This is a genomic window from Pulveribacter sp., from assembly GCF_032079985.1.
In the GTDB taxonomy this organism is placed as follows: Bacteria; Pseudomonadota; Gammaproteobacteria; order Burkholderiales; family Burkholderiaceae_C; genus Melaminivora.
Map to the genome: position 1 here is coordinate 877,412 of NZ_DAMATK010000001.1, position 56,042 is coordinate 933,453.

Annotated in this window: 54 protein-coding genes (2 of these 54 running past the window's edge); 45 read left to right on the forward strand and 9 right to left on the reverse strand. The window is 67.6% G+C overall.

Annotated elements, in window-relative coordinates:
- The 3 genes from ccsB to RT282_RS04055 all read left to right on the forward strand — a co-directional run.
- On the forward strand, positions 1 to 1,125 hold the 3' portion of the coding sequence (ccsB, locus tag RT282_RS04045) for a c-type cytochrome biogenesis protein CcsB (protein ID WP_312307030.1). It extends 228 nt beyond the left edge of the window; 1,125 of the gene's 1,353 nt are visible here — the last part of the coding sequence; its start codon lies beyond the left edge, outside the window; the stop codon is at positions 1,123 to 1,125.
- A 175-nt stretch (positions 1,126 to 1,300) separates the two neighbouring features.
- A complete protein-coding gene (msrP, locus tag RT282_RS04050) occupies positions 1,301 to 2,308 on the forward strand; it encodes a protein-methionine-sulfoxide reductase catalytic subunit MsrP (protein WP_313311970.1) in 1,008 nt (335 codons plus the stop codon).
- The gene (locus tag RT282_RS04055) at positions 2,308 to 2,949 is read left to right on the forward strand and encodes a protein-methionine-sulfoxide reductase heme-binding subunit MsrQ (RefSeq protein WP_313311971.1); all 642 of its coding nucleotides are present in this window, start codon (positions 2,308 to 2,310) and stop codon (positions 2,947 to 2,949) included. Before msrP ends, RT282_RS04055 begins: the two co-directional genes overlap by 1 nt.
- A 53-nt stretch (positions 2,950 to 3,002) precedes the next feature.
- On the opposite strand, the gene RT282_RS04060 is transcribed toward RT282_RS04055, so the two are convergent.
- From RT282_RS04060 to lptM, 3 genes are all read right to left on the reverse strand, one after another.
- Positions 3,003 to 3,839, reverse strand: coding sequence for an MBL fold metallo-hydrolase (locus RT282_RS04060; RefSeq protein ID WP_313311973.1), 837 nt, complete (start codon positions 3,837 to 3,839; stop codon positions 3,003 to 3,005).
- Between the two features lie 66 nt (positions 3,840 to 3,905).
- Positions 3,906 to 5,195, reverse strand: a complete 1,290-nt coding sequence (gene lysA / locus RT282_RS04065; RefSeq protein ID WP_313311975.1) for a diaminopimelate decarboxylase — start codon at positions 5,193 to 5,195, stop codon at positions 3,906 to 3,908.
- The gene (gene lptM / locus RT282_RS04070) at positions 5,192 to 5,401 is read right to left on the reverse strand and encodes an LPS translocon maturation chaperone LptM (RefSeq protein WP_313082190.1); all 210 of its coding nucleotides are present in this window, start codon (positions 5,399 to 5,401) and stop codon (positions 5,192 to 5,194) included. Before lptM ends, lysA begins: the two co-directional genes overlap by 4 nt.
- A gap of 15 nt (positions 5,402 to 5,416) precedes the next feature.
- On the opposite strand from lptM, the gene cyaY reads away from it, so the two are divergent.
- The gene (gene cyaY, locus RT282_RS04075; protein ID WP_313311977.1) at positions 5,417 to 5,746 is read left to right on the forward strand and encodes an iron donor protein CyaY; all 330 of its coding nucleotides are present in this window, start codon (positions 5,417 to 5,419) and stop codon (positions 5,744 to 5,746) included.
- 18 nt (positions 5,747 to 5,764) lie between these two features.
- On the opposite strand, the gene RT282_RS04080 is transcribed toward cyaY, so the two are convergent.
- Positions 5,765 to 8,164: a penicillin-binding protein 1A gene (locus RT282_RS04080; protein WP_313311978.1), complete on the reverse strand. Its 2,400-nt coding sequence runs from the start codon at positions 8,162 to 8,164 to the stop codon at positions 5,765 to 5,767.
- Between the two features lie 264 nt (positions 8,165 to 8,428).
- Here RT282_RS04080 and RT282_RS04085 point away from each other — a divergent pair, with 264 nt between their 5' ends.
- The 22 genes from RT282_RS04085 to RT282_RS04190 all read left to right on the forward strand — a co-directional run bounded on the left by RT282_RS04085 (position 8,429) and on the right by RT282_RS04190 (position 35,937).
- Complete coding sequence (locus tag RT282_RS04085) at positions 8,429 to 9,508, forward strand: pilus assembly protein PilM (RefSeq protein WP_313311979.1); 1,080 nt, start codon at positions 8,429 to 8,431, stop codon at positions 9,506 to 9,508.
- Positions 9,505 to 10,113 carry a PilN domain-containing protein gene (locus RT282_RS04090; protein ID WP_313082198.1) on the forward strand — a complete coding sequence of 203 codons (609 nt, stop codon included), beginning with the start codon at positions 9,505 to 9,507 and terminating at the stop codon, positions 10,111 to 10,113. Before RT282_RS04085 ends, RT282_RS04090 begins: the two co-directional genes overlap by 4 nt.
- 5 nt (positions 10,114 to 10,118) lie before the next feature.
- Complete coding sequence (locus RT282_RS04095) at positions 10,119 to 10,805, forward strand: type 4a pilus biogenesis protein PilO (protein WP_313311981.1); 687 nt, start codon at positions 10,119 to 10,121, stop codon at positions 10,803 to 10,805.
- Positions 10,805 to 11,356 carry a pilus assembly protein PilP gene (locus RT282_RS04100; RefSeq protein ID WP_313312617.1) on the forward strand — a complete coding sequence of 184 codons (552 nt, stop codon included), beginning with the start codon at positions 10,805 to 10,807 and terminating at the stop codon, positions 11,354 to 11,356. Before RT282_RS04095 ends, RT282_RS04100 begins: the two co-directional genes overlap by 1 nt.
- Entirely contained in the window at positions 11,356 to 13,497 is a 2,142-nt protein-coding gene (gene pilQ, locus RT282_RS04105; protein WP_313311982.1) for a type IV pilus secretin PilQ, read from the forward strand. Before RT282_RS04100 ends, pilQ begins: the two co-directional genes overlap by 1 nt.
- A 20-nt stretch (positions 13,498 to 13,517) precedes the next feature.
- Entirely contained in the window at positions 13,518 to 15,038 is a 1,521-nt protein-coding gene (locus tag RT282_RS04110) for a putative Ig domain-containing protein (RefSeq protein WP_313311985.1), read from the forward strand.
- A gap of 109 nt (positions 15,039 to 15,147) precedes the next feature.
- Positions 15,148 to 16,260, forward strand: a complete 1,113-nt coding sequence (aroB, locus tag RT282_RS04115; RefSeq protein WP_313311986.1) for a 3-dehydroquinate synthase — start codon at positions 15,148 to 15,150, stop codon at positions 16,258 to 16,260.
- 75 nt (positions 16,261 to 16,335) lie between these two features.
- Positions 16,336 to 17,499, forward strand: coding sequence for a deoxyguanosinetriphosphate triphosphohydrolase (locus tag RT282_RS04120; RefSeq protein ID WP_313311988.1), 1,164 nt, complete (start codon positions 16,336 to 16,338; stop codon positions 17,497 to 17,499).
- Positions 17,500 to 17,566: 67 nt separating this feature from the next.
- Positions 17,567 to 18,202, forward strand: coding sequence for a DUF1415 domain-containing protein (locus tag RT282_RS04125; protein ID WP_313311991.1), 636 nt, complete (start codon positions 17,567 to 17,569; stop codon positions 18,200 to 18,202).
- Positions 18,199 to 19,113, forward strand: coding sequence for an SAM-dependent methyltransferase (locus RT282_RS04130; RefSeq protein WP_313311997.1), 915 nt, complete (start codon positions 18,199 to 18,201; stop codon positions 19,111 to 19,113). Before RT282_RS04125 ends, RT282_RS04130 begins: the two co-directional genes overlap by 4 nt.
- A 120-nt stretch (positions 19,114 to 19,233) precedes the next feature.
- Entirely contained in the window at positions 19,234 to 19,929 is a 696-nt protein-coding gene (locus RT282_RS04135; RefSeq protein ID WP_313311998.1) for an REP-associated tyrosine transposase, read from the forward strand.
- Between the two features lie 188 nt (positions 19,930 to 20,117).
- The gene (locus tag RT282_RS04140) at positions 20,118 to 24,857 is read left to right on the forward strand and encodes a glutamate synthase-related protein (protein ID WP_313312000.1); all 4,740 of its coding nucleotides are present in this window, start codon (positions 20,118 to 20,120) and stop codon (positions 24,855 to 24,857) included.
- Positions 24,858 to 24,898: 41 nt separating this feature from the next.
- On the forward strand, positions 24,899 to 26,377 hold the full coding sequence (locus RT282_RS04145; protein ID WP_313312002.1) for a glutamate synthase subunit beta: 1,479 nt from the start codon (positions 24,899 to 24,901) through the stop codon (positions 26,375 to 26,377).
- Positions 26,378 to 26,527: 150 nt separating this feature from the next.
- On the forward strand, positions 26,528 to 27,520 hold the full coding sequence (locus RT282_RS04150; protein ID WP_409519448.1) for a Bug family tripartite tricarboxylate transporter substrate binding protein: 993 nt from the start codon (positions 26,528 to 26,530) through the stop codon (positions 27,518 to 27,520).
- Positions 27,521 to 27,647: 127 nt separating this feature from the next.
- Positions 27,648 to 28,451, forward strand: a complete 804-nt coding sequence (locus RT282_RS04155) for an amino acid ABC transporter substrate-binding protein (protein ID WP_313312004.1) — start codon at positions 27,648 to 27,650, stop codon at positions 28,449 to 28,451.
- A gap of 173 nt (positions 28,452 to 28,624) precedes the next feature.
- Positions 28,625 to 29,278 carry an amino acid ABC transporter permease gene (locus RT282_RS04160; RefSeq protein WP_312757912.1) on the forward strand — a complete coding sequence of 218 codons (654 nt, stop codon included), beginning with the start codon at positions 28,625 to 28,627 and terminating at the stop codon, positions 29,276 to 29,278.
- Positions 29,259 to 30,050 carry an amino acid ABC transporter ATP-binding protein gene (locus tag RT282_RS04165; RefSeq protein ID WP_313082226.1) on the forward strand — a complete coding sequence of 264 codons (792 nt, stop codon included), beginning with the start codon at positions 29,259 to 29,261 and terminating at the stop codon, positions 30,048 to 30,050. The genes RT282_RS04160 and RT282_RS04165 overlap by 20 nt, the downstream gene beginning before the upstream one ends.
- 205 nt (positions 30,051 to 30,255) lie before the next feature.
- The gene (locus tag RT282_RS04170) at positions 30,256 to 31,092 is read left to right on the forward strand and encodes a TatD family hydrolase (protein ID WP_313312623.1); all 837 of its coding nucleotides are present in this window, start codon (positions 30,256 to 30,258) and stop codon (positions 31,090 to 31,092) included.
- Positions 31,093 to 31,204: 112 nt separating this feature from the next.
- Entirely contained in the window at positions 31,205 to 31,972 is a 768-nt protein-coding gene (locus RT282_RS04175; protein ID WP_313312007.1) for a spermidine synthase, read from the forward strand.
- A gap of 27 nt (positions 31,973 to 31,999) precedes the next feature.
- Positions 32,000 to 33,811, forward strand: coding sequence for an ATPase, T2SS/T4P/T4SS family (locus tag RT282_RS04180; RefSeq protein ID WP_313312009.1), 1,812 nt, complete (start codon positions 32,000 to 32,002; stop codon positions 33,809 to 33,811).
- Between the two features lie 101 nt (positions 33,812 to 33,912).
- On the forward strand, positions 33,913 to 34,401 hold the full coding sequence (locus tag RT282_RS04185; RefSeq protein WP_313312012.1) for a tripartite tricarboxylate transporter TctB family protein: 489 nt from the start codon (positions 33,913 to 33,915) through the stop codon (positions 34,399 to 34,401).
- Positions 34,402 to 34,425: 24 nt separating this feature from the next.
- Positions 34,426 to 35,937: a tripartite tricarboxylate transporter permease gene (locus RT282_RS04190; protein ID WP_312307298.1), complete on the forward strand. Its 1,512-nt coding sequence runs from the start codon at positions 34,426 to 34,428 to the stop codon at positions 35,935 to 35,937.
- An 81-nt stretch (positions 35,938 to 36,018) separates the two neighbouring features.
- Here RT282_RS04190 and recJ read toward each other — a convergent pair whose 3' ends face one another.
- Positions 36,019 to 37,731 (reverse strand): single-stranded-DNA-specific exonuclease RecJ, encoded by a 1,713-nt coding sequence (gene recJ / locus RT282_RS04195; RefSeq protein WP_313312015.1) that lies wholly within the window; start codon positions 37,729 to 37,731, stop codon positions 36,019 to 36,021.
- Positions 37,728 to 38,669, reverse strand: coding sequence for a phosphoglycerate mutase (locus RT282_RS04200; RefSeq protein WP_313312017.1), 942 nt, complete (start codon positions 38,667 to 38,669; stop codon positions 37,728 to 37,730). The genes recJ and RT282_RS04200 overlap by 4 nt, the downstream gene beginning before the upstream one ends.
- Before the next feature lie 91 nt (positions 38,670 to 38,760).
- Between RT282_RS04200 and RT282_RS04205 the strand changes: the two genes are divergently transcribed.
- Both RT282_RS04205 and lolD read left to right on the forward strand, forming a co-directional pair.
- Positions 38,761 to 40,014 (forward strand): lipoprotein-releasing ABC transporter permease subunit, encoded by a 1,254-nt coding sequence (locus RT282_RS04205; protein ID WP_312306971.1) that lies wholly within the window; start codon positions 38,761 to 38,763, stop codon positions 40,012 to 40,014.
- A complete protein-coding gene (gene lolD, locus RT282_RS04210; RefSeq protein ID WP_313312018.1) occupies positions 40,007 to 40,684 on the forward strand; it encodes a lipoprotein-releasing ABC transporter ATP-binding protein LolD in 678 nt (225 codons plus the stop codon). Before RT282_RS04205 ends, lolD begins: the two co-directional genes overlap by 8 nt.
- Positions 40,685 to 40,818: 134 nt before the next feature.
- Here lolD and speE read toward each other — a convergent pair whose 3' ends face one another.
- Both speE and speD read right to left on the reverse strand, forming a co-directional pair.
- Positions 40,819 to 41,757, reverse strand: coding sequence for a polyamine aminopropyltransferase (gene speE, locus RT282_RS04215; RefSeq protein WP_313312019.1), 939 nt, complete (start codon positions 41,755 to 41,757; stop codon positions 40,819 to 40,821).
- Positions 41,754 to 42,164, reverse strand: a complete 411-nt coding sequence (gene speD, locus RT282_RS04220) for an adenosylmethionine decarboxylase (protein WP_312306974.1) — start codon at positions 42,162 to 42,164, stop codon at positions 41,754 to 41,756. Before speD ends, speE begins: the two co-directional genes overlap by 4 nt.
- Before the next feature lie 389 nt (positions 42,165 to 42,553).
- On the opposite strand from speD, the gene RT282_RS04225 reads away from it, so the two are divergent.
- From RT282_RS04225 to hisD, 11 genes are all read left to right on the forward strand, one after another.
- The gene (locus tag RT282_RS04225) at positions 42,554 to 43,381 is read left to right on the forward strand and encodes an ABC transporter ATP-binding protein (RefSeq protein WP_312306975.1); all 828 of its coding nucleotides are present in this window, start codon (positions 42,554 to 42,556) and stop codon (positions 43,379 to 43,381) included.
- A complete protein-coding gene (mlaE, locus tag RT282_RS04230) occupies positions 43,378 to 44,160 on the forward strand; it encodes a lipid asymmetry maintenance ABC transporter permease subunit MlaE (RefSeq protein ID WP_313312021.1) in 783 nt (260 codons plus the stop codon). Before RT282_RS04225 ends, mlaE begins: the two co-directional genes overlap by 4 nt.
- 61 nt (positions 44,161 to 44,221) lie before the next feature.
- The gene (gene mlaD, locus RT282_RS04235; protein ID WP_312306977.1) at positions 44,222 to 44,695 is read left to right on the forward strand and encodes an outer membrane lipid asymmetry maintenance protein MlaD; all 474 of its coding nucleotides are present in this window, start codon (positions 44,222 to 44,224) and stop codon (positions 44,693 to 44,695) included.
- Positions 44,692 to 45,438, forward strand: a complete 747-nt coding sequence (locus RT282_RS04240; RefSeq protein WP_312306978.1) for a VacJ family lipoprotein — start codon at positions 44,692 to 44,694, stop codon at positions 45,436 to 45,438. Before mlaD ends, RT282_RS04240 begins: the two co-directional genes overlap by 4 nt.
- 136 nt (positions 45,439 to 45,574) lie before the next feature.
- A complete protein-coding gene (locus RT282_RS04245) occupies positions 45,575 to 46,228 on the forward strand; it encodes an ABC transporter substrate-binding protein (protein ID WP_312306979.1) in 654 nt (217 codons plus the stop codon).
- 9 nt (positions 46,229 to 46,237) lie between these two features.
- A complete protein-coding gene (locus tag RT282_RS04250; protein WP_312306980.1) occupies positions 46,238 to 46,507 on the forward strand; it encodes an STAS domain-containing protein in 270 nt (89 codons plus the stop codon).
- 37 nt (positions 46,508 to 46,544) lie between these two features.
- Positions 46,545 to 47,465, forward strand: coding sequence for an ABC transporter ATP-binding protein (locus RT282_RS04255; RefSeq protein ID WP_313312025.1), 921 nt, complete (start codon positions 46,545 to 46,547; stop codon positions 47,463 to 47,465).
- A complete protein-coding gene (locus RT282_RS04260) occupies positions 47,462 to 48,217 on the forward strand; it encodes an ABC transporter permease (RefSeq protein WP_313312027.1) in 756 nt (251 codons plus the stop codon). Before RT282_RS04255 ends, RT282_RS04260 begins: the two co-directional genes overlap by 4 nt.
- A 35-nt stretch (positions 48,218 to 48,252) precedes the next feature.
- Positions 48,253 to 48,504 (forward strand): BolA family protein, encoded by a 252-nt coding sequence (locus tag RT282_RS04265; RefSeq protein ID WP_312304857.1) that lies wholly within the window; start codon positions 48,253 to 48,255, stop codon positions 48,502 to 48,504.
- Positions 48,505 to 48,582: 78 nt separating this feature from the next.
- Positions 48,583 to 49,233 (forward strand): ATP phosphoribosyltransferase, encoded by a 651-nt coding sequence (gene hisG / locus RT282_RS04270; RefSeq protein WP_312757579.1) that lies wholly within the window; start codon positions 48,583 to 48,585, stop codon positions 49,231 to 49,233.
- Between the two features lie 17 nt (positions 49,234 to 49,250).
- A complete protein-coding gene (gene hisD / locus RT282_RS04275) occupies positions 49,251 to 50,567 on the forward strand; it encodes a histidinol dehydrogenase (protein WP_313312029.1) in 1,317 nt (438 codons plus the stop codon).
- Here the strand turns inward: hisD and RT282_RS04280 are convergent, their stop codons facing one another.
- On the reverse strand, positions 50,568 to 51,440 hold the full coding sequence (locus RT282_RS04280; RefSeq protein ID WP_313312031.1) for an NAD-dependent protein deacetylase: 873 nt from the start codon (positions 51,438 to 51,440) through the stop codon (positions 50,568 to 50,570).
- 82 nt (positions 51,441 to 51,522) lie between these two features.
- Here RT282_RS04280 and RT282_RS17255 point away from each other — a divergent pair, with 82 nt between their 5' ends.
- The 6 genes in view from RT282_RS17255 to hisF are tightly spaced (at most 59 nt apart) and all read left to right on the forward strand, a layout consistent with a single transcriptional unit that may run on beyond the window.
- Positions 51,523 to 52,239, forward strand: a complete 717-nt coding sequence (locus RT282_RS17255) for a PIN domain-containing protein (RefSeq protein WP_409519449.1) — start codon at positions 51,523 to 51,525, stop codon at positions 52,237 to 52,239.
- Positions 52,240 to 52,288: 49 nt separating this feature from the next.
- A complete protein-coding gene (locus RT282_RS04290) occupies positions 52,289 to 53,401 on the forward strand; it encodes an aminotransferase class I/II-fold pyridoxal phosphate-dependent enzyme (RefSeq protein WP_313312033.1) in 1,113 nt (370 codons plus the stop codon).
- On the forward strand, positions 53,398 to 54,033 hold the full coding sequence (gene hisB / locus RT282_RS04295) for an imidazoleglycerol-phosphate dehydratase HisB (protein WP_312304847.1): 636 nt from the start codon (positions 53,398 to 53,400) through the stop codon (positions 54,031 to 54,033). The genes RT282_RS04290 and hisB overlap by 4 nt, the downstream gene beginning before the upstream one ends.
- A gap of 51 nt (positions 54,034 to 54,084) precedes the next feature.
- Positions 54,085 to 54,753 (forward strand): imidazole glycerol phosphate synthase subunit HisH, encoded by a 669-nt coding sequence (gene hisH / locus RT282_RS04300; RefSeq protein WP_313312036.1) that lies wholly within the window; start codon positions 54,085 to 54,087, stop codon positions 54,751 to 54,753.
- A gap of 56 nt (positions 54,754 to 54,809) precedes the next feature.
- Positions 54,810 to 55,550, forward strand: coding sequence for a 1-(5-phosphoribosyl)-5-[(5-phosphoribosylamino)methylideneamino]imidazole-4-carboxamide isomerase (hisA, locus tag RT282_RS04305; RefSeq protein ID WP_312304842.1), 741 nt, complete (start codon positions 54,810 to 54,812; stop codon positions 55,548 to 55,550).
- 59 nt (positions 55,551 to 55,609) lie between these two features.
- Positions 55,610 to 56,042: the 5' portion of an imidazole glycerol phosphate synthase subunit HisF gene (gene hisF / locus RT282_RS04310; protein WP_313312039.1), read on the forward strand. 347 nt of this gene lie beyond the right edge of the window; only the first 433 of its 780 coding nucleotides appear in the window; the start codon lies at positions 55,610 to 55,612; its stop codon lies off the right edge, out of view.

Genomic DNA, 56,042 nt, shown 5'->3' on the forward strand with positions numbered 1-56,042 from the left:
CTGATGGTCGTGGTGGCGGCGCTGTCGCTGTCCGCCATCGGGCTGTACCAGGGCGACGCCGGCGGCGACCTGGCGCGCGCCGACACCGTGTTCGGGCTCAAGTACTTCCTGTCCAGCCAGTCCGCCATCCTGTGGATGAGCATGCTGTTCTTCATGAGCACGGTGTTCTACTGGATCGGCATTTTCGCGGGCGGCGAGCGCCAGACCATGATGCGCATCGGCTCGCGCGTGGCCTGGGTGGCCGTGGGCCTGGCGCTGATCGGCACCATGGTGCGCTGGTACGAGAGCTACCAGATCGCTCCCGATATCGGACACATCCCGGTGAGCAACCTGTACGAAGTGTTCGTCATGTTCTGCTGGATGACGGCGCTGTTCTATCTGTACTACGAAGAGCAGTACGGCACGCGCGCCCTGGGCGCCTTCGTCATGCTGGTGGTGAGCGCCGCCGTGGGCTTCCTGCTGTGGTACACGGTGGTGCGCGAGGCGCACGAAATCCAGCCCCTGGTGCCGGCCTTGAAGAGCTGGTGGATGAAGCTGCACGTGCCGGCCAACTTCATCGGCTACGGCACCTTCGCGCTGGCGGCCATGGTGGCCTTCGCCTACCTGATCAAGCAGCAGGCCAGCGAGACGCGCTGGTGGAAGCTGGCGCCGCTGTGGCTGCTGGGCATCGTGCTGTGCTTTGAGCCGCTGGCCTTCCGCCAGGACGCGGCGGCCGGCGGCGGCAGCAGCTACTGGATGGTGTACTTCGGCATCTCGGCGCTGATCGTGGGCGGCATCCTGCTGGCGCGCAAACGCATCGCCGCGCAGCTGCCGGCGCTGGAGGTGCTGGACGATGTCATGTACAAGGCCATCGCCGTGGGCTTTGCCTTCTTCACCATCGCCACCGTGCTGGGCGCCCTGTGGGCGGCCGAGGCCTGGGGTGGCTACTGGAGCTGGGACCCCAAGGAAACCTGGGCCCTCATCGTCTGGCTGAACTACGCCTCCTGGCTGCACATGCGGCTGATGAAGGGCCTGCGCGGCACCCTGTCCGCCTGGTGGGCGCTGGGCGGCCTGGCCGTCACCACCTTCGCCTTCCTGGGCGTGAACATGTTCCTGAGCGGCCTGCACAGCTACGGCACGCTATGAATACAGGAGCTGCCAGCGCTTGACTGGCAAGCGCTGGCAGCGGTTTTCATTGGTATTTTTTCGGAATCGGCGCGGTTCAACCCATCTGGGCACCCAGGAAATGCGCCCGCCGCCCGCACCGCGGCGCGCCTTGCGGCAGACTGGTCTCCTTGCTGCCTTTTCCAGAGAGCCTGCCATGCGCATTCCTAGCCACGACAACGGTTTCACGCACCCGCACGCCAGCGAGATCACGCCCCGCGCCACCTATGAAAACCGCCGCACCCTGCTGCGCCAGCTGGCCGCGGGCGCCGGCGGGGCGGCGCTGGCCGTCTGGGCCGGCCGTGCGGCGTTGGCGGCCGATGGCGCGCTGGTGGCGCCGCCTGGCAAGCTGGCGCCGCTGCCCGCGCGGGCCTCGGCCGTGCCGGGGGCGATGACCATGGAAAAGCTCACCGACTACCAGGACGCCACCACCTACAACAATTTCTACGAGTTCGGCACCGACAAGGGCGACCCGGTGAGGAACGCAGCCACCCTGAAGACCCGGCCGTGGACGGTGGCCGTGGAGGGCCTGGTCAACAAGCCGCGCAGCTTCGACATCGACGAGCTGCTGAAGCTGTCGCCGCAGGAGGAGCGCATCTACCGCCTGCGCTGCGTGGAGGGCTGGTCCATGGTCATCCCGTGGGTGGGCTATTCGCTGGCCGAGCTCATCCGCCGCGTGGAGCCGCAGGGCAGCGCCAAGTACGTCGAGTTCGTCACCCTGGCCGACAAGCCCGCCATGCCCGGCGTGAACAGCCGCGTGCTGGACTGGCCCTACACCGAAGGCCTGCGCATGGACGAGGCGCTGCATCCGCTCACGCTGCTGGCCTTCGGCATGTACGGCGAGGTGCTGCCGAATCAGAACGGCGCGCCGGTGCGCATCGTCGTGCCGTGGAAGTACGGCTTCAAGAGCGCCAAGAGCATCGTGAAGATCCGCTTCGTCGAAAAAGAACCCGGCACTGCCTGGAACAAGGCCGCGAAGAACGAGTACGGTTTTTATTCCAACGTGAACCCGGACGTGGACCACCCGCGCTGGAGCCAGGCCACCGAGCGGCGTATCGGCGAGGGCGGCCTGTTCGCCAAGCGGCGCAAGACGCTGCCGTTCAACGGCTACGAGGCGCAGGTTGGCCAGCTGTACGCCGGCATGGACCTGAAGAAGTTCTATTGATGGCGGCGCTGCAGGGCCGGGCGGCGGCGCGCGGGCAGTGGCTGCTGACGCCCTGGGCCAAGCCGCTGCTGTTCACCCTGTGCCTGGCGCCACTGGCCTGGCTGGTGTGGGGCGCCGCGGCCGACCGCCTGGGCGCCAACCCGGCCGAGGCGCTGATCCGCTCACTGGGCGACTGGACGCTGCGCCTGCTGTGCCTGACGCTGGCCGTCACCCCCGTGCGGCTGGCCTTGAAGGCGCCTGCGCTAGCGCGCTTTCGGCGCATGCTGGGCCTGTTCACCTTCTTCTACGCGCTGCTTCACCTGATGAGCTATGCCGTGTTCGACATGGGGCTGGACGCCGGCGAGATCGCCCGCGACATCGCCAAGCGCCCCTTCATCCTGGTGGGCATGGCGGCGTTCGCGCTGCTCACGCTGCTGGCCGCCACCTCGTTCAACCGCGCCATGCGCTGGCTGGGCGGGCGCAACTGGCAGCGCCTGCACCGCAGCGTGTACCTGGTCGCCGTGCTGGCGGTGCTGCACTTTTGGTGGATGCGCGCGGGCAAGAACGACTTTGCCGAAGTGGTGGTCTACGGCGTCATCCTGGCCGCGCTGCTGGCCGCGCGACCCCTGTTGCGCCGGCGTAGCAATACTCAAAAAAGATAGCTGCTCACGCTTAATTGGCGGGCGCTGGAGGGTGATTTGGCTTGTAAAGCTCTTTATCGTCCCACAGCCTGCAGGGCCGGGCGCACCTGGCGCGTGGCCGGGTCGATCTGGGCCGTAGGCAGCTGGTAGGCGCGCTCGTCGAACAGGTCGATGCCGCAGGCCAGGCCGTCCAGCCATTGGTAGAAATCCTCGATGGCCTGCTTGCCCAGGATGGGCGCGCCGTGCTGCGGCACGAGCATGGCCACGTCCAGTTGGCGCGCCATGCGCGTCCACAGCCGCAGAATCTTGTTGGAGACCATGTAGCGGCGGTGAAAGCCCTCCATGCGGGCGATGTGCGGCGCCAGCTCGGTAACGGGCACGCGCGCCTCGGCGCCGCTGGTCATGGACACGCCCAGGTCGCCGGTAAACAGGATGCGGCTGACCGGGTCATAGAAGTGGAAGTTGCCCTCCGAGTGCATGAAGTGCGCGGGCAGCAGCACCAGCTCCTGCCGGCCCAGCGGCAAGTGGCCGCCGCCGTCAGGCACGGCAATGACGCGGTTTTCCGTCTTGCCGGCCTTGGTGAAGTGGGGCGCAAAGCGCTCCCAGATGCGCGAGATGACCAGCTTGGCGGGCGTGCTGGTCAGCCAACGGTCCAGCGAGGCGATGATGTCCGGGTCGGCGTGCGAAGCGATCAGATAGGACAGCTTGTGCGGAGGGAAGTGCTTGGTCATCCCCATGAACAGCTCGTTGAACGCGAGGTTACCGCCGGGGTCGATGATGGCGCCGGTGTCGCCGTCCACGATCAGGAACTGGTTGGCCTGCACCGCCTGTCCGTCTTCCTCGACGAGGTCGGTGAACATCAGGCAGGCGTGGTTCCTGTCGCGGTATAGCTCGATGGGTTCCAGGGACATGCGGCACTTCCAGAAGGGGAAAGCCCAAATAGTAGGGCCGCCAGGATGGTTAATCCTTGATGGGCATCAAGCTTCGCCGTCCACCAGTCTCTCGTTGCGAAACAGCTCCACCACACCCTCGCGCGCGCGCACCAGATGGGCACGGGCGCCGTCGACAAGCACTTCAGCCGGGCGCGGGCGGCTGTTGTAGATGCTGGCCATGGCGCTGCAGTAGGCGCCGGCGGACAGCACCGCCAGCTGGTCGCCGGCGGTCACGGCCAGGCTGCGGTCGCGCCCCAGCCAGTCGCCGCTCTCGCACACCGGGCCGACCACGTCATACAGCGTGCCCTCGGCGCCTGGTTGCTGCTGCAGCGGCACGATGGCGTGGTAGGCCTGGTACATCGCCGGGCGGGGCAGGTCGTTCATGGCGGCGTCGACGATGCAGAAGTTCTTCTGCTCGCCGGGCTTGAGGTACAGCACCTCGGTCAGGCACACGCCGGCGTTGCCCACCAGCGAGCGGCCGGGCTCGATCATGAGCTGGCGGTCACCGTAGCCGCGCGCATCCAGGCGCGCCAGCAGCTTGGCCCACAGGGCGTCGGCAGCGGGGGGTGTGTCGCCGTTGTAATTGATGCCCAGGCCGCCGCCGAAGTCGATGTGGTGGATGGAAATGCCCGCGGCCTCGACGGCGGACACCAGGTCCAGCATGCGCTCCAGCGCATCCATGAACGGCGTTTCCTCGGTGATTTGCGAGCCGATGTGGCAGTCGATGCCCACCACGCGCAGCCCGGGCAGCTGCGCCGCACGCTGGTAGGTGGCCAGCGTGCGCTCGTGTGCGATGCCGAACTTGTTACCCTTCAGGCCGGTGGAGATGTAGGGATGGGTCTTGGCGTCCACATTCGGGTTGACGCGGATGCTGACCGGCGCGCGCAGGCCCATGGCGACGGCCACCTCGCTGAGCACCTCCAGCTCGGCCTCGCTCTCGACATTGAAGCAGCCGATGCCGGCCTCCAGCGCCTGGCGCATCTCGGCGCGGGTCTTGCCCACCCCGGAGAAGATGACCTTGGCCGGATCGCCGCCGGCGGCGAGCACGCGCTGCAGCTCGCCACCGGAGACGATGTCGAAGCCGCAGCCATGGCGCGCGAACAGCTGCAGCACGGCCAGCGAGGAATTGGCCTTCATGGCGTAGCAGATCTGCACCCGGCGCCCGGCAAAGCCGCGCTGGTAGGCAGCCAGCGCGTCCAGCATGGCGCCCTGGGAGTAGACGTACAGCGGCGTGCCGTGCTCGTGCGCCAGATCGGCCAGGCGGCAGTCTTCGAGATAGAGCGACTGGTCGCGGTAGTGCAGCTGGGGCTGGCCGGGCAGGGGAGAGGGGATCATGGACGTGTGGAGATGGAGGAGGCAGGAGCTGTCGGCGCCACGGCGGCGGCAGGTGCCGGCCGTAGCGTGTCGGGCAGGCTGGCACGCTGGGCGGCCGCCGGCTCGGTAGGAAGGTAGAGCGGGCCGCGCTGGCCGCAGGCGGCCAGGGATGCCACGGCGGCAGCAAGGCAAAGGGTGCTGGCTAGAATGCGGCGGCTTGTGAGCATCTGCAAATTGTAGTAATGACCGACCTGGAATTCATGGACCGCGCCGAACAACTGCTGCTGGCGGTGGAGCGCGGCTGCGACCGCATCAACGACGAGACGGACTGCGACCTGGACAGCCAGCGCACGGGCGGCATGGTCACCGTGTCGTTCGCCAACCAGAGCCAGATCATCGTGAATCTGCAAAAGCCCCTGCACGAGATCTGGATGGCGGCGCGCTCGGGCGGCTACCACTACCGGTGGGACGGCGAGCAGTGGCGCGACACCAAGACTAGCAGCGAATTCTTTGCCGACCTGAGCCGCGCCGCCAGTGACCAGAGCGGCCAGGCGCTGCGGTTCGCGTCCTGACCCCCTTGCTCTTTTCTTTTAATTCCTGAACAGGTCGAGGATGCGGTTGCGCTCCTCGGCAGGCGGCGGAGCGGTGGGTGCCAGGGCGGGCGGGCTCTCGCCCGAGGAAGGCATGCTCGCCTCTAGGCCGACGCTGGATACGCCGCCGGTGCGCACGTATTCGTCGTAGTACCACTCGCCGCTGACGTTGGTCACTCCCGCAGGCACCGTGGGCTCGGCCACGGGCACACCTTTAAGCGCCTTCTCCATGAAGCTGATCCAGATGGGCAGGCTCAGGCCACCGCCGGTCTCGCGGCTACCCAGGTTGCGTGGCGTGTCGTAGCCGATCCAGGACACGGCGGCGATGGTGGGCTGAAAGCCGGCGAACCAGGCGTCCACCGCGTCGTTGGTGGTGCCGGTCTTGCCATACAGATCGGGGCGCTTGAGCGTCGCCTGAGCGCGCGCTGCGGTGCCGGAGCGGGTAACCTCCTGCAGCAGGCTGTTCATGACGAAGGCGTTGCGCGCATCGATGGCGCGCGGGTTGTCCGCCGTGGCCGGTGGCTGCACGTTGGACAGGATGCGCCCCTTGTGGTCGGTGACGCGGGTAATCAGGTAGGGATTGACGCGGTAGCCGCCGTTGGCGAACACCGAAAAGCCTGCCACCATCTGCATGGGCGTGACCGAGCCCGCGCCCAGCGCCATGGGCAGGTAGGCCGGGTGCTTTTCAGCATCGAAGCCAAAGCGCGCCACCCACTGCTGGGCCACCTTCGGCCCCACGGCCTGCAGGACGCGGATGGACACCAGGTTCTTGGAGCGCGCCAAGCCCGCGCGCATGGTCATCGGGCCGTCGTACTTGCCGTCGTAGTTCTTGGGTTCCCAGGGTTGGCCGCCCGTCACGCCGGCGCTGAAGAACAGCGGCGCATCGTTGATCACGGTGGCCGGGGTGAAGCCCTTTTCCAGCGCTGCGGAGTAAATAAAGGGCTTGAAGGCGGAGCCCGGCTGGCGCCAGGCCTGGGTGACGTGGTTGAACTTGTTCTTATCGAAGTCGAAGCCGCCCACCAGCGCCCGGATGGCACCCGAGCGTGGATCGATGGCGACGAAGGCGCCCTCGACCTCGGGCAGCTGGGTGATCTCCCAGGTCTTCTTGGGCGTTTGCACCACGCGGATCACGGCGCCGCGCCGCACGCGGATGTTGGGCGGCGCCTTGTCGGAGAGCCCGGACTGGGCGGGCTTGAGCCCGTCGCCGGTGATCTCCAGCTTCTCGCCGTCGGCGCGCGCCGCGACGATCTTGCGCGGGGAGGCCTCCAGCACCACGGCGGCCAGCACGTTGCCGTTGTCCGGGTGGCCAGCCAGTGCGTCGTCGATCGCATCCTCGGCCTCGGCGGCGGAGGTGGGCAGATCCACAAAACGCTCGGGTCCGCGATAGTGCTGGCGGCGTTCGTAATCCATGATGCCCTTGCGCAGCGCCAGGTAGGCGGCCTCCTGCTCGCCGGCATTGAGCGTGGTGTAGACGTTCAGGCCGCGGGTGTAGGCCTCGTTGCCGTACTGGGCAAAGATCAGCTGGCGCGCCATCTCGGCCACGTACTCGGCATGGATGCGTGTGTTGTCGCTGGGCGAGCGCAGGCGGATGGGCTCAGCCTTGGCTTCAGTGGCCTCCTGGGCGGTGATAAAGCCGTTTTCCTGCATGCGCTCGATGATGTAGAGCTGGCGTACGCGCGCGCGTTTGGGGTTGCTGATGGGATTGTAGGCCGACGGGGCTTTGGGCAGACCAGCCAGCATCGCAGCCTCGGCAATGGAGATGGATTTCAGTGGTTTGCCAAAATAGGTTTCGGCGGCCGCCGCGAAACCGTATGCGCGATTACCCAGATAAATCTGGTTCATGTAAATCTCGAGAATCTGGTTTTTTGATAGCAGATGTTCGAGCTTGAATGTGAGTAATATTTCGTAAATCTTTCTGGTAAATGTTTTTTCCGAAGAAAGATATACGTTGCGTGCTACCTGCATGGTAATTGTGGATGCGCCCTGGCTCTTGACCCGACCCAGGTTGGCCAGCGCCGCGCGCAGTACGCCCTTGTAGTCCACCCCGCCATGCTGGAAGAAGCGTGAGTCTTCAATCGCCAGCACTGCATTGGTCATCACCGGCGGGATGTCTTCGATGGGGGTCAGGTTGCGCCGCTCCTCGCCAAACTCGCCCAGAAGGGCGCCTTCGGTCGAGTACACCCGCAACGGCAGCTTGGGCCGGTAGTCGGCCAACTCGGAGATATCCGGCAGATTGGGGTAGGCCACCGCCAGTCCCAGCGCCACGGCCAGCACCGCGACGGCGGCCCCGGCCGCCGCGAGGCCCAGCAGCCAGGCCAGCGCAAGCAGAGGCCAGCGCACCCAGCGCGGCAGTCTGGGGGAGGGCGGAGGGGATTTTTTGGTGGGTGGCGTCGTCGTCATGAGGGCGGGATCTAGCGAACCGACCATTATAAAAATGTGGCGCGAAGGGCTGCTGGGCGCCGCCTTCTTTGCCCTCCCCATTTCTAGTCACGCCGGGGGCTGTGGTCCTCCTTTTTAACCCAACTTCAAGCGTCTGCTTTTGACAACGCCCAGACCGGCGCTGGCGGGAGAAATGCTTGGTTGCTCAAGTACCTTGCTGCTAGCATTGAAGCGAGCTGTTAAGTTTCGTTGCATGACTCAAGAATTAAGTTACAGGGGGACGCCTTGATCGAAGTGGGGTCGTTATTCAGTCGCAAGGCTGTCCCGTTGTTGGGAGTGGACGTGAGCTCCTCCAGCGTCAAGCTGGTGGAGCTGGGACGTGACAGTACTGGCAAGCTGGTCCTGGAGCGATGCGCCATTGAGCAGCTCGAGCGTGGATGGGTTACGGACGGCAACATCGAGAAATTCGATGAAGTCGCCGACGCGGTGCGCCGTCTGGTCAAGAAAAGCGGTACCAAGACCAAGAACGTGGCCATGGCGCTGCCGCCATCGGCCGTGATCACCAAGCGCATCAACCTGCCCGGCGGCATGTCCGAGCAGGAACTGGAGGTGCAGGTCGAATCCGAAGCCAACCAGTACATCCCCTTTTCCCTGGATGAGGTGAGCCTGGATTTTTGCGTCATCGGTCCCGCCAAAGGTGCGCCGGACGATGTGGAGGTGCTGATCGCTGCCTCGCGCAAGGAAAAAGTGCAGGATCGTCAGGGCCTGGCCGAGGCGGCTGGCCTCAAGTCAGTGATCATGGACATCGAGTCGCATGCGGCGCGACTGTCGGCCAGCCGTCTGATCCAGGCGCTGCCCGGCAATGGCGTAGACGCCGTGGTGGCGCTGTTCGAGGTGGGCGCATTCACCACCAGCATGCAAGTGATCCGCAACGATGACGTTCTCTATGAACGCGACCAGGCCTTTGGCGGTGCGCAGCTGACGCAGCTGATCGTGCGCCAGTACGGCTTTTCCCAAGAGGAAGCTGAGGCCAAGAAGCGCAACGGCGATCTGCCAGAGGATTACCAGTCCGCCGTGCTGCGTCCCTTCGTGGACAGCCTGTCGCAGGAGATTGCCCGCGCCCTGCAGTTCTTCTTCACCAGCACTCCCTATCACCGGGTGGACCACATCATGTTGGCAGGCGGCTCCGCGCCCTTGGCTGGACTGACCGAGCAGGTCATCAAGAATACGGGCTTTGCCTGCGTCACCGCGAACCCGTTCGACGGCATGGAGATCGGCAGCGGTGTGCGGCTGAAGAACCTGGTGCGTGAGGCGCCTTCGTATCTCACCTCCTGCGGCTTGGCCATGCGGAGGTTCCTGCAGTGATTCTGATCAACCTGCTCCCGCATCGGGAGGCGGCGCGCAAGCGCCGGCGTGAAGCCTTCCAGGCCGTGATGCTGATGTCGGCATTGGTGGGCCTGGCCATTGCCGCCGTCATTTACTGGTGGTTCCAGGTCATGATTGACGACCAGCAGGAACGCAATAACTTCCTGCGCAGCGAAATCAAGGTGCTTGAAAGCCAGATCAAGGAAATCGCCACCATCGAGGCCGAGATCGCAGCCCTGCAGGCGCGCCAGAAGGCCGTGGAGGACCTGCAGTCCGACCGCAACCTGCCCGTGCACCTGCTCAACGAGTTGGTGATGCAGCTGCCCGAAGGCGTGTACATCACCAGCCTGAAGCAGCAGGACCAGGTGGTGACCATGCAAGGCATGGCCCAGTCCAACGAGCGCGTTTCAGAAATGCTGCGCAACCTGGCCAGCAATACACCCTGGTTCTCCAAGCCTGAACTGGTGGAGATCGTCGCGGCCAACGTGGCGCTCTCGCCGAAGGATCAGCGCCGTGTCGCTTCCTTCAATCTGCGCTTCCGGCTGGTTCGTAGCTCCGAGGCGCAGCAGGCCGCCGACGCCGCCAGCGCAGCGGCAGGGAAGTAACAAACATGGCTACGAAGAAAAAAGCGCCCAAGATGGACTTTGCGCGCCTGCAGAACAACCTGCAGGGGCAATTCCAGAATCTAGACCCCAAGGATCCGTCCTTGTGGCCCATCGTGCCTCGCGTGCTGCTGTGCCTGTTCATCGCAGGTGGCGTGGCTGCAGCACTGTGGTTCTTCAAGCTGACCGAGTATGAGGAGCAACTGGCAAGCGAGCGGGCCACGGAGGAGCAGCTGCGTCAGGACTACCAGAAGAAGCTGGTCAAGGCAGTGAGCCTGGACCTGCTCAAGAAGCAGCGCGAACAGGTTCAGCAATACGTCACCCAGCTCGAGAAGCAACTGCCAAGCAAGGCGGAAATGGCGGCGTTGCTGTCCGATATCAATCAGGCCGGTTTGGGCCGAAGCCTGCAGTTCGAGCTGTTCAGGCCGGGTCAGGTCGTGGTCAAGGACTACTACGCCGAGCTGCCCATCGCCATCAAGGTGGCTGGCAAGTACCACGACATCGGCTCGTTTGCCTCCGATGTCGCCAATCTCTCGCGCATCGTCACGCTCAATAACATCGCTCTTGCGCCCTCCGCAAGAGATGCAGCGGGCGGACTGACGCTGGAAGCCACGGCACGCACCTTCCGTTACCTCGATCCCGAGGAAATTCAAGCCCAGAAGGCTGCAACGCAAAAAGCAGGCGCGAAGAAATGATGGGTTCTTTGTATAAAGCCGCGCTTTGTGCGGCAGCGCTCACGCTGGCAGGTTGTGGTCCCAGTGGCGAAGATGAATTGCGCCAATGGATGCAGGATTTGCGCGCAACGACCAAGCCGCGCGTAACGCCCTTGTCCGAACCCAAGCAGTTCACACCCCAGAATTACGTGGCGCAGGGGGGCGTGGAGCCCTTCGATCCGCAGAAGCTCACGCAGGTTCTGCGCCGTGACTCCGCGCAGTCGGCCGCCAATGCTTCGCTGATCGCGCCCGAAATGGCGCGCCGCAAGGAGCCTCTGGAGGCCTATCCGCTGGACGCTATGAAGATGGTGGGCAGTATGAACAAGAGCGGCACGCCCACCGCGCTCATCAGCGTGGACAAGCTGCTGTATCAGGTACGCGCCGGCAACTACCTGGGCCAGAACTACGGAAAGATCACAGCCATCAATGAAACCAACGTCCAGCTGCGCGAGATCGTGCAGGACTCCTCGGGCGACTGGATCGAACGCATGGTGACGCTTGAATTGCAAGAGGGAAGTGGGGGGAAGAAATAATGATTCGAATCAAGACAGGTCTGCAGCAGCGCCTCTGGGTGGTGGCCATTGCCCTGGCCACCACCTTGGGCGCCGGCGCAGCGAATGCACGCCCCAGCATTGAATCCGTTTCCGGCTTCCTCCAGGGGGGATCGGAAACGCTGCGCATTGAGCTGTCGGAACCCATCGCCGAGCCGCCGCCGGGCTTCGCCACGCAAAGCCCGGCGCGTATCGCACTGGACTTTCCCGGGGTGGGCAACGCCACGGGCCGATCGCTGATCGACATCAACCAGGGCAACGTCAAGTCCGCCAACATCGTCCAGACGGATGAGCGCTCACGCGTCGTGCTCAACCTCAAGCAGCCCACGTCGTATCGCGCCGAGGTACAGGGCCGTACCGTGGTGGTGGTGCTGGATGCGGTGACGGGTGGCGCCCTGGTGCCCAGCGCGCCGCGCACCGTCTTTGCCGAAAGTCACAACGCGGACGTACTGCCGCTCAAGGATCTGGACTTCCGCCGCGGCACCGATGGTGCTGGCCGTGTTGTCGTCGCACTGGCCAGCAACCAGGTCGGGGTGGACCTACAGCAGCAAGGCAAGGGCCTGGTGGTGGAATTTTTGCGCTCGTCGCTGCCCGAGGGCTTGCGCCGCCGCCTGGACGTGTCCGACTTCGGCACGCCCATCCAGACCATCACCGCCACCCAGCAGGGTGAGCGCGTGCGCCTGTCCATCGAGCCGGTTGGCGAGTGGGAGCACAGCGCCTACCAGAGCGACAGCCAATTCGTGGTGGAAGTGCGTCCCAAGAAGGTGGACCTGAACAAGCTGTCTCAGGGCCCGCATTACACGGGCGAGAAGCTGTCGCTGAACTTCCAGAACATCGAAGTGCGTTCGTTGCTTCAGGTGATCGCGGACTTCACCAACTTCAACATCGTCACCTCGGATACGGTCACGGGCTCCCTTACCCTGCGTCTCAAGGATGTGCCCTGGGACCAGGCGCTGCAGATCATCATGGACGCCAAGGGTCTGGGCATGCGCAAGTCCGGCACCGTGCTGTGGATCGCACCCAAGGACGAGATCGATGAGCGCGTGCGCAAGGACTATGAAGCGGCAGCAGCCATTCAAAAACTGGAACCCACCCGCACGCAGGCGTATCAGCTGAACTACGCCAAGGCGGCCGACATCGTCGCCCAGTTGACGACGTCCAATGCGTCGGGAGGTGGCTCGTCGCAGAACGCCCGCTTCCTGTCCGAGCGCGGCAGCGCGATCGCCGAGCCGCGCACCAATCAGCTGTTCGTCACGGACACGCCCGCCAAGCTGGAAGAAGTGCGCCAGCTGCTGCTGACCCTGGACGTACCCGTGCGCCAAGTCATGATCGAAGCGCGCATCGTCGAGGCGCGTGATTCCTTCGGTCGCTCGCTGGGGGTACGACTGGGCGGTGGCGACCTGCGCGCCAACCGCGGCGGTGACGGTGGCTATGGCATTGGTGGCGGAAATCGACTGGCCCTGGGCACCAATTACGGCAACGCCACCAACTCGGCCGGCTTTGGCGGCAACGTGGACGTGGGCGGCAGTTTCGTGAACCTGCCTGCCTCTCTGTCCAATGTCACGGGGGTGGGGTCGTTTGCACTGTCCATCTTCAATTCCGCTGCCAACCGCTTCCTGACGTTGGAGCTGTCGGCCATGGAGGCAGACGGGCAGGGCAAGATTGTCTCCAGCCCGCGCCTGATCACCGCCGACCAGACCAAGGCGCTGATCGAGCAGGGCACCGAATATCCGTATTCGGTCACAGCACCCAACGGCGCCACCACCATCGCTTTCAAGAAAGCCGTGTTGAAGCTGGAAGTCACGCCGCAGATCACGCCCGAGGGCAACATCATCCTGGACCTGGACGTGAACAAGGATAGCCGTGGCGAGAGCACCGAGCAGGGTGTTGCCATCGACACCAAGCACGTCAAGACCCAGGTGCTGGTGGAAAACGGTGGGACCGTGGTCATCGGCGGCATCTTCGAAATGGAAGAGACCAATCAGGAAAACAAGATTCCGCTGCTGGGGGATGTGCCGGTGGTGGGCAATCTGTTCAAGAACCGGACCAAGGAGTCCTCCAAGCGTGAAATGCTGGTGTTCATCACGCCCAAGGTCATTACTGACCGTGGTCCCGTGCGTTGAGTTTCGTAGGTAGATCAATCATGAAAATTGCAAAGATTTCCATTTTTTCTGCAGTCGTGGCTGCGGCGCTGACTGCTTGTGGCGGCGGCGGAGGGAGCGGGGGAGAATCCAGTGCTCCCTACAACATCACGTTGAGAGCCGACAAGACTCTGTTGCCGGTAAACACGGCCAATATCGGGCCTGGGCAAGGCGTCTATGCGCCTTACTCGACCACGCTGTATGTCAACGCAACAACCGGTGGCAATCCCATTCCTGGGGGCGAAGACATCTTCGGCTGCAATGTCGAGGGCGGGCTTGATACGGGTTCTCTGTATTACCTCGACGGCGACGATGAGCACGTCGAGGAAGTGGACGATGGCAATGGCGGAAAGGTGAAGATTCCCAAGGCCTATCGCAGCATTACCCTGGGCGCCAACTCCGGTGGTAACTCTTTCCATTTCCACGCGGGTAATCAGGCTGGAACGGCAAAGATCACCTGCTCGGTGCAGGACCCCCGCGACAAGAAGAACTACTCGACCAGCGTCAACATCACCGTGGGCGCAGCCAGCGGCAAGGCGGCGAGCATCCGTACCTATGGCCAGTCCAACCGGCTGGGAACGCAGGGGAATTTCAGCAATCTCGCCACCTCCACCGTCGTGGACGTGCAGGTGCTGGACGACGCCGATCAGCCGCTGCCCAACACCACAGTACAGAACGTGCAGGTCAGCCTTCGCTCCACTACGGGTGCGGCCACGGGTGCGCGTCTGATGGCTGGTGGCAAGGACGGCAGCACGCTGTGGGTCAGCACGGTGGGCGGCATCGGCAAGTTCACGCTTTCCAGCGGCTTGAATGAAGGTCCTATCGTCGTGGATGTGCTGGCAGACCGCAGCGACAACGACGTGACCAATGGCATCAAGGATCCGATTGCTGGCGCATTCGTGATCTCGGCCGTGTCGCGCATTGCCCCCGTCCTGGAGCCGTTGGTGATTTCGACTGCAACGATTCCGGCTGCTACCAATGGCCAGCCTTACAGCTATGTGCTTGAGGCTACCGGTGGTCAGGCGCCCTACACCTGGGCTGCTCTCAGCGCCCTGCCGGCAGGTCTGTCGCTCAGCTCTTCGGGCATCATTTCGGGCACGCCCAATGTGAGGATCACGGGTCCTGTCAGCTTCGCGGTGCGGGTGAGCGATGCCGCAGGCAATGTCCGGACAGCCAATTTCACCCTGACCGTGGGTGGCAACGCGGTGGTCGACCCCCTGTCCATCGTGGGCTGCAGCACGGCAGCCAATGCGGCTTGCAAGGTTGCGGACGCGACGCGTGGACAAGCCTTCTCCGGTTATGCCTTCACGGCGGTTGGTGGCTCTGCGACAGGGGAAGTCAAGTGGACCGGCACTGGTCTGCCCACATGGCTCACACTGACCGATACCGGCATCCTGACGGCTGCCGCTGGCGTGCCGGCGGATGCGCAATGCGGCGCGAACGACTTCTTCGTCACGGCTACCAAAGGCACCTCGACGGTGACCAACAAGATCCGCGTCGTTGTGACGGGTACAGGCTGCTGAGCCTATGCTGAACTCTGGCGGAGCCGGCAAGGCTCTGCCTCAGGGGCTCCAGGGCACCGCCTTGGAGCCCTTTTCGTCTGGCAGAACCACTGACTTTATATTCAGCATCATGCAGGCTGACCCGAATCCCACAGTCGTGCGCATCAACCTGGGCGCGCGCAGCTACCCGATCGCTATTGGTAGCGATTTCGCGGCGTTAGCCGCAGGCGCAGCTGGTCTGCCTGCCGGCACCGCTGCATTGATCGTCACCAACGACACCGTTGCCCCGCTTTACAACCAAACGCTGGTCGATAGGCTGGTTGCCCACTATTCCCACGTCCACACCGTCACCCTTCCCGACGGCGAAGAGCACAAAACCTGGCCAACCCTGAACCTGATCTTCGACGCCTTGCTCACCCACGGCTGTGACCGCAAGGTAGTCCTCTACGCCCTCGGTGGCGGCGTGATCGGTGACATGACGGGTTTCGCCGCTGCCTGCTACATGCGCGGCGTGGACTTCGTGCAGGTGCCCACCACGCTGCTGGCGCAGGTCGACTCCAGCGTGGGCGGCAAGACCGGCATCAACCATCCGCTGGGCAAGAACATGATCGGCGCCTTTCACCAGCCGCGGCTGGTGCTTTGCGACCTGTCCACCCTCGACACCCTGCCGGCGCGCGAACTGGCGGCCGGCATTGCGGAGGTCATCAAGTACGGCCCCATCGCCGACATGGAGCTGTTCGCCTGGCTGGAGGCGAACATGGACGCGCTGCTGGCGCGTGAGCCGCAGGCGCTGGCACACGCCGTCAAGCGCAGCTGCGAGATCAAGGCCAGCGTGGTGGGCGCCGACGAGCGCGAGGCCGGCCTGCGCGCCATTCTCAACTTCGGCCATACCTTTGGCCACGCCATCGAGGCTGGCATGGGCTACGGCGTGTGGCTGCACGGCGAGGGCGTGGCGGCGGGCATGGTCATGGCGGCGGAGCTGTCGCGCCGGCTGGGCCTGGTGGACGCTGCTTTCGTGCAGCGGCTGCGCACGCTGACCGAGCGCGCCGGCCTGCCCACGCGCGGCCCGGTGCTCGATGCGCAGGACAACGCCGGCCGCTACCTGCAACTGATGCGTGTGGACAAGAAGGCCGAGACCGGGGAGATCCGCTTCGTGCTCATCGACGGGCCGGGCAGGGCGGTGCTGCGCGCGGCGCCCGATGCGCTGGTGCGCGAGGTCATCGACGCGTGCTGCGTTGCGTGACCGCTTCCTTTACTATCATTTAAAGAGCTGCTCGCGCTTGCTGTATAAGGGCTAGAAGCCGATTTGACTCAAAACTTGTCACTCGCCCCCTACGCCTGCGACCCGGCCCAGTCGCGCGGGCGCCGCCACGCGGAGCCGCCCGCGCCCACGCGTACCGACTACCAGCGCGACCGCGACCGCATCGTGCATTCCAGCGCCTTCCGGCGGCTGGTCTACAAGACGCAGGTCTTCCTGAACCACGAGGGCGATCTGTTCCGCACGCGCCTCACGCACTCGCTGGAGGTGGCGCAGCTGGGCCGCGCCATTGCCCGCTCGCTGGCGCTGAATGAAGACTTGGTGGAGGCCATCAGCCTGGCGCACGACCTGGGCCACACGCCTTTCGGCCATGCGGGGCAGGATGCGCTCAACGGCTGCATGCAGGGCTTTGGCGGCTTCGAGCACAACCTGCAGAGTCTGCGCGTGGTCGATGCGCTGGAGGAGCGCTACCCCGCCTGGGACGGGCTGAACCTGACGTTCGAGACGCGCGAGGGCATCCTCAAGCACTGTTCGCGGCGCAACGCCGAGCTGCTGGAGGCGCGCGAGCCGCACGGCGTGGGCTGGCGCTTCCTGCACGGGCAGCAGCCCAGCCTGGAGGCTCAGCTGTGCAACCTGGCCGACGAGATCGCCTACAACGCGCACGACATCGACGACGGCGTGCGCTCCGGCCTGGTCACCCTGGCACAGCTGCGCGAAGTACCGCTGTTCGACCGCTACCGCCACGCCGCGCAGCAGCAGTTCCCGCAGCTGGGCGACGAAGGCCCGGGTCAGCGGCGCCTGCTGCACGAGGCCATCCGCCGCATGCTCAGCGACCAGGTCTACGACGTGATCGATTCCACGCGCGCGGCTCTGGCGCGCCACCAGCCCGCCAGCGTGCAGGACGTGCGCCGCCTGCCGGCCATGGTGTGCTTTTCCGACGGCATGCGCGAGCAGTCGCAGGCGCTCAAGCAGTTCCTGATGCGCTCGCTGTACCGCCATCCGCAGGTCACGCAGACCATGGACGCGGCCAAGCAGGTGGTGCAGGAGCTGTTCGACGCGTACATGGACGCACCCCAGCAGATGCCGCCTGCCCAGGCCGATGGCGCCGAGCAGGGCGACCTGCAGCGGCGAGCACGCACCGTGGCCGACTTCATCGCCGGCATGACCGACCGCTATGCGCTGCGCGAGCACGAGCGCATCACCGGCCAGCGCCTGCTGGGGTGATTGCGGCGTTTCCTAGAATTGGCGGCCTACGCACGCCCGCCGGTGTGCCCACGCCGCAAGGCCTGCCATGACAACCGAACACCCATCCCCCCCGACCTACGAACCCGCGCGCGACGATGCCGTCGTCGTGCAGGACATGGTGCGCTGGCTCGAGCGTGCCGTGATCGACCTGAACCTGTGTCCCTTCGCCAAGGGCGTGCACACCAAGGGCCAGATCCACTACGTGGTCAGCCACGCCGACGACGCGCGCGGGCTGCTGCAGGATCTGCAACGTGAACTGGAGGCACTGGCCGAGGCGCCTGCCGAGCAGCGCGACACCACGCTGCTGATGGCGCCGCTGGCCATGGCGGATTTCCTGGACTTCAACGATTTCCTGGAGCTGGCAGACGAGCTGGTCGAGGCCATGGACCTGGCCGGCATCCTGCAGGTGGCGTCCTTCCACCCGCAGTTCCAGTTCGCCGGCACCCAGCCGGATGACGTGGGCAACGCCACCAACCGGGCCCCATACCCCACGCTGCACTTGCTGCGTGAGGAAAGCATCGACCGCGCGGTCGAGGCCTTCCCCGAAGCCGAAGAGATCTTCGAGCGCAACATCGAAGTGCTGGAAAAGCTGGGTGCCGACGGTTGGAAGGCCCTGGACGTGGGTGCGCGCTGCCCTGTGCACCACAACGCGCCCAGCAGCAACGGCGGCGGCAAGGCATGAGCCGGGCACAGCGGCCACAGCAGCAGGGCCACGGCCGGGGTGCCACACCAAAGCTTGGCGTCGCTGGCATCGGGCAGGATGCCGCCGTGCTGGCCGAGTTGCGGCCGGGACAATCCATTGAGCTGCTCAAGGAGCTGCACATCCTGACCCGCGAAGGGCGGTTGAACCAGGATTCGCGGCGCAAGCTCAAGCAGGTCTACCACCTGTACCAGTTCATCGAGCCGCTGCTGGCCGAGCTGTCGGCCGACGGCCACGCTCCCTTGCTGGCTGACCACGGCGCGGGCAAGTCGTACCTGGGCTTCATCCTGTATGACCTGTTCTTCAAGCAGCTCGGGCGCGGCGAGATCTACGGCATCGAGTGGCGCGCCGAGCTGGTGCAGCGCTCGCGCGAATTGGCCGCGCGCTTGGGCTTTGAGCGCATGCGCTTTCTCGACATGTCGGTCGCGGACGCCGCCACTGCCGCGCAGGTGCCGCTGCGCTTCGACATCGTGACGGCGCTGCACGCGTGCGATACCGCCACCGACGATGCCATAGCCTTCGGCCTGCAAAAGCAGGCGCGTGCCATGGTGCTCGTGCCGTGCTGCCAGGCCGAGGTGGCTGCCACATTGCGCCAGAACAAGGCATTGAGCCTGTCGCGCACGCCTCTGGCCGAGCTGTGGCGCCACCCCATCCACACGCGCGAGATGGGCAGCCAGATCACCAACGTGCTGCGCTGCCTGCACCTGGAGGCCTCCGGCTACCAGGTCACGGTGACCGAGCTGGTGGGTTGGGAACACAGCCTGAAGAACGAACTGATCCTGGCGCGCTACACGGGCCAGAAAAAGCGCAGCGCCGCAGAGCGCCTGGCGGCGATCCTGGACGAGTTCGGCCTGCGCCAGAGCCTGTCCGCGCGCTTCGGCCTGTCCGCCTGACGGCAGCCGGCCACTCAACCGGCCCCTTGGGCTCTGACTCCAAAAATTGCCAAAAATTGGGGTCGGATTCCAATTGTTCCTACCATGGGCACTCTTTGCACCTGACCAGGAGCACTTGCCATGGCCCGCCTGCCTCGCCTCACCGTCCCCGGCTATCCGCACCACATCATCCAGCGCGGCAACAACCGCCAGATGATCTTCAAGGACAAGGCTGACTACGAGCGCATGCTGGCGCTGCTGGCCGAACAGGCGCGGCAGTGCAAGGTGGCCATCCACGCCTATGTGCTCATGGGCAACCACCTGCATCTGCTGGCTACGCCGGAGACGACAGAGGGCCTGCCGCGCATGATGCAGGCCGTGGGGCGCAGCTACGTGCGCTACTTCAACCGTCGCCACCAGCGCACGGGCACGCTGTGGGAGGGGCGCTACCGCTCGACCATCGTGCAGTCCGAACGCTACCTGCTCGCCTGCATGGCCTATGTCGACCTGAATCCCGTGCGCGCGGGCCTGGCCGGCCGTCCGGTGGACTACCCCTGGTCCAGTCATGCGCACAACCTCGGCCTGCGGGCTGATCCGCTCGTCACTCCGCATGCGCTGTACTGGGCGCTGGGCAACACGCCCTTCGCGCGCCAGGCTGCCTATGCCGAACTGGTGAAGGCCGGCCTGGGTAGCCACGAGCGCGAAGCCCTGGGCCGTGCCGCCCATGCCGGCTGGGCGCTCGGCGAGCCTGCTTTTATTGCTGCGTTGCAACAAAAAACGGAGCGCCGCGTCGCAAAAAGCCAGGCCGGACGGCCTGCTGCATCTGCTCTGGATTAGGTATAAAAATGGGCTCTATCGCTTAACTGGTGGGCGCTAGAAGCTCCTATTTTTGAACTGTCCCTTATTTAAAGCGCTGCTCTTGAATCCATCTTTAATTGGAATCTGACCCCAATTAATATGCTTGAAGTGCATGGAGTCATGCATTAATCTGCGTCTCCCACGTTTTCTGACTTGAGGAACGCGCCATGACTACGGCCGCCGAAATCCAGCATCTGCAGCAGCACGGGCTGTATGCATCCAGCAATGAACACGACGCCTGTGGCCTGGGCTTCGTGGCCCACATCAAGGGTGACAAGCGCCACGACATCGTCACCGGCGCGCTCAAGATCCTGGAGAACCTCGACCATCGCGGCGCCGTGGGGGCGGACAAGCTCATGGGCGACGGCGCGGGCATCCTGATCCAGATCCCCGACCGGCTGTACCGCGAGGAGATGGCGGGGCAGGGCGTGGAGCTGCCTCCGGCCGGCGAGTACGGCGTGGGCATGGTCTTCCTGCCCAAGGAACACGCCTCGCGTCTGGCCTGCGAGCAGGAGCTGGAGCGCGCCATCAAGGCCGAGGGCCAGGTGCTGCTGGGCTGGCGCGACGTGCCGGTGAACCGCGCCATGCCCATGTCGCCCGCCGTGCGTGACAAGGAGCCCATCCTGCGCCAAGTGTTCATCGGCCGCGGGGCCGACGTGATCGTGCAGGACGCGCTGGAGCGCAAGCTCTACGTCATCCGCAAGACGGCCAGCGCCGCCATCCAGAACCTCAAGCTCAAGCACAGCAAGGAGTACTACGTCCCCAGCATGAGCAGCCGCACCGTGGTCTACAAGGGCCTGCTGCTGGCCAACCAGGTGGGCGAGTACTTCCTGGACCTGGCCGACGAGCGCTGCGTCTCGGCCATCGGCCTGGTGCACCAGCGCTTCTCGACCAACACCTTTCCCGAGTGGCCGCTGGCCCACCCGTATCGCTACGTGGCGCACAACGGCGAGATCAACACCGTGCGCGGCAACTACAACTGGATGCTGGCGCGCGAGGGCGTGATGGCCTCGCCCGTGCTGGGCGAGGACCTGAAGAAGCTCTATCCGATCAGCTTCGCCGGCCAGTCCGACACCGCCACCTTCGACAACTGCCTGGAGCTGCTGACCATGGCCGGCTACCCCATCAGCCAGGCCGTGATGATGATGATCCCCGAGCCGTGGGAGCAGCACGAATCCATGGACGAGCGCCGCCGCGCGTTCTACGAATACCACGCCGCGATGATCGAGCCCTGGGACGGCCCGGCCTCCATCGTGTTCACCGACGGCCGGCAGATCGGCGCCACGCTGGACCGCAACGGCTTGCGCCCCTCGCGCTATGTGGTGACGGACGACGACCTGGTCATCCTGGCTTCCGAGGCCGGCGTGCTACCCGTGCCCGACAGCCGTGTGGTGCAAAAGTGGCGCCTGCAGCCCGGCAAGATGCTGCTCATCGACCTGGAGCAGGGCCGCCTGATCGAGGACGACGAGCTCAAGGCGAACGTGGTCAACACCAAGCCCTACAAGCAGTGGATCGAGAACCTGCGCATCAAGCTCGACGACGTGAAGGGCGAGGCACAGCCGCTGCCCGCGCCGACGCTGCCGCTGCTGGAGCGCCAGCAGGCTTTCGGCTTCACGCAGGAGGACATCAAGTTCCTGCTCGCCCCGATGGCGCAAAACGGCGAGGAGGGCATCGGCTCCATGGGCAACGACAGCCCGCTGGCCGTGCTGTCGGACAGGAACAAGCCCCTGTACAACTACTTCCGCCAGATGTTCGCGCAGGTGACCAACCCGCCGATCGACCCCATCCGCGAGGCCATCGTGATGAGCCTGGTGTCCTTCGTCGGCCCCAAGCCCAACCTGCTGGACATCAACCAGGTCAACCCGCCTATGCGGCTGGAGCTGCAGCAGCCCGTGCTGGACTTCGAGGGTATGGCCCGGCTGCGCCAGATCGAGCGCTTCACGCACGGCAAGTTCAAGAGCGCCACCGTCGACATCACCTACCCGCTGGCCTGGGGCAAGCAGGGCGTGGAGGCCAAGCTGGCCTCGCTGTGCGCCCAGGCCGTGGACGAGATCAAGGGCGGCGCCAACATCCTCATCATCAGTGACCGCAACCTGTCGGCCACGCAGGTTGCCATCCCCGCGCTGCTGGCCCTGTCGGCCATCCACCAGCACCTGGTGCGCACGGGCCTGCGCACCACCACCGGCTTGGTGGTGGAGACCGGCACGGCGCGCGAGGTGCACCACTTCGCCGTGCTGGCCGGCTACGGCGCCGAGGCCGTCCACCCCTATCTGGCGCTGGAGACGCTGGCCGGCCTGCACCAGGAGCTGCCCGCCGACCTGTCGGCCGACAAGGCCATCTACAACTACATCAAGGCGGTGGGCAAGGGCCTGTCCAAGATCATGTCCAAGATGGGCGTGTCCACCTACATGAGCTACTGCGGTGCGCAGCTGTTCGAATGCGTGGGCCTGAACGCCGACACCGTGGCCCAGTACTTCACCGGCACCGCCAGCCGCGTGGAGGGCATGGGCGTGTTCGAGATCGCCGAGGAGGCCATCCGCAACCACCTGGCTGCCTTCGGCGGCGACCCGGTGCTGGCGCAGATGCTGGACGCCGGTGGCGAATACGCCTGGCGCGTGCGCGGCGAGGAGCACATGTGGACGCCCGACGCCATCGCCAAGCTGCAGCACAGTGCGCGCTCGGGCAGCTTCAGCACCTACAAGGAATACGCGCAGATCATCAACGACCAGTCCAGGCGCCACATGACGCTGCGCGGCCTGTTCGAGTTTCGCTTCGACCCGGCGAAGGCCATCGCCGTCGAGGAGGTCGAGCCCGCCAAGGAAATCGTCAAGCGTTTCGCCACCGGCGCCATGTCGCTGGGGTCGATCTCCACCGAGGCGCACGCCACGCTGGCCGTGGCCATGAACCGGATCGGCGGCAAGAGCAACACGGGCGAGGGCGGCGAAGACCCGGCGCGCTATCGCAAGGAGCTCAAGGGCATTCCCATCGTGCAGGGCGAAACGCTGGGCTCCATCATCGGCGCCGACAAGGTGGCCAGCGACATCGCGCTGCAGGACGGCGACTCGCTGCGATCCAAGATCAAGCAGGTGGCCTCCGGCCGCTTTGGCGTGACGGCCGAATACCTGTCGTCCTCCGACCAGATCCAGATCAAGATGGCCCAGGGCGCCAAGCCCGGCGAGGGCGGCCAGCTGCCCGGCGGCAAGGTGACCGAGTACATCGGCCAGCTGCGCCACAGCGTGCCCGGCGTGGGTCTGATCAGCCCGCCGCCACACCACGACATCTACTCCATCGAAGACCTGGCCCAGCTCATCCACGACCTGAAGAACGTGGCGCCGCACGCGGACATCTCGGTCAAGCTGGTCTCCGAAGTCGGCGTGGGCACCATCGCCGCCGGCGTGGCCAAGTGCAAGAGCGACCACGTGGTCATCGCCGGGCATGACGGCGGCACGGGCGCCTCGCCCTGGTCGTCCATCAAGCATGCCGGCAGCCCCTGGGAGATCGGCTTGGCCGAGACGCAGCAGACCCTGGTGCTGAACCGCCTGCGCGGGCGCATCCGCGTGCAGGCCGACGGACAGATGAAGACCGGGCGCGACGTGGTCATCGCGGCGCTGCTGGGCGCGGACGAGGTGGGTTTTGCCACCGCGCCGCTGGTGGCCGAGGGCTGCATCATGATGCGCAAGTGCCACCTGAACACCTGCCCGGTGGGCGTGGCCACGCAGGACCCGGTGCTGCGCGCCAAGTTCTCGGGCAAGCCCGAGCACGTGGTGAACTTCTTCTTCTTCGTCGCCGAGGAGGTGCGCCAAATCATGGCCCAGCTGGGCCTGCGCCGCTTCGACGAGCTGATCGGCCGCACCGACCTGCTGGACACGCGGCGCGGCGTGCAGCACTGGAAGGCCCAGGGTCTGGATTTTTCGCGCCTGTTCGCCCAGCCCCTGGTCGAGCCCGGCGTGGCCCGCTTCCACCAGGAGCACCAGGACCACGGCCTGGCCCGCGCGCTGGACGTGCGCCTGATCGAACGCTGCCAGCCTGCCATCCAGCATGCCGAGAGCGTGCGCATCATGGAGGCGGTGCGCAACGTCCACCGCTCGGTGGGTGCCATGCTGTCGGGCGCCGTCACGCGCGCCCATCCCGAGGGGCTGCCGGATGACAGCATCCGTATCCACTTCGAGGGCACGGGTGGGCAGAGCTTCGGCGCCTTCCTGTGCCGCGGCATCACGCTGAACCTGACGGGCGAGGCCAACGACTACACCGGCAAGGGCCTGTCGGGCGGGCGCGTCATCGTGCGGCCCAGCCACGAATTCCGCGGCGACACGGCGGCCAACACCATCGTCGGCAACACGGTGATGTTCGGCGCCACCAGCGGCGAGGCCTTCTTTGCCGGCGTGGCCGGCGAGCGCTTTGCCGTGCGCCTGTCGGGCGCTACGGCAGTGGTCGAGGGCGTGGGCGACCACGGCTGCGAATACATGACCGGCGGCACCGTCGCCGTGCTGGGCCGCACGGGCCGCAACTTCGCCGCCGGCATGAGCGGCGGCGTGGCCTACGTCTACGACGAGGACGGGCGTTTTGCCTCGCGCTGCAACACCGCAATGGTGCGGCTGGAGCGCGTGCTGCCGGCGCACGAGCAGATGGCCAGCAGCGACCGGGGCCACTGGCACCGCGGGCAGACCGACGAAGAGCAGCTCAGGAAGCTGCTGGAGGACCACAGCCGCTGGACGGGCAGCCGCCGTGCCCGCGACATCCTGGACAACTGGGCCGCCTCCCGGGCCCGCTTCGTCAAGGTCTTCCCGTCCGAGTACCAGCGCGCCCTGGCCGAGATCCATGAGCGAAAAGTGCTCGAAGAGGGCGCCACGCCTGCGCCAGCAGCTATCGAAAAAGAAGCAGTGGCAGCGGCCGTGCCGGCCAAGTGAGCGCAACGCGGACACCACGATCACCACAGGACACACGCATCATGGGCAAGACCACGGGTTTCATGGAATACGAGCGCATCGAGGAGGGCTACGCCCCGCCTGCCGAGCGCGTCAGGCACTACAAGGAGTTCGTCATCGGACTGGACGAGGCGCAGGCCCGGATCCAGGGGGCGCGCTGCATGGACTGCGGCACGCCGTTCTGCAGCAACGGCTGCCCGGTGAACAACGTCATCCCCGACTTCAACGACCTGGTGTACCGCCAGGACTGGCACGGCGCCATCGGCGTACTGCACAGCACCAACAACTTTCCCGAGTTCACCGGCCGCATCTGCCCCGCGCCCTGCGAGGCGGCCTGCACGCTGAACATCAACAGCGCCCCGGTGGGCATCAAAAGCATCGAGCACGCCATCATCGACCGGGCATGGGCCGAGGGCTGGGTGCGGGCGCACCCGGCGGCGCGCAAGACGGGCAAACGCGTGGCCATCGTCGGCTCCGGCCCCGCAGGCCTGGCGGCGGCGCAGCAGCTGGCGCGCGCCGGCCATGCCGTGACGGTGTTCGAGAAGAACGACCGCGTGGGCGGCCTGCTGCGCTATGGCATTCCGGACTTCAAGCTGGACAAGGCGCACATCGACCGGCGCGTGCAGCAGCTGGTGGCCGAGGGTGTGGAGCTGCGCACCGGCGTGCTGGTGGCCGAACCGCAGCGCGGCCTGGGGCAGGACTCCAAGGTCACCAACTGGGCCAGCGAGGTCATATCCCCGGCGCAGCTGCAGGCCGAGTTCGACGCCGTGCTGCTGGCCGGCGGGGCCGAGGCCTCGCGCGACCTGCCCGTGCCCGGACGCGAGCTGAAGGGCGTGCACTTCGCCATGGAGTTTTTGCCGCAGCAAAACAAGGTCAACGCCGGTGACAAGCTCAAGAGCCAGCTGCGTGCCGACGGCAAGCACGTCATCGTCATCGGTGGCGGCGACACGGGTAGTGACTGCGTAGGCACCAGCCGCCGCCACGGTGCGGCCAGCGTCACGCAGTTCGAGCTGATGCCCATGCCGCCGGAAGTCGAGAACAAGCCCCTGGTCTGGCCCTACTGGCCGACCAAGCTGCGCACCAGCTCCAGCCACGAGGAGGGCTGCGGGCGCGAGTTCGCCATCGCCACCAAGGAGTTCCTCGGCAGCAAGGGCCGGCTCACGGGCGTCAGGACCGTGCAGGTCGAGCTGAAGGATGGCAAGTTCGTCGAACTGCCCGGCACCGAAAAAGACCATCCCGCCGACCTGGTGCTGCTGGCCATGGGCTTCACCAGCCCCGTGCCTGCCGTGCTGCAGGCCTTCGGCGTGGACACCGACGCGCGCGGCAACGCCCGCGCCAGCACCGATTTCACCGGCGGCTACGCCACCAGCGTGCCCAAGGTCTTCGCCGCGGGTGACATGCGCCGGGGCCAGTCGCTGGTCGTCTGGGCCATCCGCGAGGGCCGCCAGGCCGCGCGGGCGGTGGACGAGTTTCTGATGGGGCATTCGGACCTGCCGCGCTGAAGGGGCAGGGCCAAGCCGTCAGGAGGCGGCTTGCGGACGGTGCGGGAAAGCACCGGTCGCGCCGCGCGGCGTGCGCCTTACAGTGTTTCCACGGTTTTTCCGCCCCGGCCCGCGCGTTCGGAGCGCCCAACTTCCCAGGAGACACGGCCCATGCCAATCCACGGTTTCTCGCTGCGCCGCAGCTTCATGTGCACGCTGGCCGGCTTGGCCGCGGCCTGCACGCTCGGCGCGCACGCCCAGCAGCCCGCCTACCCGTCCAAGCCCGTGCGCATCGTGGTGGGTTTTTCCGCCGGCGGCACCACCGACATCGTGGCCCGCCTGATGGCGCAGGAGCTGACCGAGTCGCTGGGCCAGTCGTTTGTGGTGGACAACCGTCCCGGTGGCGGCAGCAACATTGCCACCGACCTGGTGCGCCAGGCCCCGGCCGACGGCTACACGCTGCTGTTCGTTGCCGTGACCAGCACCATCAACCAGACCCTGTACCCGAACGTCAAGTTCGACCTGATGCGCGACTTCGATGCCGTGGCGCTGGGCGCCAAGGTGCCCAACATCCTGGTGGTGAACCCCAGCGTACCGGCCAAGACCGTGCCGGAGCTTGTCGCCTGGGCGCGCGCCCACCACGACACGGCCGCCTACGCCTCGTCGGGCAGCGGCACCTCCATCCACATGGCCGGTGAGATGTTCAAGGTGCGCACGGGCCTGCAGACCCAGCACGTGCCCTACAAGGGCAGCGCCCCGGCCATGACCGACCTGATCGGCGGGCAGGTGCATTTCATGTTCGACAACATGCCCTCGGCCTGGCCGCACGTGCAGTCCGGCAAGCTGCGCGCGCTGGCAGTGACGACACGCAAGCGCTCGCCTTCGGCGCCAGATGTGCCGACCATGGAGGAAAGTGGCATTGCGCCGTTCGACGTGACGTCCTGGTTCGGCCTGCTCGCGCCCAAGGGCACGCCGCCGGAGATCGTCGCGCGGCTGAACAAGGCCATGAACGAGGCCTTCGACAAGCCGGCCGTGCAGCAGGCCTATGCCAAGCTGGGCGCCGTGGCCGAGAAGAACACGCCACAGGACTTCGCCCGTTTCATCGACGCTGAAGTCAAGGGCTGGGCGCCGGTGGTCAAGGCCTCGGGCGCACGGGTGGACTGAGCGGCGCAGCGGCGCGCCCCGAGCGCTGGCCGGCCGCCTGGCTGCAAAGGTGGGACAATTACGGGTTTGCCCGGGCCCCAGGGCCCGTTTTTCCTGTTCCTTTTCCACCTCCTTACCTTTGCATCCCATGAAGAAGTTTGCTGCTGTCGCCCTGCTGACCCTCGGGGCCGTGCTTGCCGGTTGTTCCAAGCAGGAGCCGGCCACGCCTGCCGCTGCCGCGCCCGAACCCGCTCCCGCCGCCGTGACGAAGATCGTCGTCGGCCTGGACGACAACTTCCCGCCCATGGGTTTCCGCGACGACAAGAACGAGCTGGTCGGCTTTGACATCGACATGGCCAAGGAGGCCGCCAAGCGCCTGGGTCTGGAGGTCGAGTTCAAGCCCATCGACTGGAGCGCCAAGGAGGCCGAGCTGTCCGGCAAGCGCGTGGATGCGCTGTGGAACGGCCTGACCATCACCGAAGCGCGCAAGCAGAACATCGGCTTCACCGCGCCCTACATGGAAAACCACCAGATCATCGTGGTGCCCGCAGGCTCGGCCATCAAGACCAAGGCCGACCTGGCCGGCAAGGTGGTCGGTGCGCAGGAAGGCTCCAGCGCCGTGGACGCCGTGAAGAAGGAAGAGGAAGTCTTCAAGTCCCTGAAGGAGCTCAAGACCTTCGGTGACAACGTGACAGCGCTGATGGACCTGTCCACCGGCCGCCTGGAGGCCGTGGTGGTCGACGAGGTGGTGGGCCGCTACTACGTGGCCAAGAAGCCCGACCAGTACGCCGTGCTGGACGACAACTTCGGCACCGAGGAGTACGGCGTGGGCGTGCGCAAGGACGACACCGAACTGTTGGCGAAGCTGGACAAGGCCCTGACCGAGATGAAGGGTGACGGCGCCGCCGCCAAGATTGCCGAGCAGTGGTTCGGCAAGAACATCATTAAATAAGGCACAACCCCCTGTGTCGCTGCGCTCCTTCCCCCTTCTCTCGAATTGCTGCGCAATTCGGGAAGGGGGACGACGCCGGCGCCGCGGGGCGGCCCTTGCGCGGCGTCCGCTGGTTTGGCGTGTGCCGGTTGCTGGGCGCGCGGGCGCTGCGAAGCGCTGAGCCGTCCTGATTCATGGACTACGTTCTTTCTCTTTTTGCGCCGCTGGCGCAGGGCGCGGCGGTCACGCTCAAGCTGTTCGCCATCACGCTGGCGCTGGCCCTGCCGCTGGGCCTGGCGCTGGCGCTGGCGCGGCTGTCGCCCATCAAGGCCCTGTCGGGCGCGGTGAATGGCTATATCTGGCTCATGCGCGGCACGCCGCTCATGCTGCAGATGCTGTTCATCTACTTCGCGCTGCCCTTTGTGCCGGTGGTGGGCGTGCGCCTGCCGGACTTTCCCGCGGCGGTGGCGGCCTTTGCGCTGAACTACGCGGCCTACTTCGCCGAGATCTTCCGCGCCGGCATCCAGTCGGTGGACCGCGGCCAGTACGAGGCCGCCAAGGTGCTGGGCATGAGCTACCCGCAGACCATGCGCCGCATCGTGCTGCCGCAGATGGTGCGCACCATCCTGCCGCCCATGAGCAACGAGACCATCACCCTGGTCAAGGACACCTCGCTCATCTACGTGCTGGCCCTGAACGATCTGCTGCGCGCCGCGCGCGGCATCGTGCAGCGCGACTTCACCACCACGCCCTTCATCGTCGCCGCCGCGTTCTATCTGTTCATGACGCTGGTGCTGACCTGGGGCTTCCAGCGCCTGGAGCAACGCTATGCCAAGTTCGACCAGTGAGGCCGGCGCGCCGCAGCTGATGATCGAGGCGCGCGACGTGAAGAAGCGCTTCGGCAGCCACGAGGTGCTGCGCGGCATTTCGCTGTCCGTGCGGCGCGGCGAGGTGGTGGCGCTGATCGGCCCCTCTGGCTCGGGCAAGAGCACCTTTCTGCGCTGCCTGAACCACCTGGAGACCATCGACAGCGGCCATGTGGCAATTGCCGGCGATACCCTGGCCACCACCGACGCCCAGGGTCGCTGCGTGTACGTGCCCGATCCGCAGCTGCGGCGCATCTGCGCGCGCACCGGCATGGTGTTCCAGCACTTCAACCTGTTCCCGCACCTGACGGTGCTGGAAAACCTCATCGAGGCGCCCATGGTGGTGCAGGGCCTGGCGAAGGGCGCCGCCATCGCCCGGGCCGAAGAGCTGCTGGACAAGGTCGGCCTGGCCCAGAAGCGCGACAACTACCCCGGCCGCCTGTCCGGCGGGCAAAAGCAGCGCGTGGCGATTGCCCGCGCGCTGGCCATGCAGCCCGACGTGATGCTGTTCGACGAGCCCACCTCGGCGCTCGACCCGGAGCTGACCGGCGAGGTGCTGCGCACCATGCGCGAGCTGGCCGACGGGCGCATGACCATGCTGGTCGTCACGCACGAGATGGGCTTTGCACGCGAAGTCGCCAATACCGTGGCCTTCATGGACCAGGGCGAGCTCATCGCCGCCCGCGCGGCACGCGAATTCTTCGCTGACCCCGGCCACGAGCGCGCCCGGGCCTTCCTGAACCACATGCTCTGAGAGCGTATTTACGATCTCCGCGCGGGTGTGCAGTCGCGACCTCGGGCGCCCTGCATCGTTGCAAATCCTCGCGATAGCACGAGCTATCGCTGCGGTTTGCGCCTCGCAGTCCATCCCGATTCGCATCCCGCACCCCTTCGCGCGGAAATCGTAAACACGTTCTTACCGACGCGGCCGGCCAGCCGCGGGTGGCATGATGGCCCGCATGCGTGCCTGGATCGACACCCACGTCCACCTGGACGAATTCATCCACCACGGCGGCGCCGCGCATGCCGATGCCGAACGCCGGCGCGCCGCGCAGGCCGGTGTGGCGCATTGCGTGCTGCCGGCGGTGGAGCGTGCCAACTTTGCCGCCGTGCGCGCGCTGGCCGAGCGGCATGGCGACAGCTACGCCCTGGGCATCCACCCGCTGTTCACCCGCAACGCCGGCGATGGCGACCTGGCGGCGCTGGAGCAGGAGCTCATCCAGCGCGCCGATGACCCGCGCCTGGTGGCTGTTGGCGAGATCGGGCTGGACTACTTCGACAAGTCACTGGATGACGCGCGCCAGCAGCACCTCTGGCGCGAGCAGCTGCGCCTGGCGCGGCGCTTCGACTTGCCGGTCATCGTGCATTCGCGCCGCTCGGTGGACCAGATCCTGAAGGGCCTGCGCGCGCTGCCAGTGCGTGGCGGCATCGCCCACGCTTTCAACGGCAGCGAGCAGCAGGCGCGCATGCTGATCGATATGGGCTTCAAGCTGGGCTTTGGCGGCGCCGCCACGTTCGATCGTGCCCACCAGATCCGCCGGCTGGCTGCCAGCCTGCCGCTGGAGGCCCTCGTGCTGGAGACCGACGCGCCGGACATCCCGCCGCACTGGCTGTACGTGACGGCCGCCGAGCGCGAGGCTGGCGTGCCGCCGGCGCGCAACAGCCCGGCCGAGCTGCCGCGCATCGGCGCCGCCATCGCCCAGCTGCGCGGCATGCCCGTGGACGAGCTGGCTGCCGCCAGCCACGCCAACGCCTGCGCCGCGCTGCCGCGCCTGGGCGCGCTGCTGGCGCCATGAGGTTTTGGGGTGTTTTTGGCCTCCAGCGCCCCCCAGTCAAGCGCTGGCAGCTATTAAATTGATAGTTCCGCGATCCGCTACCCTACGAAGCCCGTATTTTCTGGACCACGCCTTGACCCGCAAGAAGAACCCCGCCCCAGCCGAACTGCCCGAAGTCAGCGTCTCCGACGACGGCGAGGTGCGCCACCTGCACCTGGGCACGCCCTGGATCCAGGGCTCCATGCGCATTGCCGAGCCGTTCGCCATCGAGCTGGAATACGTGCAGCGCATGATGGCCTGGCTGCTGTTCGTGCCGCCCGAGAGCGTGTCCAAGCGCAACGCCATGCAGCTGGGCCTGGGGGCCGGGGCCATCACCAAGTTTTGCCACAAGGCACTGCGCATGCGCACCACGGCCGTCGAGCTGAACCCGCACGTGGTGGGCGTGTGCCGCGCCTGGTTCAAGCTGCCGCCCGACGGCCCGCGCTTGGGCGTCGTGCTGGCCGACGCGGCCGAGTACATCCGCCGGCCGGAGCTGGCCGGCACCGTGGACGCGCTGGCCGTGGACCTGTACGACCACGAGGCCGCCGCCCCGGTGCTGGACAGCGCCGAGTTCTACGCCGACTGCCGCGCGCTGCTGACCGATGACGGCTGCCTCACCGTCAACCTGTTCGGCCGCGCCAGCAGCTACGAGCGCAGCCTGGCGCAGATGGCCGAGGCCTTCGGCGAGCAGGCCCTGTGGGCCTTCAAACCCACGCGCGAGGGCAACACCGTGGTGCTGGCTCAGCGCACGCCCAGCCGACCCAAGCGCACCGAGCTGCAGGCGCGTGCCGAGCACATCCAGGCGCGCTGGGACCTGCCCGCCACCAAGTGGCTGCGCGTATTCAAGCCCGTCGCCGCCTGACATTTCCTCCCAAACCCCGTACCCGCCATGAGCACCGCGCCCGACTCCGACAGCAAGTCCGCCACCCCCGCCGAGGCGCCCACACCGCCCGGCGGGCCGCTGCACTGGCGCCAGGTGGTGGACTGGCTGCGCGCCGACGGCATCCTGACCGCCGAGGAGGCGCACCGCACCATCACCCGCTGCGCCCATGCCGAGAGCCACCAGCACCCGCTGGTGCGCCTGGGCGCCGTGGCCATGCAGCGCGCCTCCGACGGCAAGCCGCTGGACACCGAATGGCTGGCCGAATACGTCGCCGGCCGCGTGGGCCTGCCCTATCTGCGCATCGACCCGCTGAAGGTGGACGTGGGCCGCGTGGCCGACGTGATGAGCGCCGGCTACGCCGAGCGCCACCGCGTGCTGCCGGTGCAGGTCACGGCCAAGGAGGTGGTGGTGGCCACGGCCGAGCCCTTCATCGACGACTGGGTGGCCGAGGTGCAGCGCCAGGCCAAGCGCGAGGTGCGCCGCGTCATGGCCAATCCGCAGGACATCACGCGCTACACGGCCGAGTTCTTCGCGCTGGCCAAGTCCGTGCGCGCGGCGCAGAAGGCCGGCGGCGGCGCTGGCGGCAGCAGCTTCGAGCAGCTGGTGGAGCTGGGCAAGGCCGGCCGCCAGCTGGACGCCAACGACCAGGGCGTGATCCGCGTGGTGGACTGGCTGTGGCAGTACGCCTTCGACCAGCGCGCCAGCGACATCCACCTGGAGCCGCGGCGCGAGCAGGGCGTGATCCGCTTTCGCATCGACGGCGTGCTGCACCCGGTCTACCAGATGCCCATGGGCGTGCTCAACGCCATGGTGGCGCGCATCAAGCTGCTGGGGCGCATGGACGTGGTGGAGCGCCGCCGCCCGCAGGACGGACGCATCAAGACGCGCAACCCGCGCGGCGACGAGGTGGAGATGCGCCTGTCCACACTGCCCACGGCTTTCGGCGAGAAGATGGTCATGCGCATCTTCGACCCCGACAACGCCGTGAAGGACCTGGACGCGCTGGGCTTTGCGCCGCACGACGCGGGACGCTGGGAGCAGCTGGTCACGCGCCCGCACGGCATCATCCTGGTGACCGGGCCCACGGGCTCGGGCAAGACCACGACCCTGTACTCCACGCTCAAACGCGTGGCCACCGAGGAGGTCAACGTCAGTACGGTGGAAGACCCCATCGAAATGATCGAGCCCAGCTTCAACCAGACCCAGGTGCAGCCGCAGCTGGACTTCACCTTCCCCGAGGGCCTGCGCGCACTGATGCGCCAGGACCCGGACGTGATCATGGTGGGCGAGATCCGCGACCTGCAGACGGCCGACATGGCCGTGCAGGCGGCGCTCACCGGCCACCTGGTCTTTTCCACGCTGCACACCAACGACGCGCCCAGCGCCGTCACCCGGCTGATGGAACTGGGCGTGCCGCCCTACCTCATCAACGCCACGCTGCTGGGCGTGCTGGCCCAGCGCCTGGTGCGCACGCTGTGCAAGCAATGCCGCCAGCGCGACCGCGAGGCCAGCCCCGACGAGCTGGCCGCGCTGATCCGGCCCTGGAAGCTGTCCGGTGGCCACCGCGCCTACAAGCCCGTGGGCTGCGTGGACTGCCGCATGACCGGCTTTCGCGGCCGCATCGGGCTGTACGAGCTGCTCACGGTGAGCGAGGCCCTGAAGCACCAGATCAACGAGGCACCCTCCATCGACGCGCTGCGCCGGCAGGCCGTCAAGGACGGCATGCGTCCGCTGCGCCTGGCCGGCGCACTGCGCGCGGCCGAAGGCCTGACGACGCTGCAGGAAGTGATCGCCGCCACCCCGCCGCTGGAGGGGTGAAGCGCCTCCCATCTAAGGGTTTTGCGGTAGGTGGAATCCACATCGAGGCGCAGGGGTCTGCGCCGCACAATCGCCGCTCACGTGCAATGTGGGAGACGTTTGTGCAAATCAAGAGTCAGAAAGACTTCTTCTCGGGCCTGCTGTATCTCGCGGTGGGCGGCGCCTTCGCCTGGGGTGCGACCAATTACAGCATCGGCACCGGCGCCCGCATGGGACCGGGCTATTTTCCGCTGCTGCTGGGCATTCTGCTGGCGCTGATCGGTGCGGTCATCATGTTCAAGGCCACGGTCGTGGAGACCGAGGACGGCGAGCCGGTGGGCCGCTGGGCCTGGAAGCAGATCGTGTTCATCATCGGCGCCAACCTGGCCTTCGGCGTGCTGCTGGCGGGTCTGCCCAGCTTCGGCATCCCGGCCATGGGGCTCATCGTGGCGATCTACGGCCTGACGTTCATCGCCAGCCTGGCGGGCGATCACTTCCGCTTCAAGGAAGTGTTCATCCTGGCCACGGTGCTGGCTGCGGGCAGCTACGGGGCCTTCGTGTGGGCGCTGAAGCTGCAGTTCCCCGTCTGGCCCAGCTTCATCGTGGGCTGACAGCCCGCCTAAGGAATCCCGATCATGGAATTGTTTGACCATCTCTCCATGGGGTTCGGCGTGGCCTTCACGTTCCAGAACCTCATCTACTGCTTCGTCGGCTGCCTGCTGGGCACGCTGATCGGCGTGCTGCCGGGCGTGGGCCCCGTGGCCACCATCGCCATGCTGCTGCCGGCCACGTATGCGCTGCCGCCGGTGTCGGCCCTGATCATGCTGGCCGGCATCTACTACGGCGCACAGTACGGCGGCTCCACCACCGCCATCCTGGTGAACCTGCCGGGCGAATCGTCCTCGGTGGTCACGGTGATCGACGGCTACCAGATGGCGCGCAAGGGCCGCGCGGGCCCGGCGCTGGCCGCTGCAGGCATCGGCTCGTTCTTCGCCGGCTGCGTGGGCACCATCATCCTGGCCGCGTTCGCGCCGCCGCTGACCGAAGTCGCCTTCAAGTTCGGCCCGGCTGAATATTTCTCCCTGATGGTGCTGGGCCTGATCGGCGCCGTGGTGCTGGCCTCGGGCTCGCTGCTGAAGGCCGTGGGCATGATCGTGCTGGGCCTGCTGCTGGGTCTGGTGGGTACCGACGTGAACTCGGGCGTGGCGCGCTACAGCTTCGACATTCCCGAGCTGACCGACGGCCTGAACTTCGTGGTCATCGCCATGGGCGTGTTCGGCTACGGCGAGATCATCGCCAACCTGTCGCGCCCCGAGGATGAGCGCGAGATCTTCGCCGCCAAGGTCACCGGCCTGATGCCAACCAAGGAAGACTTCAAGCGCATGTTCCCCGCGATGGTCCGCGGCACGGCCCTGGGCTCGGCACTCGGCATCCTGCCCGGCGGCGGCGCGCTGCTGTCGGCCTTCGCGGCCTACACCATCGAGAAGAAGACCAGGCTGAAACCCGGTGAGGTGCCGTTCGGCCAGGGCAATATTCGCGGCGTGACGGCGCCGGAATCCGCCAACAACGCCGGTTCGCAAACCTCCTTCATCCCGCTCTTGACGCTGGGCATCCCGCCCAACGCCGTGATGGCGCTGATGGTGGGTGCTATGACCATCCACAACATCCAGCCCGGCCCGCAGGTCATGACCAGCAACCCCGAGCTGTTCTGGGGCCTGATCGCCTCGATGTGGCTGGGCAACCTCATGCTGATCATCCTGAACCTGCCGCTCATCGGCATCTGGATCAAGCTGCTGACGGTGCCCTACCGCTGGCTGTTCCCGGCCATCGTGCTGTTCTGTGCCATCGGCGTGTATTCGACCAACAACAACACTTTCGACGTGTGGCTGGTCGGTGCCTTCGGCTTCATCGGCTACCTGTTCTACAAACTGGGCATGGAACCCGCACCGCTGCTGCTGGGCTTCATCCTGGGTCCGATGATGGAAGAAAACCTGCGCCGCGCCCTGCTGCTGTCGCGCGGCGACTGGAGCGTGCTGGCCACCCGGCCCATCTCGGCCGGCCTGCTGGTGGCGGCGCTGCTGCTCCTGATCATCGTGCTGCTGCCGGCGGTGAGCAAGAAGCGTGAGGAGGCGTTCGTCGAGGACTGACGACGCCGGCACTCCACGAAAAAGGCGCCCGGGAGGGCGCCTTTTTTCATGTCTTGACCGTGCGGCGCGGCTGGCGGTCGGTCAGTCGGCCACGGCCTCCACCACAAACTGCACGCGCCGCTCGCCGCGCCACTCGTTCACGTCCAGGCGGAAGGCCAACAGGGCCTCGCCGGGCAGCGGCTCGGTGCGGCCGAACCAGATGGCATCCACCGCTTGCCCCTGATGCAGCAGCTTGAGCGACAAATGCCTGCCTTCGCCCACCAGCCGCTGGCTGACCACCTGCACCTCTTCGCTGAAGGTGGGTGGGGCGAAGCCCTGGCCCCAGACCTCGCGCGCCAGGGTGTCCACCAGGTCGGGGCGGCGGTATTCCGGGGCCAGCGGGCCGTCGGTCTCCAGGCGGCGGGTGAGGGTGGCGGCGTCCAGCCACTCCTGCGCCACCTGGGCGAAGGCCTGCTCGAAGGTCTCGAAGTGCTCCTCGGCCACAGTGCAGCCGGCTGCCATGGCGTGGCCGCCGAACTTCAGCAGCACGCCGGGGTGGCGCTTGGCCACCAGGTCCAGCGCGTCGCGCAGGTGAAAGCCGGGGATGGAGCGGCCCGAGCCCTTCAGCTCGTGCTCCTTGCCCGGTGCGCCGCTGGGGGCGAAGACGAAGGTCGGCCGGTGCAGCCGGTCCTTCAGGCGCGAGGCGACGATGCCGACCACGCCTTCGTGGAAGTCCGGGTCGAACACGCTGATGGCCGGCGGCGGCTCCTCGCTCTCGCCCGCCAGGCTCTCGGCCAGCGCCAGCGCCTGATCGCGCATGCCGCCTTCCAGCTCACGCCGCTCGCGGTTGATGGCGTCCAGCTGGCGCGCCAGCTCGCCGGCGCGGCTGCCGTCCTCGGTCAGCAGGCATTCGATGCCCAGCGTCATGTCGGCCAGCCGGCCGGCGGCGTTGATGCGCGGCCCCAGGGCAAAGCCGAAGTCGAAGGTGGTGGCAGCCTCGGCGCGGCGGCCGGCCGCCTCGAACAGCGCGCGGATGCCCGGCTGCATCTGCCCGGCGCGGATGCGCTTCAGGCCCTGGGCGACCAGGCGGCGGTTGTTGCCGTCCAGCCGCACCACGTCGGCCACGGTGCCCAATGCCACCAGGGGCAGCAGCGGCTCCAGGCGCGGCTGCGTGGCCTGGTCGAAGCGGCCGCGCGCGCGCAGTTCGCTGCGCAGCGCCATCAGCACGTAGAACATGACGCCTACGCCGGCGATGCACTTGCTGGGAAAGTCGCAGCCGGGCTGGTTGGGATTGACGATGGCGTCGGCCTCGGGCAGCTGGGGGCCGGGCAGGTGGTGGTCGGTCACCACCACCTTCAGGCCCAGCGCGCGCGCCTGGGCCACGCCCTCGCAGCTGGCGATGCCGTTGTCCACGGTGATCAGCACGTCGGCGCCGCGCTCGGCCACGCGCCGGGCTATTTGGGCTGTGAGGCCGTAGCCGTCCACCACCCGGTCGGGCACCAGGTAGTTGACGTGCCGCGCGCCCAGCAGCCTCAGGCCGCGCACGGCCACGGCGCAGGCGGTGGCGCCGTCGCAGTCGTAGTCGGCCACCACCATCAGGCGCTGGTCCTGCTCCATGGCGTCGGCCAGCACGCGGGCGGCCTGGGCCGCGCCGTGCAGGCCGGCGGGTGGCAGCAGGCGGGCCAGGGCGTCGTCCAGCTCCTCGTGCCCGCTCACGCCGCGCGCGGCGTACAGGCGCGCCAGCAGCGGGTGCACGCCAGCCTGCTCCAGCGCCCAGGCGGTGCGGGGCGGGCAATCTCTTACTATTATTTTCATAGCTGCTCGCGCAGGTCAGATAAGCGCTGGCGGCCAAAAAGACCTTGAATCCTCTGGCGCAGGCTGCGCGGCGCCGTGTCCCATTGCAGGGCCGAGCGCTCGCCGCACAGCGTCAGGCGTGCCTGGCCGCCGGCGGCCACGTGGGCGGCCAGGCGGGCGACGGGGCCGGCGTCCAGCTGCTGCCAGGCTTGAACCCAGGCGTCCCAGTCTTCGCGCAGCGCAGCCTGGCGCAACTGTTCAGGCATCTCGGGCGAAGCCACGGGCGCGGGCCGCTCGGCCAGGGTGCCGGCGCCGTGCAGCCAGAAGGCGTTGACGGCGGGCAGGCCGCGCGCCGCGCGCTCGTCGTTGAAGGGGTGGGTGTACAGCAGCATCTGCATCTCGCTGTGCAGGCGGTGCAGTGCGCGGGCGCTGGCGGCGTCGGGCATCCAGGTACGCACGTCGCGGCCGACCACGCGGTCCAGCGACGCCGTGGCCAGGCCCCGCAGCGCCACGCCGCGCGCCAGCCAGCGGGTGGGGGCGTCGTACTCCAGCGCGATGCCGTCCTGGGCGAACCACGGGGCCAGCACGTCCAGCAGCGCGCGCGAATCGGCCTCGTCCAGGCCCAGCTGCTGCGGGTCGGCCAGGGTGACGTGGTCCGCGCCCACCTGCCACTGGCAGGGCGTGACCCAGGCGCAGGCCTGGCCGGCGGGCACGTCGGCGCGGCTCCAGGCGGCCCAGGGCGTGGTGCCGGCGCGGCCCGCGGGCAGGCCCAGGTGACGCGCCAGGGCGCGTTCGTGCGGGGGGGAGAAGTCGGTTTCCTCGCCGGCGTCGGTGCCGGCGGGAGTCAGGCGGACCAGCAGGCGCTCCAGCTGCGGCAGCTGCAGGCCCTGCAGCGCCTGCTGGCAGCCGGGCGCGGGGCTGGCGGCCAGCGGGATCAGCAAATGGAGTTTGTCTGGCATCGGGCGTATTGTCCGGGATGCCACAATGCGCCCGCCCCAACGGGCTGCCGTGCCCCTACGGCGGGCCACGGCAAGACCCCTTTCCTCCTGCATGCAAATTCCCTACGAACTGGCCCTGGGCTGGCGCTACACGCGCGCCGGGCGCGCCACGCGGCGCAATGGTTTCATCTCGTTCATCTCGGGCGTGTCCATGCTGGGCATCGCCCTGGGCGTGGCGGCGCTGATCATCGTGCTGTCCGTCATGAACGGCTTTCAGAAAGAGGTGCGCGACCGCATGCTCAGCGTGGTCTCGCACATCGAGATCTTCGCCCCCGACGGTGGCGCGCTGCCCGACATGGAGCGCACCATGGCCGAGGCGCGTGCCAATCCCAACGTGATCGGCGCCGCGCCCTTCGTGGCGGCGCAGGCGCTGCTGGCGCGCGGCGAGGACATGAAGGGCGCCATGGTGCGCGGCATCGACCCCAGCCGCGAGGCCGAGGTGACCGACCTGGCCGCCGAGAACGTGGAGGGCCTCAAGGCCCTGGTGCCGGGCGAGTTCCGCGTGGTGCTGGGCAGCGAGCTGGCGCGCCAGCTGGGCGTGGTGGCCGGCGACGTGGTCACGCTGATCGCGCCGGCCGGCCAGGTCACCCCGGCCGGCGTGGTGCCGCGGCTCAAGCAGATGACGGTGGCCGGCACGTTCAACTCAGGCCACTACGAATACGACGCCGCCCTGGTGCTGCTGCACCACGAGGATGCAGAGCGCATCTTCCGCCTGGAAGGCCCCACCGGCGTGCGGTTGAAGCTGCGCGACCTGCACCAGGCGCCCCAGGTCACGCAGCAGCTGGCGCACAGCCTGTCGGGCCACCTCCTGATCCGCGACTGGACGCAGCAGAACAAGACCTGGTTTGCCGCCGTGCAGCTGGAAAAACGCATGATGTTCATCATCCTCACGCTGATCGTGGCGGTGGCCGCGTTCAACCTGGTCTCCACCCTGGTCATGACGGTGACGGACAAGCGCGCCGACATCGCCATCCTGCGCACGCTGGGCGCCAGCCCCGGCAGCATCATGGGCGTGTTCGTGGTGCAGGGCGCCATGGTGGGCGTGATCGGGACGCTGGGCGGGCTGGCCCTGGGCCTGGCCGTGGCCTTCAACATCGACGTCATCGTGCCCGCCATCGAGCAGCTGCTGCGCACCAGCTTTCTGCCCAAGGACATCTACCTGATCAGCCGCATGCCCAGCGAGCCGCTGGCGTCCGACATCGTGCCCATCGCGCTGATCTCGCTGGTGCTGGCCTTCGTGGCCACCCTGTACCCGAGCTGGCGCGCCAGCCGCGTCAACCCTGCGGAGGCCCTGCGCTATGAATGACAACGTGGTGCTGCAGGCGCGCGACCTGACCAAGCGCTTCACCGAAGGCCGGCTGGACGTGACCGTGCTGCGCGGCGTGGACCTGCAGGTGCATGCCGGCGAGACGCTGGCCATCGTCGGCGCTTCGGGCTCGGGCAAGAGCACGCTCCTGCACCTGCTGGGCGGGCTGGACGCCCCCAGCAGCGGCACGGTGCTGCTGGCCGGGCAGGGCCTGGCCACGCTGTCGGCGGCCGCCCAGGGCCGGCTGCGCAACGAGCAGCTGGGCTTCATCTACCAGTTCCACCACCTGCTGCCCGAGTTCAGCGCGCAGGACAACGTGGCCATGCCGCTGCGCATCCGCCGCCAGCCCTACGAGCAGTGCCTGGCCCAGGCCGTGCAGATGCTGCAGGCCGTGGGCCTGGGCGAGCGCGTGCTGCACCGCCCGGCCGAGCTGTCGGGCGGCGAGCGCCAGCGCGTGGCCATTGCCCGGGCACTGGTCACGCGGCCGGCCTGCGTGCTGGCCGACGAGCCCACCGGCAACCTGGACCGCAGCACGGCCGACGGCGTGTTCGCGCTGATGCTGGAGCTGGCGCGCAGCCGCGGCACGGCCTTCGTCATGGTCACGCACGACGAACAGCTGGCAGCGCGCTGCGACCGCGTGGTGCGGCTGGGTTCAGGTGCGCTGGTCTGACAGAGCCCTGCTTTTGCTATTGAAAGAAGAGCTGCTGGCGCTTGCCCTGCAAGGGTTTGGGGCCAAAAAGGCATAAAAAGCCCCTCCGCGCGTGCGCCGGAGGGGCTTTTTTGGGCGCTGTGCGCGGCGGGCGTTCAGCCGGCCGTCACCGTCACCGGCGGCAGCTGCGCCGGGTCGCGCACGTCGCCCAGCACGTCGCCGCTGTGGATGGGCCGGGCAGGGCGGGCCAGCAGCTCGCGCACGAAGTTCGGCTGCGCCAGCAGCGCGTGGTGCATGGCGCCGTTGTACAGCTGCAGGTCCTTGAGGCCGCGCGCGGCGATGCGCGCATCCACCTCCTGCGCCGACAGCGTCGCCGGGTCGGTGCTGTCCGAGGCCATGCCCATGCACCACAGCGTGCCGTACAGCGGCACGTACTGCAGGTAGGGCCGAAAGACCGGGAAGACTTCGCGCACCGAGGCGGCGATGCGCGCCATGCTGTCGGCCAGGTGCACGGGCGAGCCTAGGTGCAGCGACAGCACGCCGCCGGGGTTCAGCGCCTGCCGGCAGGCCTGGTAGAAGGCCACGGTGTACAGCTCGATGGCTGGGCCAAAGGGGTCGGTCAGGTCCAGCACGATCTGGTCGAAGCGCTCGCCGGTCTGGCCCAGAAAGGCGCGCGCGTCACCCAGGCGCACCTCCATGCGCGGATCGTCGAAGGCGCCGCGGTGGATGCCGGGCAGCCATTGGCGCGCCATGTCGACCACGTCGCCGTCCAGCTCGGCCAGCACCACGCGCTCCATGCCCGGCAGCTTGAGCAGCTCCTCGGCCGCACCGCCATCGCCGCCGCCCACCACCAGCGCGCGCTTCACGCCCGGGTGAGCGATGGCGGGCAGGTGCACCATGGGCTCGTGGTAGAAGAATTCGTCGCGCTCGCTGGTCATGAACACGCCGTCGATGCGCATCACGCGCCCGAACTGCGGGTTGTCGAAGACCTCGATGTGCTGCCACTCGGACTGCTTGTGCGCCAGCGTGGCGCTGCTGGACAGGTACAGGCCGAAGTCGGCGCTCAGGCGCTCGGCCACGAAGCGCGTCGTCATGCCCGGTCGACGCTGTGCAGGTGGGGATCGTTGGGGTTGAAGGCCGCCAGCAGGTCGTCGAACAGCTTTTGCGCCTTGGGGCGGTTGTTCTCGGTGTAGTTGCACACGTACACGTCCAGCGTGACGTAGCCCGACTCGGGCCAGGTGTGGATGGCCAGGTGGGACTCGGCCAGCACCACGGCGCCGGTCACGCCGCCGCCTTCGCCGAAGCCGTGGAACAGCGCGCCCACGGTGGTCAGGCCCGCGGCAGCCACGCGTTCCTTGCAGAAGTTCTCCAGGTACTGCGCATCCAGCATCAGACGGCTGTCGCACAGGCAGCCGTACAGGTCGCCGATGAGGTGCAGGCCGGTGGCGTGGCGCTGCGCCGTGGGTGTGGCGATGGGGACGACGGTTTGGTAGTTCTTCATGGTGCAACCCTTTCTGCGCTCGGCGCGAGCGCGTCAAACATGGCTAGGCCAAAGGGTGTGCACCCCCGGCGGTCGCCGACCGGCACGCTGCAAAAAGCGCCCAGGCACGATCTGGAAGGGGAGGAGGCGGGAATGTCGCTGACGGGCCGGTCGGGCCCGTCATTGCCGCGCCCTTGGGTTTCCGTCGTGCGCTTTCAAGGGCGCTTCAGGCAACGCTGACAGCAATCCGCTCGGCAAGGCGAGCGTGACATTTTCGAGAACCCGCGATTATAGCCAATCGTCATATCCAAACTACAAACGTTGCCAGTTGTGGATATCAAAGCCCGGGGTTTGCCCCTATCATGGCGGGTTCCCTGCGGCTGCCCGGAGTGCGGCCGCGCCCCAACCTCATGCCCCCAGCCTCCGCCACCCCCAGTCCCGACAGCGCACACGTGCAGCTGGACCGGGTCACGTTTGGCTACGGCGAGCGCGTAGTGCTGCGCGAGCTATCGCTCACCGTGCCACGCGGCAAGGTCACGGCCATCATGGGCGCTTCCGGCGGCGGCAAGACCACGGTGCTGCGCCTGATCGGCGGGCAGCACCGGGCCCAGTCCGGACGGGTGCTGGTGGACGGTCAGGACGTGGGCGCCATGGACCAGGCGCAGCTGTACGCCATGCGCCGGCGCATGGGCATGCTGTTCCAGTTCGGCGCGCTGTTCACCGACATGAGCGTGTTCGAGAACGTGGCCTTCCCGCTGCGCGAGCACACCGACCTGCCCGAGGCGCTGATCCGCGACGTGGTGCTGATGAAGCTGGGTGCCGTGGGCCTGCGCGGCGCGCGTGACCTCATGCCCAGCCAGATCTCCGGCGGCATGGCCCGGCGCGTGGCCCTGGCGCGCGCCATTGCGCTGGACCCGCAGCTGGTCATGTACGACGAGCCCTTCGCCGGGCTGGATCCGATCTCGCTGGGCACGGCGGCCCAGCTCATCCGCCGCCTGGGCCAGGCCATGGGCCTGACCAGCATCGTGGTCTCGCACGATCTGGAGGAGACCTTCCGCCTGGCCGACCACGTCATCATTCTGGGCCCCGGCAACGTCGCCGCGCAGGGCACGCCCGAGGAGGTGCGCGCCAGCGAGGACCCGCTGGTGCACCAGTTCGTGCGCGCCCTGCCCACGGGACCGGTGCCCTTCCACTACCCGGCCGCCAGCGTGGCCGAGGATTTCGGAGCCCTGCCATGAGCTGGTGGCGCCCCTCCGACGTCGGCTACGCCGTGCGCAGCCAGCTGGCCGGCCTGGGCGCTGGCGCGCGGCTGTTCGTGCGGCTGCTGTCGCTGGCCGGCGCGGTGGCGCAGCGCCCGGCGCTGCTGCGCGACCAGATCCACTTCCTGGGCAACCATTCGCTGTCCATCATCGCCACCTCGGGTCTGTTCGTGGGCTTCGTGCTGGCGCTGCAGGGCTACAACGTGCTGCAGCTGTACGGCTCGGCCAATTCGCTGGGCCTGGTCGTCACGCTGGGGCTGGTGCGCGAGCTGGGGCCGGTGGTCACGGCGCTGCTGTTTGCCGGGCGCGCAGGCACCTCGCTCACCGCCGAGATCGGTCTGATGCGCGCGGGCGAGCAGCTGTCGGCCATGGAGATGATGGCGGTGGACCCGGTGCGCCGCATCCTGGCGCCGCGCTTTTGGGCTGGCGTGATCGCCATGCCGCTGCTGGCGGCCGTGTTCAGCGCCGTGGGCGTGCTGGGCGGCTGGCTGGTCGGCGTGGTGCTGATCGGCGTCGACAGCGGCGCCTTCTGGGGGCAGATGCAGGCCGGCGTGGACGTGGTCAAGGACGTGGGCAACGGCGTGGTCAAGAGCGCCGTGTTCGGCGTCACGGTGACCTTCGTGGCGCTGCTGCAGGGCTTTGTCGCCAAGCCCACGCCCGAGGGCGTATCGCGCGCCACCACGCGCACCGTGGTGATGGCCTCGCTGGCCGTGCTGGCGCTGGACTTCGTGCTCACGGCGCTGATGTTCAGCATCTGATGATCAATCGATGAAAAGAGCCCAACGGGGCGCCCGAGCGGGCGCCCGGAGGTAAGCAACCATGCAGCATTCCAAGAACGACATCTGGGTTGGCCTGTTCGTCCTGCTGGGGGCCGCCGCGCTGGTCTTCCTGGCCTTGCAATCGGCCAACTTGCTGCAGCTGAACTGGCGCAGCGGCTACACCATCACGGCGCGCTTCGACAACATCGGCGGCCTGAAGCCCCAGGCGGCGGTGCGCAGCGCCGGCGTGGTGGTCGGGCGCGTGCAGTCCATCGGTTTCGACGACACCACCTACCAGGCCCGGGTGACGCTGGACATGGACAAGCGCTACGTCTTTCCCAAGGACAGCTCGCTGAAAATCCTGACCAGCGGCCTGCTGGGCGACCAGTACATCGGCATCGAGGCTGGCTTCGAGGAAGCCCACCTGGCGGAGGGCGATACGGTCACTGCCACGCAATCCGCCGTAGTGCTGGAAAATCTCATCGGCCAGTTCCTCTACGGCAAGGCCGAGGAAGGCTCCGGAGCCAAGAAATGACACTTACACAGCACTCCGCTTCACCCCTGCGCACGGGCGGCGCGGCCATGGCACTGGCCGCGGCGCTGCTGTCCGGCTGCGCCACGGGGCCGGGCGCCCATCCGGCCGATCCGCTGGAGCCCTACAACCGGGCCATGACCACGTTCAACGAACGCGTGGACGACGCCGTGCTCAAGCCCGTGGCCACCGTCTACCGCGACGTGACGCCCCGCCCGCTGCGCACCGGGGTCGGCAACTTCTTCGGCAACCTGGGCGACGCCTGGACCTTCGTCAACAGCCTGCTGCAGCTGCGCGGGCGCGAGGCCTACGACAGCCTGGTGCGCTTCAACGTCAACACCGTCTTCGGCCTGGGCGGTGTGCTGGACATCGCCAGCGAGATGGGCTTGCCACGGCGCAAGCAGGACTTCGGCCTGACGCTGGGCCGCTGGGGCGTGCCCACCGGCCCCTACCTGGTGTTGCCGCTGCTGGGGCCTTCCACCGTGCGCGACACGGCGGTCCTGCCAGTCGACCGCTGGGGCGACCTCGCGCGGCAGGCCGACCCCGTGTCGGCGCGCAATGCGCTGTACGGCTTGCGCATCGTGGACAAGCGCGCCCAGCTGTTGGGCGCGGGCTCGGTGCTGGACAGCGCGGCGCTGGATTCCTACACCTTCACGCGCGACGTATACCTGGGCGTGCGCAACCGCAATGCACCCGATGGGCGCGCGGGCGCAGGCGACGACGGCCGCCTGTCCGACGACTATTGAACGCGGTCCGCTTAGGGCGCTGTTGCAGCCGCTTGCATTCGTGCATCAACGCGTTGCACGGCCGGTGCATGCTGTCGGCACAATCGGCGTTTTCCCTTAGCCGCTCTCTCATCCAAACCTCTTGAGGACCCCCGCCATGACCATGACCCGCCGCCAGCTGATCGAGACAGCCACCCTGCTGGCTGCCGGCCTCGGCCTGCCCGGCTGGGCGCTGGCCGCTGACGAGGCGCCCGACGCACTGGTCAAGCGCCTGTCCGCCGAGGTGCTGAACACCGTGCGCAGCGACAAGTCCATCAAGGCCGGCGACGTCGACCGCATCATGGCCCTGGTGGATCAGCTGATCATGCCGCACGTGAACTTCCGCCGCATGACGGCGGCGGCCGTGGGCCCGGGCTGGCGCAGCGCCACGCCCGAGCAACAAAAGCGCCTGCAGGAGGAGTTCAAGCAGCTGCTGGTGCGCACCTATGCCGGTGCACTGGACCAGGTGGTCGACCAGACCGTCGTGGTGCGCCCGCTGCGCGCCGCGCCCGAGGATAAAGACGTGCTGGTGCGCACCGAGGTGCGCGGCCGGGGCGAGCCCGTGCAGCTGGACTACCGCCTGGAGAAGACGCCCGGCGACGGCGCCGGCTGGAAGATCTACAACCTCAACGTGCTGGGCGTGTGGCTGGTCGATACCTACCGCACCCAGTTCGCGCAGGAGATCAACAAGGAAACCGATGTCCGCAAGGGCATTGACCGCCTGATCGAAACCCTGGCCGCGCGCAACAAGTCCAACGCCGGCACCTCGTAAGAGCAAGCCATGCTGGTCCTCCCCGCCGAACTCACCCACCGCCAGGCGCGCGCCTGCGTGCAGCTGCTGCTGCAAGGCCTGAAGGGCGAGCGCGATTCCCAGGTCGTGGTGGACGCGGGGCCGCTGGTCACCTTCGATTCCTGCGCTCTGGCGGTGCTGCTGGAATGCCGCCGCGCCGCCGTGCTGGAGCAAAAGGGCCTGGTGGTGAAGTCCATGCCCGCGGGCCTGACCAGTCTGGCCGGGCTGTACGGCGTGCAGGAGCTGCTGCCCACGCTGTAGAGGGGCAGGCGCCCGCGGCTTAGAATGCCCGGTTCCCATGGCCGCCGTCTCTTTCCAGTCCGTCTCCAAAATCTTCCCCACGCCCAAGGGCCCTTTCCAGGCGCTGGACGGGGTGAGCCTGGATATCGAGGAAGGCGAGTTCTTCGGCCTGCTGGGCCCCAACGGGGCCGGCAAGACCACCCTGATCAGCATTCTGGCGGGGCTGGCGCGCGCCAGCAGCGGCAGCGTCTCGGTGCTCGGGCACGACGTGCAGTCGCAGTTTGCCGCCGCTCGCCGCCAGCTGGGCGTGGTGCCGCAGGAGCTGGTCTTTGACCCCTTCTTCAACGTGCGTGAGACGCTGCGTCTGCAGTCAGGCTACTTCGGCGTGAAGAACAACGACGCCTGGATCGACGAGCTGCTGGACGCCCTGGGCCTGGCCGACAAGGCCACGGCCAACATGCGCCAGCTGTCGGGTGGCATGAAGCGCCGCGTGCTGGTGGCCCAGGCCCTGGTGCACAAGCCGCCCATCATCGTGCTGGACGAACCCACGGCTGGCGTGGACGTGGAGCTGCGCCAGACCCTGTGGCAGTTCGTCGCGCGCCTGAACCGCGAGGGCCACACCGTGCTGCTCACCACCCACTACCTGGAGGAGGCCGAGGCGCTGTGCACGCGCCTGGCCATGCTCAAGCGCGGTCGCGTGGTGGCCCTGGCGCGCACCTCCGAGCTGCTGCAGGCGGCCTCCACCAACGTGCTGCGCTTCAAGACCGATGACGCGCTGCCGCCCGACCTGGCGGCGCTGGCGCGCGTGACCGGCCGCGTGGCCCAGCTGCCGGCGCAGGACGCGCAGGAGATCGAGCGCCACCTGAGCGCGCTGCGCGCCGCCGGCGTGCGCGTGGAGGACGTGGAGATCCGCAAGGCCGACCTGGAGGACGTCTTCCTGAACGTGATGGCCGAGGCCCAGCAGGAGCGCGTCGCATGACCGGCTGGCAGACGCTGCTCTACAAGGAGGTGCTGCGCTTTTGGAAGGTGGGCTTCCAGACCGTGGCCGCGCCGGTGCTCACCTCGCTGCTGTATCTGCTGATCTTCGGCCACGTGCTGGAGGGGCGCGTGCTGGTCTACGACCGCCTGTCCTACACCGCCTTCCTGGTGCCCGGCCTGGTGATGATGGGCATGCTGCAGAACGCCTTCGCCAACAGCTCGTCCAGCCTGATCCAGAGCAAGATCATGGGCAGCCTGGTGTTTTTGTTGCTCACGCCGCTGTCGCACCGCGCCTGGTTCGCGGCCTACGTGGGCGCATCGGTGCTGCGCGGGCTGATGGTGGGGCTGGGCGTGTTCATCGCGACGCTGTTCTTTGCCGCGCCACAGTTCGCCGCGCCCTGGTGGATCATCGCCTTCGCGCTGCTGGGCACGGCGCTGCTGGCCACGCTGGGCGTGATCGCCGGGCTGTGGGCCGACAAGTTCGACCAGATGGCGGCGTTCCAGAACTTCCTGATCATGCCCATGACGTTCCTGTCGGGCGTGTTCTATTCCATCCAGTCGCTGCCGCCCTTCTGGCAGGCAGTGAGCCACCTGAACCCGTTTTTCTACATGATCGACGGCTTCCGCTACGGCTTTTTCGGCGTGAGCGACGTCTCGCCGTGGACCAGCCTGGGCATCGTCGCCCTGGCGTGGGCCGGTGTCAGCCTGCTGGCCCTGCGCCTGCTGCGCACGGGCTACAAGATCCGCAACTGATTTCCCTCTTCTCTTCTTTTCAGGATGCCGTTCCCATGACTGCTGACCAACTCAAGGACATCATCCACGCCGGCCTGGCCTGCGAGCACCTCGAACTGGAAGGCGACGGCCGCCACTGGTTCGCCACCATCGTCTCGCCCGAGTTCGAGGGCAAGCGCCAGATCCAGCGCCACCAGCGCGTGTACGCCACCCTGGGCAGCCGCATGCAGACGGACGAGGTGCACGCCTTGTCCATGAAGACCTTCACCCCCGCCGAGTGGGCCCAGGCGCAGCAGGGCGAGGCCTGATCCGCATCCTTCGGCAACTACGATTTTGATAGCTGCTGGCGCTTGCCTGGCAAGCGCTAGAGGCCTTTTTGGCATCCCATGACCCAGCAGATCACACTGGCCCTGTCCAAGGGCCGCATCTTTGAGGAAACCCTGCCGCTGCTGGAGGCCGCTGCCATCCAGGTGCTGGAGGACCCGGAAAAGTCGCGCAAGCTCATCCTGGCCACCAGCCGCCCCGAGGTGCGGGTGGTGCTGGTGCGTGCCACCGACGTGCCCACCTACGTGCAGTACGGGGGCGCCGACATCGGCGTGGCCGGCAAGGACTCGCTCATCGAGCATGGCGGCCAGGGGCTGTTCCGCCCGCTGGACCTTCAAATCGCCAAGTGCCGCGTCAGCGTGGCCGTGCGCGCCGATTTTGACTACGCCGCCGCCGTGCGCCAGGGCGCGCGCCTGCGCGTGGCCACCAAGTACACATCCATCGCCCGCGACTTCTTCGCCGGCAAGGGCGTGCACGTGGACCTGATCAAGCTGTACGGCAGCATGGAGCTGGCGCCGCTGACCGGTCTGGCCGACGCCATCGTGGACCTGGTCTCTACCGGCAACACCCTCAAGGCCAACCACCTGGTCGAGGTGGAGCAGATCATGGACATCAGCTCGCACCTGGTGGTCAACCAGGCGGCGCTCAAGCTCAAGCAGGCGCCGCTCAAGCGCATCATCGACGCCTTCGCAGGCGCCATCCCACGGGGCTGAAGTCCGGCCTTATTACTATGAAATTCGTAGCTGCTCCCGCTCACCTGTCAACGGTTTCAGGCACTTTTGAAGCAGATTTTGCCGCCCGCCTGCACTGGTCGGCCGAGCAGGACGCGGCCATCGAGCAGCGCGTGACCGACATCCTGGGCGACGTGCGCGCGCGCGGCGACGGGGCGGTGCTGGAGTACACCCAGCGCTTCGACGGCCTGCACGCCGACGGCATGCAGCGGCTGACCCTGCAGCCCGGCGAGCTGCAGACCGCTTATCGCGGCCTGCCGCCCGAGCAGCAGCAGGCCTTGACCACCGCCGCCGAGCGCGTGCGCCGCTACCACGAGGCGCAAAAGCGCGCCAGCGGCGAGAGCTGGAGCTACCGCGACGAGGACGGCACGCTCTTGGGCCAGAAGGTCACGCCGCTGGACCGCGTCGGCATCTACGTGCCCGGCGGCAAGGCCGCCTACCCGAGCAGCGTGCTGATGAACGCCATTCCGGCCCAGGTGGCCGGCGTGGCCGAGATCATCATGGTCGTGCCCACGCCCCAGGGCGCCAGGAACCCGCTGGTGCTGGCCGCCGCCCACGTGGCAGGCGTCACGCGCGCCTACACCATCGGTGGCGCGCAGGCCATCGGCGCGCTGGCCTACGGCACCGAAACCATCCCCAAGGTGGACAAGATCACCGGCCCCGGCAACGCCTACGTGGCCAGCGCCAAGCGCCGCGTGTTCGGCACCGTGGGCATCGACATGATCGCCGGGCCCAGCGAGATCCTGGTGCTGGCCGACGGCTCAACGCCACCCGACTGGGTGGCCATGGACCTGTTCAGCCAGGCCGAGCACGACGAGCTGGCGCAGAGCATCCTGCTGTGCCCCGACGCCGAGTACATCGCCGCCGTGCAGCGCGAGATCGACCGCCTGCTGCCCGAGATGCCGCGCGCGGCCATCATCGCCAAGAGCCTGACCGACCGCGGCGCGCTGATCCACACGCGCAGCATGGAAGAGGCCTGCGCCATCAGCAACCGCATCGCGCCAGAGCACCTGGAGGTCTCCAGCCGCGATCCGCACCGCTGGGAGCCGCTGCTCAAGCACGCCGGCGCCATCTTCCTGGGCGCCTATACCTCCGAGAGCCTGGGCGACTACTGCGCCGGCCCCAACCACGTGCTGCCCACCAGCGGCACGGCGCGCTTTTCGTCGCCGCTGGGCGTGTACGACTTCCAAAAGCGCAGCAGCCTCATCGAGGTCAGCGAGGCCGGCGCCCAGGTGCTGGGCCGCGTGGCCAGCGTGCTGGCGCACGGCGAAGGCCTGCAGGCGCATGCGCGGGCGGCGGAGATGCGGCTGAAGTGATCAGCTGACGCTGCCCGCCGGCGCGCGTGCGCCTGCCAGCGCCTGGGCCAGCGCCTCCAAAGCCGGCGCGCACGGGCCGGCGTGCTTGAGGGTGAAGTCGCCGTCGGCACGCGTTGCCCCCAGGTTGATGGCCACCACCGGCAGGCCCTGCGCCCGTGCCGCGCGCACGAAGCGCAGGCCCGAATACACCATCAGCGAACTGCCCACGACCAGCAGCAGCTGGCTTGCCAGCAGGCCCTGCAAGGCGGCGTCCACGCGGGGGCGGGGCACGTTCTCGCCGTAGAACACCACGTCGGGCTTCAGGATGCCGCCGCAGCGCGGGCAGGGCGGCACCTGGAAGGTCGAAAAGTCCACTCCATGCAGGTCGGCGTCGCCATCGGGCGCGGCCGGGGCATGGCGGTGCCGCCAGCCGCCGTTGGCCTGCAGCAGTGCGTCCTGGTAGCTGCTGCGCGGCTGCAGCTGCCGGCAGTCCATGCACACCACCTGGTCCAGCCGGCCGTGCAGATCCACCACCGCGCGGCTGCCCGCCTGCTGGTGCAGGCCGTCCACGTTCTGGGTGATGAGCTGGTGCACATGGCCGGAATGCTCCAGCCGCGTCAGCGCCTGGTGCGCGGCGTTCGGCCGGGCCTGACTGAACACCGGCCAGCCGATCAGGCTGCGCGCCCAGTAGCGCTGGCGCGTGGTGGCCGAGCCCATGAAATCCTGGAACTGCACGGGGGCAGGGCGCTTCCAGGCGCCAGCGGCGTCGCGGTAGTCGGGAATGCCGCTGTCGGTGCTGATGCCCGCGCCGGTCAGCACCGTCCAGCGCGGGTGGCTGCGCAACAAGTCCTCGAGCTCGGCGGTGCAGTGCGTGACGGTGGAAGAGGGCTGCATGATGGGTGCATTGTGTGCGCCGTCCGTCGCAGCACTCAAACACGAAATTCGTGCAACACGAAGTTCGTGTACTATTCGGCCTATGAAGAACGTCACCATCACCGTCGATGACCCCGTGCTCGAATGGGCGCGGATCGAGGCGGCGCGGCGCGGCAGCAGCGTGTCGCGCATGGTGGGCGACTTCCTGGGCGAGATGCAGCGGCGCGAGGACGCGTACGAGCGCGCCTATCTGGCTTGGCGCACGGACGAGCGCACATGGCGCTCCAGGCCCCAGGGCGACGGGACCGCAGCCATCTGCGGCTTCGGCCGGACCCGCGCCGAAGCGGATGCGAGCGGCGGCGCCATGCTGCAGCGCACGCTGGCCCAGCCCGTGTTCGTTGATACCGCCGTGCTGCTGGCGGCCGAGGACGGCTGCGACGCGCCCCTGCACAACCAGGTGCGTGCCGCGCTGGACCTGCTCTGGCGCGAGCGCGCCGGCCGGGTCAGCAGCCTGGTGCTGGCCGAGTTCTACGAGACCGCCACCTGCCGCGCCACACCGCCCATGCCGCTGGGCGACGCGCGCGCCGCCATCCGGCGCTACAACGCCTGGACGCCCTGGCAGGTGGATGCCGCCACGCTGGAGACGGCCTGGGCCGTCGAGGCGCGCCACCAACTGGCCTGGGGCGACTGCCTGTCAGTGGCCGCCGCGCAGCACAGCGGCTGCGCCAGCCTGCTGTCGCTGAGCCTGCCGCACGGCGGGCTGTTCGGTGGCATTGAGGTGCTGCACCCGCAGCGCTGCGTGTTCACGCAGCCGGCATAGCCGGCCGCTTGCGCAAGACGAAAAACCTGAGTCCGGTGGATGAAAGACGATGACCACTTCTGAGCTGTCCCCTCTGGCGCGCCTCCGCGACGACGTGCGCGCCATGCATGCCTACCCCGTGGCCGACGCCACCGGCTACCTGAAGATGGACGCGATGGAAAACCCCTTCGGCCTGCCGCCCGCGCTGCAGGCCGCGCTGGGACAGCGCCTGGGCGCGCTGGCGCTGAACCGCTACCCCGGCACGCGCCAGAACGACCTGAAGGCCGCATTGGCCGCCTACGCCGGTGCGCCCGAGGGCAGCGCCGTCATCCTGGGCAACGGCTCGGACGAGCTCATCAGCCTGGTGCAGCTGGCCTGCGCCCGGCGCGACGCGGGCGGCCCGGCCAAGGTGCTGGCGCCGGCGCCGGGCTTCGTGATGTACGCCATGTGCGCGCAGCAGCACGGGCTCCAATACGTGGGCGTGGAACTGGACGAGGAATTCCAGCTGCGCGAGCAGGCCATGCTGGACGCGATCGCCGCGCACCGCCCGGCCATCACCTTCCTGGCCTACCCGAACAACCCCACGGCCACGCTGTGGGACGAAGCCGTGGTGCAGCGCATCGTCGATGCGGCGGGCGCGCAGGGCGGCATCGTGGTCATGGACGAGGCCTACCAGCCGTTTGCCAGCCGCAGCTGGATCGATCGCATGCGCGCCGAGCCGGCGCGCAACGCCCACGTGCTGCTGATGCGCACGCTCAGCAAGTTCGGCCTGGCCGGCGTGCGCCTGGGCTACATGATCGGCCCGGCGGCGCTGGTGCACGAGATCGACAAGCTGCGTCCGCCCTACAACGTGAGCGTGCTCAACTGCGAGGCCGCGCTGTTCGCGCTGGAGCATGCCGAGGTGTTTGCGCGGCAGGCCGCCGAGCTGCGCGAGGCGCGCACCGATCTGCTGGCCGCGCTGCGCGCCATGCCCGGCATCGACAAGGTTTGGGACAGCCAGGCCAACATGGTGCTGGTGCGCGTGCCCGACGCCGCCCGGACGTTCGAGGGCATGCGCGCGCGCAAGGTCCTCGTCAAGAACGTTTCTACAATGCACCCGCTGCTGGCCGGCTGCCTGCGCCTGACCGTGGGCAGCCGCCAGGACAACGCCCAGATGCTGGCAGCGCTTGAGGCCTCGCTATGACTTCTTCCGCACTCGTTCCCTCCACCGCCCCCGAGCACTTCGCCGAGCGCACCGCCGAGGTGTCGCGCAGTACCGCCGAGACCCGCATCCGCGTGCGCGTCAACCTGGACGGCACCGGCCAGGCCCGCCTGGGCACCGGCATCGGCTTCTTCGACCACATGCTCGAGCAGATCGCCCGCCACGGCCTGATCGACATGGAGGTGGACTGCGACGGCGACCTGCACATCGACGGCCACCACACGGTGGAGGATGTGGGCATCACCCTGGGCCAGGCCTTCGCCCGCGCCGTGGGCGACAAGAAGGGCATCCGCCGCTACGGACACGCCTACGTGCCGCTGGACGAGGCGCTGTCGCGCGTGGTCATCGACTTCTCCGGCCGCCCGGGCCTGCACCTGCACATTCCGTTCACGGCGGCCAGCATCGGCGGCTTCGACACCCAGCTGACCTACGAGTTCTTCCAGGGCTTCGCCAACCACGCGGCGGTCACGCTGCACATCGACAACCTGAAGGGCATCAACGCCCACCACCAGTGCGAGACGGTGTTCAAGGCCTTCGCCCGCGCCCTGCGCGACGCCCTGGCGCGCGACCCGCGCGCCGCGGGCACCATCCCGTCCACCAAGGGCGCGCTCTGAAGTTTTTCGTCAAATAGGCCCTCAGCGCTTGTCCAGCCTGCGCCAGCAGCTATGAAAAAAGAAGCAAACACCGTCGCCGTGATCGACTACGGCATGGGCAACCTGCGCTCGGTGGCCCAGGCCGTGCGCGCCGCGGCCGAGGGCACGGCCTGCTCCGTGCTGATCACCTCGCGCCCGGACGAAGTGGCCGCCGCCGACCGCCTGGTGCTGCCCGGCCAGGGCGCCATGCCCGACTGCATGGCCGAACTGCGCGCCAGCGGTCTGCTGGAGCCGCTGCTGCAGGCCGCGCGCACCAAGCCGCTGTTCGGCGTGTGCGTGGGCATGCAGATGCTGCTGGAGCGCAGCGCCGAAGGCGACACGCCCGGCCTGGGCCTGATCCCCGGCGAGGTGCTGAAGTTCGACCTGGCGGGCCGCACCCAGCCCGACGGCAGCCGCTACAAGGTGCCGCAGATGGGCTGGAACCGCGTGCGCCACGCCCGCCACGGCGGCCAGGCGCACCCGCTGTGGACGGGCGTGCCGGACGACAGCTATTTCTACTTCGTGCACAGCTTCTACGCCCGCCCGGCCGATCCCGCGCACGTGGCCGGCGAGGCCGACTACGGCGGCCCCTTTGCCGCCGCCATCGCGCGCGATAATGTTTTTGCCACGCAGTTCCACCCGGAAAAGAGCGCCGGGCACGGGCTGCAGCTGTATCGCAATTTCCTGTCCTGGAAACCCTGATCCTTCGCCTTCCCACCCCACCGGCCCAGCCGGGTGCCCTCGCGACTACGACGACCATGCTGCTCATCCCCGCCATCGACCTCAAGGACGGCCACTGCGTACGCCTCAAGCAAGGTGACATGGACCAATCCACCACCTTCGGCGAAGACCCGGCCGCCATGGCCCGCAAGTGGGCGGACGCCGGCGCACGCCGCCTGCACCTGGTGGACCTGAACGGCGCCTTCGCCGGCCAGCCCAAGAACAAGGCGGCCATCAAGTCCATCCTGGCCGAGGTGGGCGATGACATCCCCGTGCAGCTGGGCGGCGGCATCCGCGACCTGGACACCATCGAGCGCTACATCGACGCCGGTCTGTCCTACGTCATCATCGGCACGGCCGCGGTCAAGAACCCGGGCTTCCTGAAGGACGCCTGCACCGCCTTCGGCGGCCACATCATCGTCGGCCTGGACGCCAAGGACGGCAAGGTGGCCACCGACGGCTGGAGCAAGCTGACCGGCCACGAGGTGGTGGACCTGGCCAAGAAGTTCCAGGACTGGGGCGTGGAGTCCATCATCTACACCGACATCGGCCGCGACGGCATGCTCTCGGGCATCAACATCGAGGCCACCGTGCGCCTGGCCCAGGCCCTGACCATCCCCGTGATCGCCTCTGGCGGCCTGGCCGGCATGCAGGACATCGAGCGGCTGTGCGCCGTCGAGGACGAGGGCGTGGAGGGCGTGATCTGCGGGCGCGCCATCTATTCGGGCGACCTGGACTTCGCGGCCGCCCAGGCGCGCGCCGACGAGCTGGCTGCCTGACGCCCGCCGGCCCGGCACTGTCGGCCTGCGTCCATCTCTCTCCCACGAAATCTTTTTCTATGCTGGCCAAACGCATCATTCCCTGCCTCGACGTGACCGGCGGCCGTGTCGTCAAGGGCGTCAACTTCGTGGAGTTGCGCGACGCCGGCGACCCGGTGGAGATCGCCGCGCGCTACAACGAGCAGGGCGCGGACGAGCTCACCTTCCTGGACATCACCGCCACCAGCGACGGGCGCGACCTGATCCTGCCCATCATCGAGGCCGTGGCCAGCCAGGTCTTCATCCCGCTCACGGTGGGTGGCGGCGTGCGCACCGTGCAGGACGTGCGCCGGCTGCTCAACGCCGGGGCGGACAAGGTCAGCTTCAACTCCGCCGCCATTAGCGACCCGGATGTGATCGAGGCGGCGTCCGCCAAATACGGCGCGCAGTGCATCGTGGTGGCCATCGACGCCAAGCGCCGCCAGGGCGACGAGGTGGCCGCGCGCGGCGAGG

Bases quoted from the DNA above. Each gene is read 5' to 3' on its own strand.
- RT282_RS04160 (WP_312757912.1), top strand. From the start codon at position 28,625: ATGGACTACGTTCTTTCTCTTTTTGCGCCGCTGGCGCAGGGCGCGGCG.
- RT282_RS04055 (WP_313311971.1), top strand. From the start codon at position 2,308: ATGGCGGCGCTGCAGGGCCGGGCGGCGGCGCGCGGGCAGTGGCTGCTG.
- RT282_RS04190 (WP_312307298.1), top strand. From the start codon at position 34,426: ATGGAATTGTTTGACCATCTCTCCATGGGGTTCGGCGTGGCCTTCACG.
- hisG (WP_312757579.1), top strand. From the start codon at position 48,583: ATGACCCAGCAGATCACACTGGCCCTGTCCAAGGGCCGCATCTTTGAG.
- RT282_RS04180 (WP_313312009.1), top strand. From the start codon at position 32,000: ATGAGCACCGCGCCCGACTCCGACAGCAAGTCCGCCACCCCCGCCGAG.
- recJ (WP_313312015.1), bottom strand. From the start codon at position 37,731: ATGAAAATAATAGTAAGAGATTGCCCGCCCCGCACCGCCTGGGCGCTG.
- msrP (WP_313311970.1), top strand. From the start codon at position 1,301: ATGCGCATTCCTAGCCACGACAACGGTTTCACGCACCCGCACGCCAGC.
- RT282_RS04135 (WP_313311998.1), top strand. From the start codon at position 19,234: ATGGCCCGCCTGCCTCGCCTCACCGTCCCCGGCTATCCGCACCACATC.
- RT282_RS04205 (WP_312306971.1), top strand. From the start codon at position 38,761: ATGCAAATTCCCTACGAACTGGCCCTGGGCTGGCGCTACACGCGCGCC.
- RT282_RS04245 (WP_312306979.1), top strand. From the start codon at position 45,575: ATGACCATGACCCGCCGCCAGCTGATCGAGACAGCCACCCTGCTGGCT.
- lolD (WP_313312018.1), top strand. From the start codon at position 40,007: ATGAATGACAACGTGGTGCTGCAGGCGCGCGACCTGACCAAGCGCTTC.
- RT282_RS04110 (WP_313311985.1), top strand. From the start codon at position 13,518: ATGAAAATTGCAAAGATTTCCATTTTTTCTGCAGTCGTGGCTGCGGCG.
- lysA (WP_313311975.1), bottom strand. From the start codon at position 5,195: ATGATCCCCTCTCCCCTGCCCGGCCAGCCCCAGCTGCACTACCGCGAC.
- RT282_RS04095 (WP_313311981.1), top strand. From the start codon at position 10,119: ATGGCTACGAAGAAAAAAGCGCCCAAGATGGACTTTGCGCGCCTGCAG.
- RT282_RS04170 (WP_313312623.1), top strand. From the start codon at position 30,256: ATGCGTGCCTGGATCGACACCCACGTCCACCTGGACGAATTCATCCAC.
- RT282_RS04290 (WP_313312033.1), top strand. From the start codon at position 52,289: ATGACCACTTCTGAGCTGTCCCCTCTGGCGCGCCTCCGCGACGACGTG.
- RT282_RS04125 (WP_313311991.1), top strand. From the start codon at position 17,567: ATGACAACCGAACACCCATCCCCCCCGACCTACGAACCCGCGCGCGAC.
- RT282_RS04145 (WP_313312002.1), top strand. From the start codon at position 24,899: ATGGGCAAGACCACGGGTTTCATGGAATACGAGCGCATCGAGGAGGGC.
- speE (WP_313312019.1), bottom strand. From the start codon at position 41,757: ATGACGACGCGCTTCGTGGCCGAGCGCCTGAGCGCCGACTTCGGCCTG.
- RT282_RS04265 (WP_312304857.1), top strand. From the start codon at position 48,253: ATGACTGCTGACCAACTCAAGGACATCATCCACGCCGGCCTGGCCTGC.
- RT282_RS04080 (WP_313311978.1), bottom strand. From the start codon at position 8,164: ATGACGACGACGCCACCCACCAAAAAATCCCCTCCGCCCTCCCCCAGA.
- RT282_RS04255 (WP_313312025.1), top strand. From the start codon at position 46,545: ATGGCCGCCGTCTCTTTCCAGTCCGTCTCCAAAATCTTCCCCACGCCC.
- hisD (WP_313312029.1), top strand. From the start codon at position 49,251: ATGAAATTCGTAGCTGCTCCCGCTCACCTGTCAACGGTTTCAGGCACT.
- RT282_RS04250 (WP_312306980.1), top strand. From the start codon at position 46,238: ATGCTGGTCCTCCCCGCCGAACTCACCCACCGCCAGGCGCGCGCCTGC.
- RT282_RS04100 (WP_313312617.1), top strand. From the start codon at position 10,805: ATGGGTTCTTTGTATAAAGCCGCGCTTTGTGCGGCAGCGCTCACGCTG.
- RT282_RS04060 (WP_313311973.1), bottom strand. From the start codon at position 3,839: ATGTCCCTGGAACCCATCGAGCTATACCGCGACAGGAACCACGCCTGC.
- RT282_RS04200 (WP_313312017.1), bottom strand. From the start codon at position 38,669: ATGCCAGACAAACTCCATTTGCTGATCCCGCTGGCCGCCAGCCCCGCG.
- RT282_RS04225 (WP_312306975.1), top strand. From the start codon at position 42,554: ATGCCCCCAGCCTCCGCCACCCCCAGTCCCGACAGCGCACACGTGCAG.
- RT282_RS04130 (WP_313311997.1), top strand. From the start codon at position 18,199: ATGAGCCGGGCACAGCGGCCACAGCAGCAGGGCCACGGCCGGGGTGCC.
- RT282_RS04280 (WP_313312031.1), bottom strand. From the start codon at position 51,440: ATGCAGCCCTCTTCCACCGTCACGCACTGCACCGCCGAGCTCGAGGAC.
- RT282_RS04260 (WP_313312027.1), top strand. From the start codon at position 47,462: ATGACCGGCTGGCAGACGCTGCTCTACAAGGAGGTGCTGCGCTTTTGG.
- speD (WP_312306974.1), bottom strand. From the start codon at position 42,164: ATGAAGAACTACCAAACCGTCGTCCCCATCGCCACACCCACGGCGCAG.
- mlaE (WP_313312021.1), top strand. From the start codon at position 43,378: ATGAGCTGGTGGCGCCCCTCCGACGTCGGCTACGCCGTGCGCAGCCAG.
- hisB (WP_312304847.1), top strand. From the start codon at position 53,398: ATGACTTCTTCCGCACTCGTTCCCTCCACCGCCCCCGAGCACTTCGCC.
- RT282_RS17255 (WP_409519449.1), top strand. From the start codon at position 51,523: ATGAAGAACGTCACCATCACCGTCGATGACCCCGTGCTCGAATGGGCG.
- RT282_RS04150 (WP_409519448.1), top strand. From the start codon at position 26,528: ATGCCAATCCACGGTTTCTCGCTGCGCCGCAGCTTCATGTGCACGCTG.
- pilQ (WP_313311982.1), top strand. From the start codon at position 11,356: ATGATTCGAATCAAGACAGGTCTGCAGCAGCGCCTCTGGGTGGTGGCC.
- lptM (WP_313082190.1), bottom strand. From the start codon at position 5,401: ATGCTCACAAGCCGCCGCATTCTAGCCAGCACCCTTTGCCTTGCTGCC.
- RT282_RS04140 (WP_313312000.1), top strand. From the start codon at position 20,118: ATGACTACGGCCGCCGAAATCCAGCATCTGCAGCAGCACGGGCTGTAT.
- mlaD (WP_312306977.1), top strand. From the start codon at position 44,222: ATGCAGCATTCCAAGAACGACATCTGGGTTGGCCTGTTCGTCCTGCTG.
- cyaY (WP_313311977.1), top strand. From the start codon at position 5,417: ATGACCGACCTGGAATTCATGGACCGCGCCGAACAACTGCTGCTGGCG.
- RT282_RS04165 (WP_313082226.1), top strand. From the start codon at position 29,259: ATGCCAAGTTCGACCAGTGAGGCCGGCGCGCCGCAGCTGATGATCGAG.
- hisA (WP_312304842.1), top strand. From the start codon at position 54,810: ATGCTGCTCATCCCCGCCATCGACCTCAAGGACGGCCACTGCGTACGC.
- aroB (WP_313311986.1), top strand. From the start codon at position 15,148: ATGCAGGCTGACCCGAATCCCACAGTCGTGCGCATCAACCTGGGCGCG.
- RT282_RS04240 (WP_312306978.1), top strand. From the start codon at position 44,692: ATGACACTTACACAGCACTCCGCTTCACCCCTGCGCACGGGCGGCGCG.
- hisH (WP_313312036.1), top strand. From the start codon at position 54,085: ATGAAAAAAGAAGCAAACACCGTCGCCGTGATCGACTACGGCATGGGC.
- RT282_RS04155 (WP_313312004.1), top strand. From the start codon at position 27,648: ATGAAGAAGTTTGCTGCTGTCGCCCTGCTGACCCTCGGGGCCGTGCTT.